This window comes from Cytobacillus sp. MT66 (assembly GCF_058792595.1).
Map to the genome: position 1 here is coordinate 1 of NZ_JBXAFB010000013.1, position 57671 is coordinate 57671.

The following is a 57671-nucleotide window of genomic DNA, read 5'->3' on the forward strand; positions in this document are numbered from 1 at the left end:
AATAGTTCTAATTCTTTATCATGTTGTATTTTAAGTTTTTCAAGTTCAGAAGGGGTGATATAATTCTCGTTCGTTTTCCCGCCGTTTCTTTTTAACTTGTATGCAGAAACCCAACGGCTAATAGTCTTAGGTGAGATTTCTAGTTCACGTGCAACATCGGCTGCCTTTCTGCCCTCCTCAACAACTAATTTTGAAACATATTCTTTGTACTCTTGATCAAAGCGTTTCCCCATAATGAACACGTCCTTGTTTATGATGATTGTATTATATAATAAATCTCATTTTGACGTGTCCACTTTTAAGACTAACCTCACTTCATAGCCAAAATGAAGGACATTTACTATTTAAAATAGGATAAGAAAGTCCTTCATTTCGACTCAATCCCCATCATTCTTCCCATTTCGTATATATATACAAATAAATGTCAAGTTGAGTCATTTCTAATAAAAGGGTTAAAATAATATTAGTTTGAAAGGACGAAGGGAGAACGTTTGGGATGAAAAAACTTTCAATAATTGGCATGCCGATGGATTTAGGACAGATGCGCCGGGGAGTGGATATGGGTCCTAGCGCGATACGCTATGCGGGCATAAATGAACGCTTGAGCAAACTATTTGATGATGTTCATGATCAAGGCGATATTGCCATTGGCAGACCAGAAGTGGAAGTAGATCCAGAATCGAATCTAAGAAATTTGCATCTGATTGCTGAAAAAACACAAAGCCTTGCAGAAGCAGTTGATAAAGCAATTGAAGCAAATACTTTTCCATTAGTTCTTGGCGGTGACCACAGTATTGCCATTGGAACACTGGCTGGCGTATCAAAGCATTATAAAAATCTTGGTGTTATTTGGTATGATGCACACGGTGATTTGAATACAGCTGAAACATCCCCTACAGGAAACATACATGGAATGCCTTTAGCTGTAAGTTTAGGACTAGGTCATCCATTATTAACGAATGTCGGGGGCTACTCTCCAAAGGTGAAGCCTGAAAATATTGTTATCATTGGGGCAAGGTCACTGGATGAAGGAGAAAGAAGCCTTATTAAAGAAAAGGGCATTAAAGTATACACGATGCATGAAATTGATCGATTAGGCATGACAAAGGTTATGGAAGAATCCATTGCCTATTTAAAGGAACGGACTGACGGGGTTCATTTATCATTAGACCTTGATGGTCTGGATCCTCACGATGCTCCTGGCGTAGGCACGCCGGTTATTGGAGGCATCAGCTACCGGGAAAGTCATTTGGCCATGGAAATGCTTGCAGAGTCTCAATTAATTACTTCGGCAGAATTTGTTGAGGTCAATCCGATTCTTGATGATAAGAATAAAACGGCAACTGTTGCCGTGGCATTGATGGGATCTCTTTTTGGGGAAAAACTGCTATAATTTAAGAGGATTAAAAATAAGTCAGGGCATTCAGTCCTGCTTATTTTTTATGTCTGGCTTTTATGGTATTCTATTTGTTTGAGAGGTTCTGTGTAAAAAGTACTAATCTAAACTTCAGGGGAAAATGGTCATCCAAATTAGTAAAAATTTGCTAATATAGATTTATAATATTTTTTCACAAAGAGTGAAACCTTTTCCGCTATCGATCGTAATATCGATTAGCCGCATTAGAGCGGAGGTAATGAAATTTGGAAACAATCGTAAAGAAAAGGATTAAGCAAGTATTAAAAGGTGACCAGGATGCCTATGCAGAAGTAGTCGAAATATATAAGGATAAGGTTTTTCAGATTTGCTATAGGATGCTAGGCAATCGGCATGAGGCAGAGGATATTGCACAAGAGGCTTTTATTAGAGCGTATGTTAATATCAGCAGCTTCAATATAAATTTAAAATTCTCTTCATGGCTTTATCGAATTGCAACCAATCTTTGCATCGATCGCATAAGAAAAAAGAAACCGGATTATTATTTGGATGCAGAGGTTGCCGGAACCGATGGATTAACGATGTACTCTCAAATTGCTTCGGATACGAGACTCCCGGAGGAAGACGTGGTAAGTCTTGAACTGCAGGAAGCAATTCAAAGAGAGATATCGAAACTGCCGGAAAAATACCGTACAGTGATTGTCTTAAAATATATAGAAGAGCTTTCGCTGAACGAAATAAGCGAATTGCTGGATTTGCCTCTAGGTACGGTTAAGACAAGGATTCATCGGGGAAGAGAAGCATTAAGAACACAATTGCAATACGTATAACCTTGAAGCAAATCCTCCTATGATGGTTTGATTAAGTATGAAGAGGGTGAGAACTTTGAAATGTCCAGCAGAAATGGTCCTTTATATGCATGAGTATTTAGACGACGAGATCTCAGCCGAGGAAGAAAAAGTCCTTAGAGAGCACTTGCAAAGCTGTAAAGATTGTCTGGAACACTTTCATGAACTGCGAAAAACAATTGCCTTGGTACAGAGTACGTCTCATATACAAGCTCCATCGAACTTTACCGCTAGCGTGATGGCAAAGCTGCCAAAAGAAAAGCGCAAAGTAGGATTCCAGCGTTGGATTAGACAGCATCCATTGTTTACAGCAGCTTCATTATTTTTAGTGCTAATGATGGGAAGCCTTTTTTCTACCTGGGAAGAAGATCATCAGTTTTCAGTATCAAAACAGCCCAATTTATTGGTTCGTAATGATACAGTGATTGTTCCTGAAGGGGAAGTTGTCAAAGGTGATGTGGTTGTAAAGAACGGCAAGCTTCAAATTGAAGGCCAGGTCGAAGGAGACGTGACCGTTATCAATGGGGAAGTTATCAATGGTAAACAATATTTAGCTTCCGCCGGCCAGGTCACCGGAGAAATCAAAGAGGTCAATGCATTGTTTGATTGGATGTGGTACCACATCAAAAAAACGGCTAAAGATGTCATCTATGTATTTGGGGATAATGAACCAAAGACAGCACAATAGCTAAAATGGACGAAAACTAGCTAAAAAGCTCGATTTTCGTCCATTTTATTTTTACCTTCGTTTGGGAAATTGAAATCTCATTTATGATATAATATGAAAGCTATAGTGCAAATGCAGAATTTGATAATGTTTTGAATATACATTTGGAGGAAGGATAATGTCGTTTTTTTCAGACTTTTCGATACTGAAATTATTGGCAAACACGGTTGACATTTTCCTTGTCTGGTACGTCATCTATAAACTAATCGCCATTGTTCGCGGTACTAAGGCTGTACAATTACTGAAAGGGATTTTTGTGATCCTCCTTGTAAAAGTCATCAGTGATAAATTCCATTTGCAGACACTTGGATGGATGATGCAGCAGGTACTAACTTGGGGATTCGTTGTGATCGCTATCATTTTCCAGCCTGAATTAAGAAGGGCATTGGAACAATTAGGGCGCGGCCGTTTCTTTTCAAGGAGTGGAAATCATGAAGCTGAAGAACAAGACAAAGTGATTGATTCCATCGTCAAAGCCGTAGATTACATGGCAAAGCGCCGAATTGGGGCTCTTATTTCCATTGAAAGAGAAACGGGGATGGGGGATTACATTGAGACGGGAATTCCGCTTCAATCGAAGGTTTCATCAGAGCTTCTGATCAATATTTTTATACCTAATACACCATTACATGACGGAGCTGTTATTTTGCAGAAAAATACGGTAGCAGCTGCTGCTTGCTATTTACCGTTATCAGAAAGCCCGTTTATCTCTAAGGAGCTGGGTACGCGACACAGAGCTGCGTTAGGAATAAGCGAGGTAACCGACAGCATTACGGTTGTTGTTTCTGAAGAGACCGGCAGCGTATCTTTGACAAAAAATGGCGAATTGCATAGAGATCTAAAGCCAGATGTGTTTAAAGAACTGCTGACCAAAGAACTTTACTTGCAAAACAAACACAAAAATGTTTCTTCAGGCCGCTGGAACTGGAGGGCAAAGAAAAATGGATAAGTTTATAGATAAGCTCGTTGATACAAAGTGGTTTATGAAAATTATTGCTTTAGTACTAGCTTTGCTGCTTTTCGATTCAGTCTATAATCCAGATAAGGATGTTTCCAATATTAATGTGCCTGGCGAGCAGGATACAGAAGTAATTTCCAATGTACCTGTAAAAAGCTATTATGACACAGAAAATCTATTCGTTACAGGTGTTCCGGAAACCGTAGAGGTCACGCTTGAAGGTCCTAAAAATGTTCTTCAGCCGGCAAAAATGCAAAGAAACTTTGAGGTTTATGTGGATTTGTCAGATGCCGAAATAGGAACAGAGAGAGTTCCTATTAAAATTCGAAATATATCAGATAAGCTTAAGGTCACCATTAATCCTTCCAATGTCAACGTGAAAATTCAGGAGAAAGTAACAAGGGAATTTTCTGTTGATGTTGAATTTAATAAAGCGTTGCTGGAAGAAGGCTATATCTCAGAGGCACCTACAGCAGAACCTGACAAAGTCAAGGTCACTGGCGCGAAGAATATGATTGATAGCATCAGCTATGTGAAGGCTACTGTCAATTTGGAGGGGTCTGTCAAAGACACAGTAAGAAGACAAGCACAGGTTTTAGTATTTGATAGAAATATGAACAAACTTGATGTAGCGATTGATCACGATACCATCGATGTGATTATCCCTGTAAAGAGTCTTAGCAAAAACGTGCCAATAAAGGTCGTTGAAAAAGGCAGTCCGCCAAATAATGTTAAGATTAATTCCATTAATCTTGAGGTGAATGAGGCAAAGATATTTGCTAATCAGGCGGTTTTAGATAAGGTGGACAGTGTCAGAGTCGAAGTAGATTTAAGCAAAATAGATGCAGATGGGGATATAGAACAAACATTGCCTGTCATTATTTCAGAGGGAATATTAGAAGTTAATCCGAAAACAGTGAATGTCACGATAAATGCGACAAAGGAAGAAACAGAGGAAACTGCGGCAGAAACAGCCGTGGAGGATCGGACATTTTCACATCTTCCTATCCAGCTGTCTGGGTTATCCGAGCAATATGAAGCCTTGCTGCAGTCACCTGCAAATGGGGCAAGCTTAACTGTTTCCGGAACAGGTGAAAAGATTAATCAGTTAAAAGCAAACGACTTTCAACTATATCTTGATTTGGCAAATTTAGCTGAGGGCGAGCATGAGGTCAAAATAAATGTTAAAGGCCCTGCCGATGTGAATTGGAAACTAGCATCGGATAAAGCGAAAGTCTCAATTTCACAAAAAGAAGCGTAACTGTTACTTTTTAGATAAGAAGAAGGAGCGATCGATGAAATGGGAAAATATTTTGGTACTGACGGTGTTCGCGGAGTAGCAAATAGTGAGCTGACACCGGAGCTGGCGTTTAAATTAGGCCGATTCGGAGGATATGTCCTTACTAAAAATAAAAGCCGCCCGAAAGTGTTAATTGGACGCGATACTCGTATTTCAGGTCATATGCTTGAAGGGGCACTTGTTGCAGGTCTTCTATCGATCGGAGCAGAAGTTATGCGCTTAGGTGTGATTTCAACACCTGGAGTGGCGTTTTTAACAAAGGCTTTAGGGGCAGAAGCTGGTGTAATGATTTCTGCTTCCCACAATCCGGTTGCTGACAATGGCATCAAGTTTTTTGGCCCAGATGGATTTAAACTTTCTGATGAGCAGGAATTAGAAATTGAAAGTTATATGGATCTTGAAAAAGACGAGCTGCCAAGACCAGTTGGAGCTGCGCTTGGGCAAGTGAATGATTATTTTGAAGGCGGGCAGAAGTATTTGCAATTTTTGAAGCAGACGGTCGACGAAGACTTTTCTGGTTTACATATCGCTTTAGATTGTGCAAATGGTGCAACTTCTTCATTAGCCTCCTACTTATTTGCCGATTTAGAGGCAGATACATCGATGATCGGAGCTTCGCCTAATGGATTAAATATCAATGATGGCGTCGGTTCGACGCATCCTGAAAACCTATCCTCCTTTGTTAGAGAAAAAGGTGCAGATGTAGGGCTGGCATTTGACGGGGATGGCGACCGTCTTATCGCGATAGACGAAAATGGGGAAATCGTGGACGGCGACCAAATCATGTATATCTGCGGAAAATATTTAAAAGAACAAGGGCGTTTAAAGCATAATACGGTTGTTTCAACCGTCATGAGCAATCTTGGATTTTATAAAGTCCTTGAAGCAAATGGAATCGAAAGTGTTCAAACAGCTGTTGGGGACCGCTATGTGGTAGAGGAAATGAAGAAAAGCGGCTATAATCTTGGCGGAGAGCAATCTGGCCATATCATCTTCCTTGACTATGTGACAACCGGTGATGGCTTGTTAACAGGCTTGCAGCTTGTTAATATTATGAAAATGACAAAAAAGCCTTTGTCAGAGCTTGCAAAGGAAATGAAGAAATATCCGCAAAAGCTTGTTAATATCCGTGTGACAGACAAGCATCACGTAACAGATAATGAGAAGGTAAGCGCCATTATTTCCGAAGTGGAAACAGAAATGAACGGGAATGGCCGAATTTTGGTTCGCCCTTCAGGAACGGAGCCCCTTGTAAGAGTTATGGCTGAAGCACCAACAGAAGAATTGTGTGCGGAGTATGTTGAAAAAATTGCAGCTGTAGTTGAACAAGAAATGGGACTAAAGGAATAGTAGACAAGTTTTATGCATAGGGGAACCATTGCGTTCTTCTATGCATACTTTTATTGTAAGGATATCATCGCCCGGTAATATTTATTGACGAATGTGTTCTACCTGTTGTATGATAATCCTGTTTTACTTTAGAAATGCATATTTTTAGGAAAGGAGCGCAGAAGGATTTTTCTTTTTATTACTTAAGCGCCTGGACTAATCCTTGAACGTATATCGGATTAGTTGACGAGGAGGAGGCTTATCGAAGGTTTCGGCGGATACCTCCCGGTTAGAGCAGACCGTAATTCCATCTTTAAAACATTAGGGTAACTTAATGCACAAAGGGATGGGAATGCTAATAAAGAAATAAAGAGATGCAGCTAAAATGACCAGCTAAAATGATTTTAGACTTTTTGCGTTTTAGATACAGATATAGAACAGAGATAAGGGGCAGGACTGCCCCAAAGGCTTCTTGCCCCTTTTATTAGGAGGAAGAGAAGTATGTGTGGTATTGTTGGATATATTGGAAATAGCGATTCAAAGGAAATTTTACTAAGAGGCTTAGAAAAGCTTGAATATAGGGGCTATGACTCAGCAGGGCTTGCACTTATGAATGAATCAGGAGTTCATGTTTCTAAAGAGAAAGGCCGCATCGCCGATTTAAGAGCAATTGTTGACACTGATTTATTCGCCAGTGCCGGAATTGGCCATACCAGATGGGCTACCCATGGAGTGCCAAGCACTACTAATGCACATCCTCATCAGAGCTCATCTGGCCGATTTACACTTGTTCACAACGGAGTCATTGAGAACTTTGATATCCTCAAGCGCGAGTATTTGCAAGGAGCTCCATTTAAAAGTGAGACTGATACAGAGGTTATTGTTCAGTTAATCGAGCTATTTGCCAATGATGGATTGGCAACTGTCGAAGCGTTCCGAAAAACGCTTAAGCTTTTAAAGGGGTCCTATGCACTTGCCCTATTGGATGAGAAGGATCAGGAAACGATTTACGTGGCAAAAAATAAAAGCCCGCTGCTAGTTGGATTGGGCGATACCTTTAATGTTGTTGCATCAGATGCTATGGCTATGCTGCAGGTAACAGACCAATATGTAGAGTTAATGGATAAAGAAATGGTTATTGTTACACAAAGCAAGGTGACGATTCAAAGCCTGAACGGTGAAATCGTTTCACGCAAGCCATATACACCTGAGCTGGATCTCAGTGACATTGAAAAGGGAACCTATCCTCATTATATGCTGAAAGAAATTGATGAACAGCCATTGGTTATCCGTAAAATCATCCAGAACTATCAGGATGAACGCGGCAGTCTGACAATCGATTCAGACATTATTAATGAAATGAATGAGGCAGACCGCATTTATATCATTGCGGCCGGTACTTCTTACCATGCGGGATTAGTTGGCAAGCAATTTATTGAAAAAATGGCGAAAATCCCTGTAGAGGTTCATATCTCTAGTGAATTTGGCTACAATATGCCGCTGCTCTCACAAAAACCGCTGTTTATTTTTATTTCACAAAGCGGGGAAACAGCAGACAGCCGAGCTGTTCTTGTGAAAGTGAAGAAAATGGGATACAAGGCCATTACACTTACCAATGTGCCGGGATCAACCTTATCACGCGAAGCGGATCATACCTTGCTTTTATATGCGGGTCCTGAAATTGCGGTTGCCTCCACAAAGGCCTATACTGCACAGCTTGCGGTCTTGGCTATTCTTGCTGAAGTAACAGCAAAAAGCCGCAATATGGAGCTTAACATTGACCTTGTTCGGGAATTAGGGATTGCTGCAAATGCCATGGAAGTTCTTTGTGATGAAAAAGAAGCGTTTGAAGCCATTGCCCATGAATTTTTAACTGTTACCCGCAATGCCTTCTTTATTGGCCGCGGTTTAGATTTTTATGTTGGACTTGAAGGTGCTCTTAAATTAAAAGAAATTTCCTATATACAGGCTGAAGGCTTTGCTGGAGGCGAGTTAAAGCATGGAACGATTGCTTTGATTGAAGATGGCACACCAGTATTCGCCATTGCTACACAAGAAAGCGTCAATCTTAATCTCCGAGGCAACGTGCAAGAAGTGGCAGCCAGAGGAGCAAATGTATGTATTATTTCAATGAAGGGTCTTGAAACACCTAAAGACACCTATGTTCTCCCTGAAGTACATGAACAATTAACATCTCTTATCTCTGTGATTCCATTACAGCTAATTTCCTATTACGCCGCACTTCATCGTGATTGCGATGTTGATAAGCCAAGGAACTTAGCGAAGTCTGTTACAGTTGAATAAATATTAAAAATTATAGACAAGAGAGAGTGCTGACCCTCTCTTGTTTTTTTATTTTTTAGTACACGCTGGCTTTTATTGACGGGGGGCAAATAGCATAACTGAAACGCCCGCTAAACATATTGCCGCTCCAGCCCAATCGTATAAATCGGGTGTTTTTTTATCTATGCCCCATCCCCACAATACAGAAAGAACGATAAACACTCCTCCATAGGCAGCATATACTCTGCCGAATGATGGGAATGTTTGGAATGTGGCAATAACCCCGTATAACGCCAAGGCGATTCCACCGAAAACACCCCAATAAAATGGCTTCCCTTCTCTTAGCCACAGCCAAATAAGATAACCTCCGCCAATCTCTCCAATTCCAGCAAGTATAAATAATAATATTGCGTAAATCATTTAGCGCCCACCTTTGATCATTTACTTGACATGGTCATTATACCGTATTCCAAAGGCAGTATTGAACTAGAACAAACAGAACGAAAGCGGTTTGAGTCAATAGGAGCAATGCCCCTTTTTATTAATTTTCCCTAAGTAATTTTTCGATGAAGGCCTGTTTGGTTTTTGGCCAATCTTCTATTGTAATGCTGTACATAACTGTATGACGAATATCTCCATTTCTTTGGATCATATGGTTTCGCAAAATCCCTTCTTTTACCCCGCCAATCCTTTCAATGGCTTTTTGAGAACGTAGATTGCGGTGGCCCGTCTTTATTTGAACCCTGTTATATTTAAGGACCTCAAAGCAATATTGCAGGAGCAGCCATTTGCAATTTGTATTAACCGGGGATCTCCAATACTTAGGATTCAGCCAGGTTGACCCAATTTCTACTCTCTTATGATTTGGATAGATATCCAGAAACCATGTACAGCCGATAATCGTGTTGGTTTCATTGTGAAAAATGACGAAAGCAAAATCGGTGCCGGCTTCCCGTTTTTTAATAGCATCTTGAATATATTCGAGACAGTTCTCTCTGTTTGTAAGATCAACAGACATATGTTCCCAAATGTCTATATCCTGAGCCGCTGCATGGATGCCATCGGTGTGCTCGAGACTAATGGGGATTAAAGAAACGATACCGTTTGTTAACTTTTCCAATTGAATCACTCCTTGTTTCTATTAAAAAATAAATAATGAGTTTTGAATAGCGGAAAATTAAATTTAGGACTTGGGGCTTAAAAATAATTAGCCTCAAGCTGGTTAACCTAATAATAACTATTTTGTATGATTAGGATTGTTGTACGATTAAAGATTTTAATATTAATACAAGTTTATTGGAGGAAATATGTTTAAAAACAATCGAAAAATAAAGAAATTAAGTGTTCTTCTCCTGTTAGTCATTCTTTTTATTCCTGCATTTCAAATTCCTTTTTCCGTTAAAGCCGCTCAGCCGTTTAAAACGGAAGATATTGATAAGTTTGTCGCTAATTATATGGAACGCAACGGGCTCCCTGGTGTTTCTATTGTGGTTGTAAAGGATGGAAAAGCCGTTTATGAAAGAGGTTACGGGCATGATTCTGAAGGAGAACCACTGACAGAAAAGTCACTTATGAGACTTGCCTCAGGCTCGAAACCGTTTACAGCCTTCTCAGTCTTACAATTAGTTGATGAAGGAAAAATAGATCTGGATGAACATGTCGTAAACTATCTGCCGGAACTGGTCATGAATGATTCTAGATGGAAACAGGTTACAGTCCTTCAATTGTTGAATCATACATCTGGGATACCGAATCCAATCATTGTACCTCCAGCGAGTACGTTAAAAGAAGGTGTTGAACGTATTCATGATTGGAGACTGCAATCAAGACCAGGAGAGAAGTATGCCTATAGTAATGCTAATTATTGGATATTGGCTTATTTGGTGGAACAAATAAGCGGAATGGAATTCTCTCAATATCTTAAGCAAAAGGTATTCTCCCCGCTAGGAATGCATGACTCATTAACGACTGTAAACTCTGGAGATTCTGTGCAGGGGCTCCCAAAAGGATATGTAACAGCATACGGAACCGCCATACCTTGGACTGAGATGGAAGAGATGAATATGGGAGCTGGAGCAGTCATAACAACAGCATCAGATATGGGGAAATGGCTTTCTATGCACACCAATGGAGGAAAGAATGAATTAGGCACACAATTATTATCAAAAGAATTATTGGAAGTGTCCTACTCACCGCAGCCTGGAAGCAAAAAGTACGGACTTGGCTGGTCATTAAGTTCACCGAATGTCAAACCAGCACGTATTTCACATAGCGGGGCGGTATCTACGTATCAAACCCAACAAGATATTATACCAAGCAGCGGATACGCAGTTGCTGTGCTGCTCAATAGCTTTACTCCTACGTTTGAACACGCGTATGAGATTAGTTCAGGAATTATTGAATTGACGGAGGGGCAAAAGCCTGAAATAAAAAAGTCCGTACCTAAGATCATTGACTTATCACTTGGTGCTGTTACATTGATTTACTTGATTTTAGGAATAAAAGGAATCTTTCGAAGCAAAAAGTGGTCAGATCAGCGTAAACACCAGCCTGGTTGGAGATTTTATCTGCGGTTACTTCCACAATTGGTGACAGTATTGTTTATAGGCTGGTTATTTTTTGTTGTTCCCTCCTTACAGGATAACAGTTCGACGACGTTAGACGCGTTTGGTATTTTCCCAGCGGCAATGATTTTTATAGCAGTTGTTTTCATCGTTTCATTGGTTCTCACTGTTATGAGAATTTATTATCGAAAAATATTAAATAATGGCTGATGACCATACTTTTCCGGAATGTCCAAGTATAGTTTTTTCAAAAAGGAAAAATTGTTGCTCCATTATCGATTTAATAGAGTATAATGGGAGTCGGGTCGTAATCGGCCCTCTATTGATTTTTAGTTGTAATCGCTTACACTTTAAGTTAAGCCTATTACTTACTAGGGAGAGAGTAAACAATGAATTCATTTCGAGTAGAGCAAGACTTTTTGGGCGAAAAACAGGTTCCGGCTGATGCGTATTATGGTATTCAGACTTTACGGGCTGTAGAGAATTTCCCAATTACCGGTTATAAATTAGACAAACAGCTGATTACAGCTATGGCTATTGTAAAAAAAGCTGCAGCACTTGCCAATTCAGATATTAAAAGATTATATAAAGAGAAAGCAGATGCTATTTGTCAGGCATGTGATGAAATTATTGCCGGCAACATGCATGACCAATTTATAGTAGATCCTATTCAAGGCGGCGCTGGAACGTCGATCAATATGAATACAAACGAAGTCATTGCGAACAGAGGGCTAGAACTATTAGGAAGAGAAAAGGGAGAGTATTTCCATTTAAATCCGAATATTGATGTCAATATGGCGCAGTCAACTAATGACGCATTTCCAACAGCAATCCACCTTTCCACATATAAAGCAGTTGAATTGTTATTAGAAACAATGAAAGAAATGCGCGATGTATTTAATGGTAAGGCCATTGAATTTGATTCTGTGATTAAAATGGGAAGAACACATTTGCAGGATGCCGTTCCTATTCGCTTGGGACAAGAGTTTAGAGCATATACAAATGTGATTGAACGTGATATTAAGAGAATTGAAAATGCAAGAGAAGGTTTGCTAGAAGTCAATATGGGGGCAACAGCAGTAGGCACTGGCTTAAATGCTGATCCGAAATATATTGAAAAAGTGGTTCAATATCTGGCTGATATTTCCGGAATTCCTGTTGTACCGGCAAAAGATCTTGTTGATGCAACACAAAATACAGATATATATGTCGAAGTTTCGGCTGCTTTGAAAATTTGTATGGTCAATATGTCCAAAATCGCTAATGATCTTAGAATGATGGCATCTGGACCAAGAGCGGGCCTTTATGAAATCAATTTGCCTGCCCGTCAGCCTGGCTCATCCATCATGCCTGGAAAAGTAAACCCTGTAATGCCTGAAGTCATTAACCAAATTGCTTTTCAAGTTATTGGAAATGACCATACAATTTCACTTGCCTCAGAAGCAGGCCAGTTTGAATTAAATGTCATGGAACCAGTATTGCTGTTTAACCTGCTTCAGTCTATTTCCATTATGAATAACGGGTTTAAAGTATTTACAAATTACTGTGTTTCAGGAATCAAGGCCAATGAAGAAGTCCTTAAAGAATATGTAGAAAAAAGTGTAGGGTTATTAACGGCTGTTAATCCGCATATTGGCTATAACGTCGCTTCAAAGATTGCAAGAGAAGCAATCATTGAAGGAAAGCCAATTCGTGAATTATGTTTGCAATATGATGTGTTAAGTGAGGAAGAATTAGATCTCATTTTAGATCCATATGAAATGACAAAGCCAGGAATTGCCGGCGCTGTCTTGTTTGAACGAGTATAAAGTACTGAAAAGCATCCAATAAAAAGTATTGGGTGCTTTTTTCCATTTACAATGAACCTTTTACCCCAGTTATTTGTATAGTTTGTAAATAAGACAGGAGGACAGGGGGACAGGTACTTTGTCCCGAGGGACAAAAGACCTGTCCCCTTGTCCGGGAATGGGGATGAAGTAATGCACATTGGCTGGATTGTTTCGCTGATTGTTGCGGGGATTATCATTATTTTAATATTAGCGATTGCTATTCCGATGGATCGCAGGTATGTTGTCAGGGAAAATGGTAAAATCAATTATAAGAAAACAAAAATTTATTTAAGATGGAATGTGTTTGACACTTTGACCCTTTGTCTTGCTATTTATTCTATTATTTGTGTTCAGGTATTAAACATATTAGTTTCAGGCGGTCAAACTATTGAGAACCCGTTTGTCCAGTTTTTTACGAATCAGGCACAAGTATGGACACTGGTATCAATTATTTACTTGATTAGCAGGGTATCGATGACCTTAAAGTCTATAAAGGAACGCTGGGGCGATGAGATTGAATGAGCGTGAAGAGGGATTGATGATTGCTTTTCAAAAGGGGGATGAACAAGCCCTTGAAGGGATCTACCTTCTGTTAAGGCAGCCGCTCTATTCTTTTATTTTCCGTTATACAAGAGATGAGCAATTTAGCATCGATATTGTCCAGGATACTTTTGTAAAGCTTCAGCGCTACAAGCACCAGTATAATCCGAAAAAAGGAAAACTCAAATCCTATCTTTTTCAAATCGCCTATCGTTTGATGATCACGAAATTAAACCGCCGGAAGAAATGGAGAACCCTCTTGCCTTTCCTTGCTCCTGCACAAACGGAAGAACTTCATCATTCAGATAAAATGACTATTCGCCAGGCCATTGCAGACCTCCCTGAAACACAGCGGGCGGTTATCTTGCTGTATTACTATCACGATATGCCGCAAGAGGAAATCGCAGATATTCTTGGGATCCCAAAAGGCACGGTCAAATCAAGATTACACACAGCAATCAAAAAGTTAAAAGAAAGCTTGGGGGGCGAAGAATTTGAATCAAGATCCTTTTAAGAAGGAGCAGCAACTTAGCAGAAAGCTTGATGAATATCACATCGAAGTGCCGGATTTTCCAATAAAGCCAAGCAGATGGGGCCGATTTGTTCATTTTTTAGCCTCACCGGCAAAAGATCCGATTGAGCCTCTCATTTCAGCAGCAGATGGATTCATGCTAATAAAGGCAGTCCCGATTATAGGGACGGCTGTAATTGCCATAATACAAGCTTTAATACTGCTTTAATGTTTGGACGGGTCCGTAGGGACTGCGTCTTTTTTATTTGGCATTAAGAGAGTCATGATTTTAACGTGTTGAGGGATACTGTGAACAACAAGATGATTTTAATGGAGGGAGAAGAATTATGCCTGAGCTGCCGGAAATGGAAACATACAGGTCTTTGCTTCAGCCCTTGATTGGCGGTCAAATGATAACGGGGGCTATGATTACCCGCGAGAAGTCCATCAATGTACCAGCAGATCAATTCATGCAGCATGTTTTGAAACAGAAAATTATAGATATTAAAAGAAGAGCCAAATATTTAGTTTTTCAGCTGCAAGATGGCTCGTGCCTGCTCTTGCACTTAATGCTTGGCGGAAAGATGTTTTATGGGAAGGAAGAGGATAAACCGGACCGGACCGTGCAAGTACAGGTATCCTTTGGTGATTATCACCTATATTTCATTGGACTACGTTTAGGATATTTGCATCTTTTAACACCAGATCAGATAAGGGAGGAATTTAAGGATCTTGGTCCAGAGCCTTTTCAATTATCACAGGAGGATTTTCTTGCTTTGGTGAAAGACAGAAGAGGCGGGTTAAAGTCAATGCTGCTGAATCAGGAAGTTATTGCAGGAATAGGGAATCGCTATTCAGATGAAATCCTTTGGCATGCCCAGCTGCTGCCGGAAAGGAAAGTTAATGATTTAGATGACAATCAGCTGACTCGGCTATACCAATCCGTAAAACACATTCTTATGCTAGCCATACAGCAAGGGGGCTACATGGATCCTCTTTATAAAGGGGATGGCAGAACGGGTCAATATGAAATGAATGTTCACGGCCGTAAAGGAGAACCTTGTCCAAGATGTGGCACACCTATTGCTGAGGAAGAAATATCATCAAGAAAGACTTGTCTTTGCACAAACTGTCAGCATTAGAAACCCGCATAAGGAGACCGGCTCTTTTCCCTTGCCTGTTATCTTAAATTATGTGATAATAAAAATAAGAATATTTTGTAAATATTGAAACTAAAGGTGGAGTCTGTCACGACCGGATTATTATGTCCATTTGTGGCAGACTTTTTTCTTTATCGTTATAGACCCCATGCAGCAAATTTTTTAAAATAAGAATGATTGTCTAGAGAGGGTGGATTCTTTGAATATGGGGAAAGTATCAGCAATTATTCTGATTGTCATCCTCAGTCTGCTTCTGGCCATTAATACAGATTTTCTCCGTACCATCATCTCAGGTGATGTCGACTCCATTAGGGCTCTTTCGGGAGACAGCAAGTTTTATATTTTGTTAATTACATTGATAATTATGTTTGTGCATAATGCCTTTCCGGTTATTCCGCTTTTTCTAGTCCTCTTAATCAATAATACTTTCTTTGGTTTTCAATTTGGTTTTGCTTGGAGCTTACTGACAAGCATCCTTTGTGCAGTGACGGTCTTTCTAGTCATTCGTCATGGCTTCCAAAGCTGGGTTTCTGAAAAAGTAAACCCGTCCCTGCTCCACAAGATTCAGCGGAATGGGCTATGGTATGTGTTAGGTGCAAGAATTTTCCCATTCGCTCCGACAAGCATTATTAATGGGGTGTCGGGGATCAGTCATATAAGGTTATCGTCCTTTATGACAGCAACTGCTCTAGGAAATTTTACTTTATTTACGATTTATACATTGATACAGGCTGGTTTAGTTTCACAGGATCTGAACGAAAATGTAATTGCTGGTTTCCTCCTTGCAGGGATCATTGTCTATTTCTTTATTAAAAAGGCAATTGTACGGCATAAACGAGCCAAAAGAAGTATTTCTTTGCCGCACAAATCTAATTCTTGACAATTATGTGACAAAAATGGTAATCTTCAAGAACACTAAACAACTTTTTACAGGGAAAAGGGAGGTTAGGATCATGATTGTTCGTTACTATAAAACAAACAATTTCATACATGATCCATGCCAGCTCTCTGTATAGTTGGATTCCGCAAGCGAAGGTATGGATTTTACAATCTATACCTTTCTAGGGATGCATGCTCTTTTTAGGGTATGCATCTTTTTTGTTGGGAATTTTTAGTGAAATATAGAAAAAGGAGCGGGTTTACATGTGGAGAAGAAAACAAAGGATACTGATTTTCAAAAATGAGTTGAATGATAGCGGGTAGCCATTTTTCTTAGCATAAAAAAGAAAGAAGGTTGGATCGATGTTTGATGTATTAGGGAAATTAGGCTGGTTTTTTCAACAATACAAAAAGCAATACGCGGTTGCGGTCTTTCTGCTGATTATCGCAAGTGTCTTGGACGTAATTCCTCCCTATATGCTAGGGTCGGTTATTGATATTTTAACAGCAGGTGAGATGACAGCATCTTTGCTTTTTCAATATGCAGGGATCTTTTTAATCATAATCATCGGGGGATATTTTCTGAACTTTTACTGGCAATACAGGCTTTTTGAAGGGGCCATTAATCTAGAAAGAACATTAAGGCGCAAATTAATGCTTCAATTTTTAAAAATGATGCCAGCCTTTTATGAGAAGAATCGAACAGGAGACCTCATGGCACGTGCAACGAATGATTTAAATTCTGTATCTTTAACGGCAGGATTCGGAATTATGACCCTGATTGACTCTACCTTATATATGGGTGCTATCATTTTTGCAATGGGGTTTATGATTTCATGGAAGCTGACCTTTTTTGCGATGCTCCCAGTCCCAATTATGGCGGTGTTTATTCAATACCTTGGGAAGCTTGTGCATGAAAGGTATATGCAGGCACAGGATGCCTTTGGCGAGTTAAATGACCGTGTTCTAGAATCAATTGCAGGCGTTCGAGTTATTCGGGCCTATGTTCAGGAGAAAAAGGATGAAGTAAGATTTGCCGAAATGAGCGAGACTGTATATGAGAAGAATATGCATACCGTGAAAATCAACGCCTTATTCGGGCCTATTACGAAAATTGGCACAGGCATCAGCTATATTGTTGCCCTCGGCTATGGGGCCGTTCTAATTACTAATGGGGAAATGACAGTCGGGCAGCTCGTAACATTTAATGTCTATTTAGGGCTGGCTGTTTGGCCAATCTTTGCTATTGGGGAATTGATCAATGTGATGCAGCAGGGGAATGCTTCTTTAGACCGTGTTCAGGAAACCCTTGACTATGAAGCCGATGTTCAGAATACGGAGAAACCAGTTTTGATTGGAACGCCAAAAGAAATAGGATTTAGCGAATTGAACTTTCAATATCCTTCCAGCCAGGTGGAAAACTTAAAGCAAATCTCTTTATCCCTGAAAAAGGGAGAGACTCTGGGCATTGTCGGAAAGACAGGTGCGGGCAAAACAACCTTCTTAAGACAATTACTGCGTGAATATCCGATAGAAGCTGGTCAATTAATCATTAATGGTGTGGACATCGCTTCACAGACAAAGGAGCAAGTACTTGACTGGATTGGCTATGTTCCGCAGGATCATGTGCTATTTTCACGTACAATCCGGGAAAACATCTTATTCGGCAAAGAGGATGCAAGTGAAGAGGAGATAGAAAAGGCGATCCAGCTTGCTTATTTTAAGAAAGACCTGGAGAATCTGCCAATGGGTCTTGAAACTCTTGTTGGAGAAAAAGGGGTTTCATTGTCCGGGGGGCAGAAGCAGCGCGTCTCGATTGCGCGTGCGCTCATAAAGGATCCGGAAATTTTAATCTTAGATGATTCGCTGTCAGCTGTGGATGCAAAAACAGAATCTAATATAATAAAGAACATTCAAAAAGAAAGAAGCGGAAAGACTACCATTATAACCACCCATCGACTATCAAGCGTCCAGCATGCGGATCAAATCATTGTACTTGATGAAGGGCAAGTGACTGAGAGCGGAACACATGAAGAGCTTCTGCAGCAAAACGGCTGGTATAAAGAGCAATTTGACCGTCAGCAGCTCGAGGGAGGCGAGTCATGAGTACAGGTAAACGATTAACGAAATACGCGCTCACGTATAAAAGGCCGATCTTAATGGGCCTGCTCTTTCTAACAGCAGCTGTATTTACAGATCTGGCAGGCCCGTTCATCGCCAAGCACATTATTGATGAATACATGGTCCTTGGGAAAATTGACATCAAGCCGATTGCCTGGCTCCTTTCTTTGTATCTTATATTATCCATTGGAACAGCTGTGTTCCGGTATTTAATGTTTCTATTTTTGCAGATGGGAGCCAATCGTGTAGTTCAGCGATTAAGAAAGGATATCTTTGGCCATGTTCAGACCCTGCCAATCCAATATTTTGATCATCTTCCGGCTGGAAAAATTGTTGCAAGGGTGACCAACGATACAGAGGCAATCAGAAATTTATATGTACAGGTGCTTTCGAATTTTGCGACCAGCTTTATTTCGATTGCCGGCGTCTATGTTGCGCTTTTTATTTTAAATTGGAAGATGGCGTTGATTGCCGTGTTTATGGTTCCAATCATATACCTATGGATGATTTTGTACAGAAGATTTGCCTCCAGGTATAATGGGGTCATTCGTACAAAAATTGCGGATATTAATGCGATGATTAATGAATCAATACAGGGGATGGCTATTATTCAGGCTTTCCGGCGCGAAAGACAAATGACTAGAGAATTTGATGACATGAATGAAGAGCATTATTCCTATCAGCGTAAATTGCTGTTTCTAGACTCAGCAACTTCTTTTAACCTCGTTAATACGATCCGGCTCATCATGTTTACGATTTTTATCCTGTATTTTGGAACCCAGTCTATATCAGGAGCTGCTGTTGTATCAGCCGGTACTTTATATGCTTTTGTCGATTATTTAACAAGACTTTTTAATCCGATCACGAACGTGGTTAATCAGTTTTCCCAGCTTGAGCGCTCGCTTGTGGCCGGACACCGGGTGTTTGAAGTGCTGGATATGACAGGAGAAAAGGTATCAGAGGAGACAATGCCAAGATATGAAGGGCATGTGGTCTTTGAAAATGTTTCCTTTGCCTATAAAGGCACCGATTATGTGTTAAAAGACATATCTTTTCAGGCGAAGCGCGGTGAAACAGTTGCTCTCGTCGGGCATACAGGGTCCGGAAAAAGTTCAATTATGAATTTATTGTTCCGGTTTTATGATCCATCAAAAGGAAAAATTTATATCGATGGAACAGACGTAACAGCCCTGCCTAGGCAGACGCTAAGGGAGCATATGGGCATTGTCTTGCAGGACCCGTATCTTTTTACGGGAACCATTGCTTCAAATGTCAGTTTAAACGATCCAAAAATTACACATGCAAAGATTGAAGGGTCCTTAAAGGCCGTTGGTGCAGACCGGGTTCTCAAGAACCTGGAGAAGGGGATGGAGGAACCAGTTATTGAAAAGGGGAGCACTCTATCTTCAGGACAGCGCCAATTGATTTCCTTTGCCCGTGCCTTGGCCTTTGACCCGGCTATCTTAATTTTAGATGAGGCAACATCGAATATCGATACGGAGACAGAGGAAGTGATTCAGCATGCAATGGAGGTCTTGAAAAAAGGCCGAACAACTTTTGTCATTGCCCACCGTCTGTCAACGATAAAAAACGCGGACCGTATTCTTGTGCTTGAACGAGGAGTCATTAAAGAACAGGGAACGCATGAAGAACTGCTTGCTAAAGGCGGCATCTATCAGCAAATGTATCAAATGCAGGCAAAATCCCTTTTGGGACAGCATGTGGTTGGATAGGGACATGGAGATTCCATGTCCTTTTTTCTGTTTAAAGCAAGCACTTGTACAGTATCAATGAATAAACTATCCCTAGGAGTCATTGAAAGGAGCTGAATCCGTGTTTTTCAAGAAATCAATTCCCTCACATCCTAGGGAGATTCATCAATTTGTTTCTGCTGCTTGGTCCTCAACCAGAATGTATGTGTTTGCTGCCTTTATGGCTGCAATTGCTGCAATTCTGCAGTCTGCTGGCGGGTTTCTTCCTGGAATCGGCTATTTCTTCAGTCCATTTGCAACGCTGCCCATCCTGTTTAGCATGCTCGTTTCACTTAGATCAGGTATTTTATCCTATTTATTAACATTTGCCATACTTCTTTTTCTTCAGCCGAGTGAATTAGTGATTTACCCTTTTACCACCGGTATTCTTGGGCTATGTTTGGGATGGACCGTTCGTACTTTTCATCGGCGATTAGAAATACTTCTGGCAAACAGCACTGCTTTAACCATTGGTATTTGCCTTCCTCTATATGGTCTCGCCTTTCCGGTGCTTGGTCCATCTGTCCCTTCGTCAATTAATATGATATTTTTACTAGGGATTTTTGTTTTTGCTTTTTTATATTCCTGGTTTTGGCTGGTGTTTAGTCTGTTTTTGCTTCGCAGACTTAAGAAGATCTGGTTATTTCCCCAATAGCGTCTGTTCCAGGCAGTGGGCGGCCGTCTGAAACCTGATCAAATTGAGAGCGTATGTTTCGCGTTTTTTCCAAAATCACTTCCTTATTTAATCTCTCTTTTGGGCAAAATAGGAATATTGATTTTTTCAATATAAATATTTGTGCTCGAAAATGAGTAAAAATAATGAATCAATTGGGAGGTTATTGATTTGAAAGTGGCGGAGCTTTTTGTAAAGTGCCTGGAACAGCAAGGGGTTCAATACATATTTGGGGTGACTGGCGAGGAAAATATTGATTTTTTGGATGCGCTGCATCAATCATCCATTCAGTTTATTGCCTGCCGGGATGAGACCAATGCAGCTTTTATTGCCGGAATGATGGGAAAGCTGACTGGACAGCCTGGTGTATGCCTTTCCACTCTTGGTCCCGGAGCGACAAACATGATGACAGGAACTGCAAGTGCAGCACTGGACCGGAATCCGCTAATTGTGATTACCGCGCAAACGGATGTTCCTTTACAGTATGAAGGAACCCATCAATACATAAACACGATAGAGATGTATCGTCCGATTGTAAAATGGAATGCATCAATTGAAAGTATCCCAGTTCTGCCAAAGATAGTAGCTGATGCTTTTTCATCAGCTTTAAGCAGTCCCTTTGGAGCGGTTCATCTCGAGCTCCCTCATGATGTTGCATCTAAGCAAATTCAGGAATCCATCGCTGCCCTGCCAGAAACACAGAACTTGAAGCGAACGATGACTGCCCTCGATTCAGCTTTTGAAGATGCGGCAAGGGTAATCCAGCTTGCACAGCGCCCGCTCGTTCTGATTGGCCGGCGAGCTGCTGAGGAGCCTGAGATATCAGCGGCCGTGCTTTCTTTTGTTGAGACACTAAAGGCTCCTTTTACAGAAACCTATATGGCGAAAGGCGTTGTTTCGGGCGATCACCCGCTGCATCTGCAAACGATTGGATTGCCAGAGGGAGACTATGTCAATACAGCCTTTGAAATAGCGGATTTAATTATAGCTATTGGCTACGATTCCATTGAATATGGTGCAAAGAAGTGGAATAAAGCAGCCAAGCCGATTGTTCATATTGATCTTGAGGTCCCGGCAAAAATAAATACTTGCTATCCAATAAAGGCATCGCTCATCGGAGATATTGCCGGGAATCTTCAATCACTAACGGAACGGATGGAGCAAAGACACGAGATGGCCTCTGTTTACCAGCAATTAAAAGATATCATTACAAAGGATCTTCGCAAATCTGAGGAGAGTGATGCCTATCCGCTTGTACCCCAACGAATCATTAAGGAAATCCGCGAGTTTCTTTCTGAAGATGATCTCCTCGTATCAGATGTTGGCGCTCATAAACATTGGATTGCTAGACAGTATCCTGCTTTTCAAGCAAATACCTGTATTTTTTCCAATGGTTTGGCTTCGATGGGGGTTGGTCTGCCTTGGGCAATCGGCGCGAAAATGGCTTTTCCGAATAAGCGGGTACTGGCGGTTTGCGGTGATGGCTCGTTTAATATGTCTCTCGCTGAATTGGAAACAGCGGTACGGCTAGAGCTTCCCATTGTGGTGATGATTTGGCGTGACGGCAGATATAGCGCGATTGAATGGGAACAGGAAAATAAACAGGGCCGTTCTATGGGGATCCAATTTGGCAATCCCGATTTTGTCCAATTGGCCACGGCGTATGGGGTAAAGGGATATAAGATAAATAAAGCTACGGAAATAGGTGAGGTTTTGCCAAAAGCCTTTTCTGAAAAAAGTCCTGTGCTGATTGAATGTGAGGTTGATTATACGGAGAACTTCCGGTTAAGTGAACGGTTGGGGGAATTCAAATCTATGTTTTTGCGTTAAACGATTCACACTATCTGCATTCACTTCTCTTGCTTTACAGTGTTAAAGGATGCTATGATTTGACATAAATAGACAAGAGAAAGGAAGAAAAAGATGTCTTTGCAAAGTGTAAAGGACCATTTGAAAAAATGGAATCGTGATTCTGATATTATGGAATTTGATACCTCTAGTGCGACGGTTGACATGGCTGCTGAAGCCATTGGTGTCCTCCCGGCGAGAATTGCAAAAACGCTCTCTTTTAGAGGAGAAGGGGATCATGCTATTTTAGTGGTTGCTGCCGGAGATGCGAAAATTGATAACAAAAAGTTCCGCAATACTTTTCATATGAAGGCGCGCATGCTATCAGCCGAAGAGGTTGTAGAACAAACAGGACACGTGATCGGCGGTGTCTGCCCATTTGGATTGGCGAATGACTTGGATGTCTATTTAGATGTTTCAATGAAACGGTTTGACACCCTTTTCCCAGCCTGCGGCAGCACCAACTCCGCCATTGAACTAACATGCGATGAAATATTTGAATATTCCGGCGCAAAAAACTGGATTGACGTGTGCAAAGGCTGGGGAGATCAGGAAACAGGAGAAGAGGCTGTTCCAGCACCTGTTTCTCAGGAATCGTAATATTCTCTTAGACATATAATCTGCTTTAATGAAAATAAAACAGGGACAGCATCCAATGTTTTTTAAAAGGGAAAAGAGGATGCTGTCCCTATTTCTTTGATTTTAACCTGAAATGGCCGGAAGGTGGATGCTGACAGTTGTTCCTTTGCCAATTTCACTAGTGAATTTAATCTTTCCATCCATGGAATGGACAATATTGTAGCAGAGCATGAGGCCAAGACCCGTACCTTTTTCCTTGGTAGAGTAAAAGGGCAGCCCCAGTCTGTCTAATTGTTCTTGGTTCATTCCAGCGCCCTGGTCAGTAATTGTAATGGAAGCATAATTTCCATTTATCGTTCTTGTAATGATAATTTCCCCTTTATCCTGCATGGATTCGATCCCGTTTTTAATAAGATTAAGCAGCAGCTGACGAAAGTCTGAAACGGCCCCTCTTACAAAGATGGGCTGATTGAAACTTTGAAAGGTTATTGTGACGCCGCTTATGATAGCAAAGGAATTTAGGGTTGAGATCACATAGCTGATTTCCTGTTCCACATTGATCCTCTCAAGTTTTTTCATGTGCTGATTTTCCTTTGCCAAAGAAAGATAGTCTTTGATAATATCATGCGCACGGTCCAATTCGTCGATAGATACCCGGATATACTTCTTTTCATCAGCAGAAATCTGTGCTGAAGTTCCTAATAGCTGCAGAAATCCTCTTACAGTGGTCATCGGATTTCGAATCTCATGGGCAAAGCTAGCCGCCATTTGACCGACGACTTGAAGTTTGTCTAGACGCTGCAGTTCTAGATACATTAATTCCTTGCTTCTTATCATTTCCTCCAAATAAACCATGATCCATACAGTAAATCCATTGGCAACGATATACATGGAATAAATGATGACTTTCTGTGCTGTTATCGTGGCAACCGGGAAGATAATTAAACCTGATATAATTTGTGAAAGCGTAATAACGGAAAGAATGATAGAAGAAATAACAAGCTTCTTTTTATAGGTGAACAAATGAAATGTCTTTGAAATATAAAATAACACAGGCAAAAAGACCACAATAACTCCAAAGGCATAATACATCCCTATCCCGCCTATAAGGAATCGAAAAATAACGAAAAAAGCGGTAACAAATAGCCCAACATAAAAGTTCCCATATATAAATGACAAATACCATGAAACAAATCGCAGATCCAGAAATCTCCCTTCCCCCAATTCAATGGGGAAAAGCAGCAGAAGTCCAATGGAGATGCAGGATAGTATCCCGAATATATAGGGCTTTATTTTAACAGAAGGTACGATTGTTTTTAAAAGGGCGTGATAAACTAACGCGGGCAACATAACGAATAAAACCTGAATTAATAGGATTTCTAAATAATACATTTTTGGCCCTCAACTTAGAAAGTAATCTAATAATTTTGTTAAATAAAATTTTAAAGAGTAAGAGATGGAAATTCAAGAGAAAATATATTCTTGGAAAGCTAAATCGTCCTAATGTTGTCATACATGTAACTAAACTGTAAATATTAAGTGCGAGCCCTTTAAGGACAAGGTCTGAGGAGGATCACTAAGTGATGTGGGTACATTTTCCATAAAATCCATTCTGCCTTCTATGTTAAAATCAGTTGGAAAAGTAATAGAACATCAGGAGGTAAAGGATGAATAAGAAACTAGTTACAACATCACTTGCAGTAGCACTTGGTTTAGGTTCTTTTGGTGCCGTCTCTGCTAATTTTAGTCCTATCAAAGCCTCTGCTGCAACTACAAATGTTCAGAATAACCAGCTAGCAGCAGAGCAGAAGGCTGATGATATTATCCGTTTTGCTAAAAGTTTAATAGGCAAAGCAACATACGGTACCAATAACGAAGACGCTCTTCGCTTTCAGTGTGCATCGTTCATGGAATATATTTTCCGTTCTAACGGTGTTCATCTTGGAAGTAAATTTGAAGATTACATGGTTAAGCAAGGGGAGTATGTTTCGAAAAGCCAATTGCAAAAAGGCGATTTAGTTTTCTTCAGAAGTCCAGGCAACGTAAATCCAACCCATGTAGCTATGTATATTGGAAATAATAAAGTCATTCATGCGGCTAATGCAAAACTGGATATTGTTATTTCTGATTTGAACAGTACGGACTATTATAAAGGAAATTATATGACAGCGCGCAGAGTACTGCCATCTTTACTGCCATCTAACCCGCCAACTAAGGCAGATAACATTGTTGAAGATGCCTACGATTTAATGGATGAGGTTACTATGGGACGAGTTAATGATGAAGATGAGATGAAATTTTCAGGCGGCGGCTATGTCAACTATATCTATAAAATTAACGGCATTAACCTAGGAGAAACTTCTGTAACTAAATTATCTAAATTAGGTAAAACAGTTTCTCGTGATAACCTGAAAAAAGGCGATTTAATATTTATTAATTCTACAATAGGTTCATCAACCCCAACAAGAGTAGCTATTTATGCTGGCGAACATCGTATTATTGTTCCAAGCTCTGAAGGTATTAGCGATCGTGTGCTCTTATCTGACTATTACGACAGTCATTATATGTATGCAAAACGTGTTATCCAATAAGATAGAAAAAATATGAATCTCTGAAATATAAAAAAAGAAGCAAAAGTATTGCCAATAGGCAGCGGATGCTTCTTTTTTTTTTACTAGGTTAGGTCTTTTTTTGCCCTTTTAAATGCGCGGCACGGATTGCTTTAATACGCTCTCGCATCTCCTTGTTGTCAATCTTTGAAAAGTTACTGACACCAGGACTTGTATTTATTTCAAATAGGATAAGCTCTTTGAAATCTTTAATGCCAAAATCAACGCCATATTCAATCTCTGGAACGGACTCTGCAGAGATTTCAGCCGCTTTTACGGATATTTCCTGTATGGATTTAATCATGTAATCAATCTCTGTTTTCTTCATCTTTAGATGATCAGATAACAAGGTTTCGACCATCATTAGCTGTGGACTATGGCTAGTTTTAATAATTCCATTTTCAGTTGTTTCATCTTTGGCAACTTTTCCATACATTCCGCCAATTAGCCATTTATCTTTAAGAATCTGAACATGTACCCGAATGGCCAGCGGGAACCCATCTAAAGTTGTACTATTTACGCCTTCCTGAACAATATATCCTCCAAATCTGGTAATAGGATGAAGCACAGGCTCGAAGTCCTTAATCTTAGCAACATCCATCTTTACTTTTTCTCCTTTCATAGTATAGCCGTTAAAACGATAAAGGCCTTCCTTACTTTTCGTTACTTTAAAGATTCCTTTTCCTTGGCCGCCTCTATCGTTCTTTAAATAGATATGTTCATGTCTATCCAGCATTTCTATTAAATTTTCAACCGTATATTTCTTCGTCTCAGGGATATATTTAGAGAGTAATGGATGCCCGCTAAACATCGTAAACTGTTTCCATTTACCAAGCCGTTCCTTCAAAAAGTACACCTCATTTCAGTATTATTAGCCATATCTTAATGTATGGCAAAAGCTGTAATCCGCTTAGGTAAGCGTATAATACCATTGCTAAAATTTAGTCATTTCTTTTCTTTCTTTGGCCTTTCATAACTTTTCTGATAGTCCTATACATTTCTTTATTCCTTAGCCTAGAAAACATGGAAAGATCCGGTTTATAGTTCCCTTCAATGATCCAGATGTCCCCTTGGCTGCTAATTCCAATATCAAAACCAACCATCTTTATATTTGGGTGGTTTTCTTCGAGAAGCTCGCTGGCCATTACACATTTTTTATCGATTTCATATTCAAAGTCATTTATATTTATATTTAAATTTGGCAAGTTTTGCAGTGTCTCTTCAAGGGTTAAAAGTCTTTGAGCTACATTGGTAACAAAGAAATTTTTGCTGGCAACTTTGACAATTTTCCCGGTCGATTTCCACATTGAATCCTCTTTCTGGGTAATGACTCTCACATCCGCAGGACAGTCATCCAGCTCAGCTAACGATAGTGCTTCCTGAACAAGGTAGGCTTTCTTAGCAAGATACATATCTTTTATATAGTCATAGGCTTCGTTTATGTTTGTTTTTATTATTTTTTTCCTTCCGGCATGTATTTCATAGGCTGAAGAGTCTGCCATCGTGATTTTAGCAATACCTTTTCCCTGCTGGCCAACACAGGGCTTAATAATAATATTTTTATATTTATTAAGGTAATCACTAAAAGTTACTTCTGTAAGGAGATCTGTTTTTGGAACAAGCGGCGCTATTTTGGGGTTTGATGAAAATGTTTGGTATTGACACCACTTACTTTTAGGAAAATGAAGACTTGTTTCTTGGATCCAAATTTTCCCTTTAAGGTCAATTAGGATATCAATGACAATGGTATGACAATCAGAAAAATAATCCCCTAATACAATGGCTGCCTGTATGGACAATCTTTTCATTTTATTAAAGAATAATAGGTAACGGTACTTGTCTAAAAAGCTTTTATATTTTTCCGTTTTAGAAGTATACACCCATTCTGAAACCGGTGAACAGCGGTGAACGGTAATGAAATAGGCCAATGGGTACTGAAATAAGTTTGAGTGAAGAGGTGATGGCTGGATAATATTTTTTTTATGTTTAATAACCTTTTCACTGATATACGGATGGAGTTCTTCTTTATCAAGCAGTTCGGATTGTTCGTTGCCGGAATGGATCCTAAATTTCCCGTTTTCAGGAACTACATGGGTTTTTCCTAAGCCAAAAACAGGTTTTATCATGACCGACTCATATAGTTCTAAAAATGAAATTAATGCATCTTCCGTGTACATTGCTGTATCCAATAGATGGTTAGATAAGTCTTTATTCGATTTCATTATTCTGTATTGGCTCATTCGGCCTCTGCTTACTGCCAATCTGTCCACCTCCCTTATAATAGGCATTGGTCATTTATTAATATTTAAGGCTCCTTCCTGAATTTTGCTGATAGTTCAATCATAGTCTTGGAATACATATTTCCTTTAAAAAGGACAAGTGTATTTTCATCAATGATTTCTTTTAATAAGCGATATATTCTGCGGCTTTTGCTAAAATAATAGACCTGTAATTTGGGGTTGCTTTCCATCGCCTGTGTGGCCATAGTTTCCGCTAATGTATTGCCTCTTACTATAAGAATATCTATATTATGCTTTGCGATCATTTCCCCAGCTCGCTTATTAATAGATTTTCCAAAGGAACCTAAGCCGGTTATACTTCCTACAACTGCAACCTTTTTCTTGTCCTTCCCAATTTCCTCTAATACTTTTATGGCTGCCTCCAATGAGGTGGAAGTAATGCTCCACGTATCGTCGAGCAGTGTTGAGCCGTTGATGCCTTCAACAACTTGCAGTTGCCTTTCAAACTTTTGAAAAGAACTGAGTCGTTCGGCAGCTTCCGTGAGATTCATACCCATCTCATAAACAGCAGCAAGCGCTGCTAATGCATTAGATACTTGATGCTCCCCATATCCTGGGACGTATATGACATAGTTCTGATCATTATGATGAAGGCTGAATTGCATGCCGTTGTTTTTGTATTTAATGTCAGTTGCCCTAAAATGGCTTGATGGGTCTTTCCCAAATGTGAGGATTTTTCCAGGAAAACCTGAAAAGTCAACTTTTCCTGTTTTTTCATCATCTGCATTAATGATTAGCACACCTTGATCATCAAGGATTTTTGCCATATCAGCTTTTGCTTCAATATAAGCCTCCATTGTCTTGCAAAGACGTAAATGATGTTCGCCAATATTCGTAATAATCCCAATGGTTGGCTTGAAATATTTCCCTGCATAAAGGACATCACCGGGTGAACCTACCGCTGTTTCAAAAACCGCTGCATCTGTATCTTGTTCAATGCTTAGAAGGTACTGGAGGTGTGCCGTTCGTGAATTATTCGTCTTTTTTGTAGCAGCGACCTTTTTAGAATCGGAAAGAATGTGCCGAATCATTTCTTTGGTTGTTGTTTTCCCGCATGTTCCTGTAATGGCAACAATGGGAATATCAAACTGGTTTCGGTAATAATTGACGAACTTCCAGTAGGCCTCTTCTGCAGAGTCTACCTTAATGATTGTTAAATTCTCCAGATGGCTGGTGTCCGTGTAATCCTTATGGGTGACAATTATTAACGGAAAAAACCTCTTCAAATCATCCCAATTCTTAAGTTTGTATTTGGTAAATAAGATTGTATTCTTTTTTCTTAATTGTTTCAGACGATAGGCGCCTTGCTGCACCACGAGTTCATCATATCCTTGAACGAGTTCCCCATCTATAATGGCTCGAATTTCTTTGACTTTTAGAGGAATCATTGCGTACATTTCACTCCCTTCTCTAAAGCATGCTATGTTTGGCTGAGCAGGAATGCTTGTATATCTAACTAGATTAAGAAACCCAAATTAGGAAAATCTCTTCGATCTGTCATGTTTGTCCACACCAAATCCACCCTTTTTGAATTTATATATAAATAGGGGGGAGGGCACCTAAAAACGCTTTGAAGTCAAGCCATTTTTGTGCGCCCGCTTTTATATTATCCAGCTTGTTTAGGTATAGATAACTATACAGGTGTAAGTCATTTTTCATACACATATTAGCGAGATAAATATTGTTGAATTTTATATAGGGAGTGGGCCTTTTTGAAAACGATACTTTTTATAGGCACTAACAAATCGGGATCAAGCAGAGATGTTATAATTGCAGCCAAACGCCTAGGGTACTATACAGTACTTTTTACAAATAACGAAAAGCAATTCCAGCAAAGAGAGGAATATCCTGACGTTCATCAAATGATTTTAATAGATACAGATAATATCTTGGAGATGAAACAAGAAATAAAGCGGTTGCGTTCGAAAGGAATGGATATAAAAACGATTGTCAGTTTTATTGATTCCTACGTATACAGTGCCTCGCTTCTTTGCGATGAATTTTGCCATAATCCTTTTTCTTCAAAAGCTATTTTATTGATGAATAATAAAGAGGAAACCAGACAGTTTCTAAAGGATCAGCCATATACTCCGGTGTTTAAGATTATCAAGCCTAATGAAGAAATTTCCTTTGAGAAGCTGGTGCCGCAATTTACCTTTCCTGTTATGGTAAAGTCACCCAATTCAACTGGTTCAAAAGATGCAATGCTTGCAGAAAATGCAGACCAGCTTAAAAAACATACGCTAATGCTAAGGGAAAGAGACCCAAAAGATTCAATTATCGTAGAGGAGTATATTGATGGAGATCAATATTTAGTTGAGGCTGTTGTCTTCAATAAGAAGGTTATGATTGCGGGTGTCATTGAACAGGAAGTTACAAAAGGAAAAAGATTTATCATTACTGGCTATGGTGTGATGGCTAATGTCCCGAATGAGATCATGAAGGGGATTGAAGAAGTTTTGCATTCATTGGTGAAGCAGATGGGAATCGTAAATGGAGCTCTTCATCTTGAACTAAGACGGTCAAAAAATGGCTGGAAGCTAATTGAAGCCAATCCGCGGATCTCTGGCGGTGCCATGAATAAAATGATACAAGCTGCCTTTGGATATAGTCTCGTTGAAGAAACATTGAAACTACTTTTAGGAGGAACTCCGTTAATTGTTCCTAGATATAAAAAGTACGTGTTTACTAAATACCTAATTGTAGATGAAAAGGGGATTTTAGAAAGGGTGACTGGAAAAGGAAGGGCTAGACGATCACCCGGAGTGATTGAAGTATATGTAAAGCCGAGAAAAGGAACTTTACTTATTCCTCCGCTGTCAATGGGGCATCGGTATGCCTATGTTATTGCGTCTGGCCAAAGTATGGACGAGGCTAAGCAGTTTGCCAGAAATGCAATTAATGAGATTAAGTTTCATATGAAGAAAGTTCAAGATTAAAATTATATCCCCATAAAATAATGACCCTGAGCAGCCCCAGGGTCATTTCTTTTGTATTATTACTTGAATGTTTTCCTTAAAAACCGAACCGTTTCATACATATTGGCCCGGCTGGCACCTTTTACTAAAATCGTATCATTCTTTTTGATGGCCTTTTTCAGAAATGTATGCAGTTCCTTTCTATCCTTAAAGTGATATGCATTTTCCGAAGAGAACCCTTTTTTAACCGCTTGATTGCTCATAATATCTGTTTCATCACCATAGGTGACAAAAAGGTCAATTTCTTTTTCAAAAACATATTCTCCTATTTTACGATATTCTTCTTCCATTAGACTTCCAAGTGCCCTGATTTCTCCAATAACGGCTACTGTCCGATGTTTACCGATATTTGAAAGAACATCGACAGCTGCCTTAACCCCTTCAGGGTGGGAATGTACAGTATCGTCGATTAGGGTGATATTATTTTTGAAATTATATACAGTCAGCCTTCTTGGAGGCTTTCTAAATAATAATCCTGCTTGGATTTCCATTGGAGTCAGCCCCAGACGATCAGCTACTGCAATGGCGTTAAGTGCGTTATATACATGGTGTTCACCGAAAATAGGAATGTAGAATTTCACTTCAAGTCCATGAAACTTTACTTTGAAATACATGCCACTTTCAGCATACTCAGCATCATAAGCCATGTACTCAGCCTTTGTTTTCAGGCCGATTGTGATGATTTCTCCCTTAAATTGCTCTGTTTCAAGTAATTTAGAGTTTTGATCATCATTATTAATAACAAGCAATCCATGCTGATCCATGCCATGGATTAATTCTGACTTAGCTTTAGCAATTCCTTTTATATCACTCTTAAAGGCACCGACATGTGCAAGGCCGACATTCGTGACAATACTTATATTAGGCTGAACAATACTGCAGTGTTTAGTGATTGTTCCTGGTGAGGACATCCCATACTCTAAGACAACAGCATCATGGGAATCATTAATTTCAGAGGCGTGAATTTCTGTGTGCTGTGCGGTATTCCAATAATCCTTTGATTCAAAGGTATTCCACTTTTTTGAGAGTATAGAAGCAAGCATGGCCTTTGTTGTTGTTTTTCCGGCGCTTCCTGTTACAGCTATAATCGGGATTTCTCTTTCCGCCCTTTTTGCAATCTGCGCTTCTTGTATTTTAGTTTTTATAAACTTTTGGTTTTTGGCCACATACATGGCATATCTGATGGAATGAATAACGACATCCATCTCTAAATAAAAGGTAGGCGGACATCCTGGAAGCCAGTTAACTTCATAGATCCATATTTTAAAGTTCTCGTCCAACCCAATATCTATCCCGATTTCGTCAATGACTTCTCCATACATTTTCATTTGCAGGTCATCCAGATGCTGTGCTAAAGACAATGAGAAATGCTCAAGTGTTGCTTTAATATTCAACGCTTCATCATCAAATTCTTGCTTTAGAAAGGGAACTAAATAATTGGTGAACCCCCCATTATTTATATTGGGAATAAAGGATCCTTGTGGGGCAATTCTAGGGTAAATGGAAGTTATCACCCATTCCCCGTTTCCGTCTTTTTGAACATGAAGCCTAAAGTCAAATACTTGTCCAGACTTTGTTACGGATCTTATATAGGGCTGCATAATATATGTTCCTGCTGCTAGCTTTTCTTCAATGAGTTTCTTCAATTGATCCTTAGAAAAGGAACTAGTATTTGCATTATGAGTTACGAGAAATTCTTCATTTTTCATTGAAATAAAATAAATCCCTTTTCCTTTTCTTCCATCATAGGGTTTAAAAACAATCCTTTCAAATGCGTAAAGAAAGTGAAAAAAGCGATCCGAGTTATCTGAAATTTTTTCAGAGGGAATTAAATACTGAGTGAATTCCTTTCCTTTCTTTAGCCGTTCGTACACACTCCATTTGTTTCCTATGGAATAGGTCGTAAAGGGGATTGTGGCCTTAAGTTTATCAATCACTTTCTGAGATTTGGCCAATTTATTTGGATCACCAGCATTATAAATCACATCAGGGAACGGCATATTCCGTTCTACCCATTTGCCATTTTCCAGCACTTGGCCTCTTATCATTCTCTTTGAGAAGTTTACTCTGCCAGGAGAGAAGTAAAAGAATCCAGCTCCTTCAGCTTTTGCAACCGCTGCAAAGGCATAAGTCTTCCCTACCCTTCTCGGATCCCTCCGATGGTGCAACATTCCTATTAGTGTCATAGCATAAACTCCTTTTACATGTAGCAATCTAATTTATTACATGCAAATAGCCAAGCTTTTGAAACGGACAAACGTTTATTATTTTATAGGAATAAAAAGAGTTTATGTAAATGCAAAGAGCCCTAAGTTCAACCTAGGGCTCTTTGCAGGTGTAATCATTACCATTTTGGCTCAATAATTATTTGCCTTTTTAGCAGTTCAGTATCTAGAATTTGAATGGCACAAATACATGATAAATCAATTTCAATGCATTCAGAAGTTTTTACTAATTTAATCACCTGACAATGCTCATCAGCATGTTCCCCTTTAAAATTTAAGGGTCGAAGTACGGTCAAAAATGCACAGCATCGTTCTTTATCTATAGACTCTATCCTGAAATACTTAGATTCGAAGCACTCTTTCTCTCCATCTTCATGGATAACGGTAATAGTATGGGAGAAGAATCCATCCTTTGTCATTAATAAGAAGGGGATGGTATCCGTACCGGCAATTTTTGCGAGTAAATTTCCGAAGTATTTAGTTGGGGAATGTACTAAAAAATCCTGAAGGGATTTTAATTCGATAAGTGCTTCACAAATACATGATTCACTCTTCTTTTCTATATCCATTTCAATTCTCAACTCCCCCCGTCTGTCCTTTGTTATTATCATATTGAATTTCCTGCGGGGGGGTGTCATGAACAGCTAAATATAGACTTGGCCAATGGCACCCATTTCCGGTATATGACTAAGTACTGATTTTTTAAAAGGCCTCAATATAAAACTTAATTTCTTTGGCAGCGGTTATAGCAATTTCTTTTGCTTCATCGGGGGAATCCGCCGCAGCGATGATACAAGCGTATCGGTTTCCCATGGAGTATGGTGAGGTGAGGATCCTGCCTTCCAAAGGTTTCACATATACATATACAACGCCATCAATTTCTCTGGCAGTATCCTCGCCAATGACTGCAAGCAGTTTTCCATAGGCATCAATCGTTAAATATCGGGCATAAACATGGCTCTTTTGTGTTTTTATTAGCTGGAGCGGCTGATCTGCATGCAGGTTGATGATTTCCCTTATCAGGTTTATTCCTGTTCCACTTTGGATAATGATGTTCATAGCCCCGCCGGACATTCTTGGATTAATTTCAATCAGCTTCCATTCTCCATGGACATATCTCATTTCCAGATGACAGGATCCTTCTTTTAGACCCAATTGTTTTATAATAGCTTCCACTGCCTCAAGAAGCTTGCGATAGGGCAGATCTTCAAGACCAGCCGGGTATTTATAGCCGACCACGATAAAGGCTTCCTCCTCAGCCAGTTCCTGTTCAATGACTCCAATGGGATAGATTTCTCCATTTTTCACAAGCACCTCAATTAAATATTGGGGGCCACCTAAATATTCTTCCGCTAAAATAGGCGTGCCAGGGTATTTCCTTCTTAATGAAACTAAGACCTCTTCAAGCTCCTGTCTTGTGTTTACCAGCGAAACATCCTTTGAGCCATTTGAAGCTGGAGGCTTTAAAATCAGCGGCAAAAATCTTTGGTATTTTTCAATTAACGGTTCTTGGGGGATTTCTGGGTCAAAAACAGCGTAAAAGGGGGAAGATGACAGCTCTTTTAACTGGTTTCTTATTTTTATCTTATTTTCCATAATCGCTAATGCCTTAACACTCATCGTTTTTAATCCAAGGATGTCTGAAAGCCGTGCAGCATAGGAAACAAATGGGTCAATGAAGCTTAATATAGCACATATTTCTTTTTGGCTTTGCTGCATCAGCCTTAATTCCTTTAACACCTTTGTATCATCCAAAAGATTTTCTGCATAATAAATCTGATCAGCAGCAGAAAACTCCGGATTTTCAAGCTGGCTTTTTCTTTGAGTAAACAACACAACAAAAAATCCCATATCCTTCGCAACCATTAAAGCCTCATGACTCGTACCATACCTATTGCATCCAATAAACACAATCGTCCTCATTCAATCAACCATCCCGCCGTATCAAAGTCCCCATATTTTATGCCGGGACAAGGGGACAGGCACCTTGTCCCGGGGATTGGGATCGAGGTTCTTTCTTGGACACAGGGACAGGCACCTTGTCCCGCCAATTGAAAATTAAGGTGCTTTCCAAGTATAATGATATGATTATAGCTGGTTCAAAATTGGAAAGGACAAGTTTGTGATGAAGAAAAGATTCATAGATATTCTCTTTATAATAGTTGGCTCCTTTTTCTTTGCCATAGGTGTAAATGCCTTTGTTATTCCAAATGAACTTGGAGAAGGCGGAGTAACGGGAATAACGATTATTACCTATTATCTGTTTAAGTGGTCACCGGGACTAGTGAACTTAATTTTGAATTCTATTCTCTTAATTATTGGTTATAAATTCTTGAGTAAAATAACCACCATTTATACGATAGTAGCGGTCGTTTTTAATTCTTTGTTCCTGCACCTGACAGAGGGCTGGGTCATCCCATCTAATGAAATTATCGTAAATGCTATTTTTGGCGGGGTAATTATCGGAGCAGGCATCGGAATGGTTATTCGTGTTGGCGGCACAACCGCGGGGTCAACGATTCTTGCAAAAATGACCCATAAATATTTTGGCTGGAATGTCAGCTATGGTCTGCTGTTTTTTGATTTAATCGTAGTGTTCTCTTCCTATTTCATTATCGGGGCGGAGAAGGTAATGGTTACCATCATGATGCTCTATGTGGCAACAAAGGTGATGCAGTTTATTATCGAGGGACTAAATCCGAAAAAGGCAGTGACCATCATTTCAAACGAGCCTGACAAAATTGCCAAGCAAGTGAATGAAAGGCTGCACCGCGGAGTAACAGTGATTGAAGGGAGCGGGTACTACACAAAGGCCCATAGAGATATTCTTTACATTGTCATCAATAGTCAAGAGATTGTTAGATTGAAGAATATTGTTAAGGAAGCTGACGACAAAGCCTTCATCGCTATACACGATGTCCGGGATGTCTTCGGAGAAGGGTTTGCGGCCATATCGAGAGCAGATTAATAGATTTAGAAACTAAACCAGATGCCAGGAAGCTTTTTAAATAAGGCTTCCGGCATTTTTAATTAAACGATTGATTAGATGTAATCAAACGTTTAATTAAAAATAACTGGGCAATTAATCAAACATTTGATTGAAGTAATGAGGGATTTAATCAAACATTTGATTAAAAAAGAAGAGGTACTGAATTTTTTAACACATGCATTGAGCATCCGTGGGTGAGTGGAAGACGGATCTCTTTTTGCATAAAAAATGAATGAAAGCCAGTCATTGAGGTGGTTTTTTTGAAAAAAGCATGGATATTTGTTTTTTTAACGTGTTTATTTGAATTATTGGGTGTATGGATTTAACTTTGCTGTTCTTTGGTGGCATTGGGTCATTATTATCGGCATCATTCTTACTGATATCTACTTCCTTCCGAAGGACTGTGAAACATTGCCTACTGGCACTGTTTATGCAGTCTTTGCAGGTGTAGGGACCGTTGGAACAGCACTAATGGATGTTTTTCTTTTTAATGGAAGTCTTAATTGGGAAAAACTTATATGTATAGTCCTTATCGTTTTAGGGGTGATCGGATTAAATCTTGCAGATAACAAGGACATGGAAAATACAGTGGGGGAGGTGCGATAAATGGGCTGGCTGCTTGTTTTATTCGCATCCTGCAGTGAAATAGCAGGAACAATAGGCCCTAAAATGTATAGCCAAGCAAAGACAGTAAAGAGCGGTATTTTGTATTTAGGAGGATTTGGGGCATCGTTTGCTTTCTTATATGCCTCTTTTTATTACTTGCAGGTAAGCATTGCTTATGCGGTGTGGATTGGGATAGGCACAGCAGGAGCCGTTCTCATTAACATGCTGCTGTTTGGTGAGTCGAAAAGCTTAGGACGTATAATTAGTGTAGCTTTAATTATTATGGGGGCGGCAGGATTAAAGTCGGTCTCATAGGACTGCTTAGAGTGGACAAGCCCCTCCTATAAAGAAGGGGCTTGTCCACTCTTGCTTACCCATTGACAGAAGGTATCAAATGCGTGGATAGTGTTTAGAGAAGATTCATTTGAATACCCTATAACGGGTCTGAAGAGTTTGAAGGACGTCGAACTCCAGCGGCTTGGGAAACTGTTATTCCTCCGTTTTGAATGCTCATTCCAGTAAATGTGATAGGGGTGAACAATTCAATATTATCCACATTTGCTGATACTCTTAACGTGTAAGTTGCTGTAGAAAGGTCTGCATCAATCTCGTCAACAGCTTGTACAGAAATAAAGGTATAATCATCTGCTCCTTCAATATCAATTTCTGCGAAGGATTGAAAAACCAGCTTGTTATCATCGTCTCTTGTGATTGTTACAGTTACAAACTGAGTCCCCACTGAGCTTGAATTATTGTTGTTAACATAGAAATGTCCATTCAGCCAAGCTAAGCTGTCAGGTGTTACACTTAGAGTCACACTGCAAACATCTTTTGTTGAATCAACTGGAATGTTACCTAAGGAAATCGGGGCAGTTTGCGAATTGACACAAGCTTGAAAATCTAGGACCTTCACAAGTGAAATTCCCAATATCTCACCTCCCTTCCTTATCATGCTATATCATATGAATAAGACTATTTGGTGAATAGACGAGTGAACTGAATAAATAGAAAAATGCTCAAAAGTCTATTAAAAAAGGTCTGATTCCGTAGATTTGGAATCAGACCTTATAGGTGTTTATATTATTTTCTTAATGAATCTAAGAATACATTTTGTGCCGCTTTTACACCTGCACCTGGTTCAAAGGAGTAAGAGAAGTCCTGCAGACCAGCTTCCAAAAGGGAAACGGCTTGAAGCACATCGCTTGGGAAACAGTATCCCATGTGGCCGAATCTGAACATTTTTCCCTGAAGATGTCCGAGTCCTCCGGCAAAATCAAGATGATATTTCTGTTTTAAATGGCCAAGGAATTTCCCAAGATCCACTCCTTCAGGAGAGAGAACCGCTGTAATAGTTGGTGAGGCATATTCATCATTGGTTAATAGGCCGATATTGAGTGCTCTCATTGCCTCGCGGGTCATGTTTTTCATTAATTCATGGCGCGCAACCGTTTGGTCAAATCCTTCCTCTTCAATCAAATCACAGACAGAAGAAAGTCCGTAAATCAGTGTAACGGCAGGAGTATTAGGCGTCATGCCTTTTTCGGCCCAATCGCGGTAGCTTAATAGATTTAAATAATAGTTTGGTGTTTTATTGTTTTCGATCACCTTCCAGGCACGATCGCTGACGCTTAGCAGCGCAAGGCCGGGCGGAAGCATCATTGCCTTCTGTGAACCAGTTACTAATATATCGATTCCCCATTTATCCATTTCTGCTGGGACTCCGCCAATACCGCTGACACCATCAACAATAAATAAAGCATCTGTTTGTGAGTGAACGACATTAGCAAGCTTATCAACTGGATTCAGGATCCCTGTGGATGTTTCGTTATATGTGGCAAAAACTGCTTTTACATTTTTTAGCGGTTTAAGGAATTCCTCCAGTTCCTCCGCGGTACAGGCTTCTCCCCAGTTCTTAGCAAGCTTATGTACTTGAAACCCGTATTTTTCGCAAATAGAAACAAAATAATCTCCAAATGCACCAACGGTGATGACTACAACCTCTTCGCCAGGAGAAACTGTATTCGTAGCTGCAGCCTCTAAAGCTGCGGTTCCGCCAGAAGGAAGGAGCAGCACCTCTTGGCTAGTTCCAAAGACAGTCTTTACCCGGTTAGTTGTATCCCGATAAATCTGAACAAATTCGGGGCTCCGGTGGCTGATAATATCTTGATCCATGGCAAGCTGAACTCTCTTCGGAATAGGGGTAGGGCCGGGATGACGCAAAATATTACTGTACATAAAGGGACCTCCAACTCTTTTTGTTTTTTAAATTTTCTAACTTTAATAATAGCATATTTATATCTTTTTAGAAAATGTACGAGTTATTGATGTCGCTTTTAAATGATTTTAAATTTTTTGATTATAGTAGTAACATAATGGACAGAAGGGGTATTTTTAAAAAGAAAAGAAATGGAGGAGTCTGCATGGCAACAATTGATTTACAGAAAAGAAGCTTAAAAATTGTGTTAGAAAAGAAAAAGTTAGTCTCGGTTAAAGCTAGAGTAGGTTTGGTTTTAGATATTACAGGATCGATGAGAAATTTATATAAAAATGGCACCGTTCAAAAGGTAGTTGAGCGGATTTTGGCCATTGCTTCACAGTTTGATGATGATGGTATGCTAGACGTTTGGGTTTATGATAATGAGTTTTCGCGTCTAAAACCTGTATCGGAAAGAGACTTCGTGGGGTATGTAGAGAGAATCATATTAAATAACGATTTGATACATAAATTCGGAAGGAACGATGAGCCCCCAGTCATGAAAGATGTCTTAAAAAAGTATACGGAAGAAGAGCCGAGCGATGATCCGGCTTTTATTGTTTTTATTAATGATGGGGGATGCAAGAAAACGATCAAATCAATCATTGAGGACTCTGCCAGTAAGCCTTTATTTTGGCAATTTGTCGGGATAGGGAATGGCAATTTTGATTTTCTGAAAAAGTTAGACACAATGGAAGGAAGGATTGTAGACAACGCCAATTTCTTGCATTTTGGAGATATTGACATGGTTTCAGATGACCAGCTTTATGATTCCTTATTAAACGAATTCCCTTGCTGGTTAGAAGAGGTTAAAGAAAAAGGGATACTTAATTAAGGAAATCCATATTGGAGTGAAAAAGCATCTTGGAAAATGCTTTTTCACCCCCTAAATTTAGATTCAGTAAATGAAATAGAAAAGGAGATGGATAGCTTGATTATTAAACATCGCTCCGAGCCAGGAGAGTTAAAGCTTATAAGATATTTAGATAGCCGCATGGAATTGTCAGATAAGGATCAATCTCAGTTTTTTTAGTCTTGAAAAAGGATACGAGGGGGAGCTGAAATTTGATGGATATTTAGGAGACCCCTCGCAAGGCTGGTATATTTTAAAAGATTTGCTGCTGGAAAGCGGAAATTCTTTTTTTCAAATTGATTCGCTGCTGATTAAGCCTGAAAAAGTGATCTTTTTTGAAACAAAAAACTTCGACGGCGATTATATGATTGAGAACGATAGGTGGACAAAAGTGTCAACAGGAAAAGAAATCAAGAATCCAATTTTTCAAAAGGAACGAGCAGAAATTCTATTTCGCGGGCTGCTCCAAGAACTTGGATATCAACGGCAGGTTGAATCTTATGTTATTTTCATCAACCCCAAATTCTTCTTATACCAAGCTCCCTTAAACCCTTCACTCATTTTTCCTTCTCAGATTCATGGGTTTATCAATAAAGTTAGTAACAAATCCTTCCAGAAAAACAAATTCCTTAAATTAGCAGAGCAGCTAGCTTCACTCCATATCACAAAATCACCATATACCCGATTGCCTGTATATCAATATGAACAGCTAAGAAAAGGCATTACTTGTGCTAATTGCCATTCGTTTTTGGAGAGCACGGACCCAAGAGATACGACCATTATCTGTAAAAAATGCGGTCTTGTGGAGAGTACTCATTCAGCTATTTTGCGAAGCATTGAAGAATTTCAGCTCCTCTTTCCCGACAGGAAAATTACCGTCAATGGGATATCTGACTGGTGTGATGGGATTAAATCTAAGAAGGTGATTCGGAGTGTTCTTTTGAGGAACTATAAACTGCATGGCTTCGGAAGGACTGCACATTATGTAAAAGAAGAATCGCTATAATACCTGAGATTAGTGATTTTAGCTGGTTGAGGGAATCGGAGGGGGAGAACGATGCCCAGGACGAGTGATTTTAGTAGGTTGAGGGAATCGGAGGGGGAGAACGATGCCCAGGACGAGTGATTTTAGTAGGTTGAGGGAATCGAAGGGGGAGAACGATGCCCAGGACGAGTGATTTTAGTAGGTTGAGGGAATCGAAGGAGGAGAACGATGCCCGAGACGAGTGATTTTAGCCGTTTGAGGGAATCGAGGAGGGAGAACGATGCCCGGGACGGGGAATTTTAGCCGTTTGAGGGAATCATACGCACCCACCCCCTTCCTCCAAACCAAAAAAAGCACCTCATCCACAAAATAGATGAGGCGCTCACAATATATTTAATCAATCTTCTTATGCCCAAGGCGTTCGCGTTCTCTTTCCATGTCGGCGAGGATTTCGTTGTCTTCGGCATTATCTCGTGTTACCTTTTGTGTCAGGATGGCCCCCACGGCCACAAGGATCATGACGGCGATGTAGTAGCCTTTTTCATTCAATTCCAGACTGTCCTCGTTGTAAAGCCCAATACAAAACAGCGCCACCCCTACAGCGAAAGTGAAATAGGCCAGGAAGGTAAAGGCTGGTGTGTTTCTCCTTCTATATTTGTTCATGTCTAAAACCCCCTACTAGTAAAGGAAATATTTTTTGATAAAAAAGGAAATTTTTTAAATCATTGGAAAAATATCCGCACCGATTATACCATATACTTCCTAAAGATTATATGCCTGTGCACTTGATTTAGCCCTTTACGCATAAAAATGAAACTTTCTTCCTGTTTGTTCCGTATATTTAGGTAAGATAATGCTTATATTGGGGTGGTTGTAAAATGGAGAAGGCCTTGCTTGAAGATAATGTTGAAGTTTTGAAGAAGGCAGTTGGGCGCTGGATGGACCATCGCTTAGTGCTGATGGCAGCATCTCAGTTTACGGCAAAGAAGCGGCTGATTGATGGTGGTGAATTCATTAAAACAGCGGATGCCGTAAAGAAAAGTGTCTCCCTTTTTTCTCCGCTAAGAACAATTTACTTTCCAATGACCGGGTTAATTTTATCAGGAGAAAATCCGCCGGCTGAAGAAATCAAACGGATCCATACTAATTACGAACAGCTTCGGTCAGCTGGTTTTAGAAGTACGCTTTTTACCTATATTACGGCTTTCTTAATGGAACATCACGGTACCCCTGCCCCTGAACGAATTAAAGCGATTTATGATGAAATGAAGAAATATCACCGGTTTCTCACATCGTACGAAGATTATCCGTCAGCAGCGATTATAGCCAAGCAGGATGGACAGATTGAAGATCTTGTTAAAATTTCTGAGCAATACTACAACGCATTAAACGATCATGGCTTTTATAAAGGAAATGATTTGCAGTTTCTGGCCAATATGCTTGTCATGCATGGGGAGTATAGCAATGAGCTGCTCGATCATGTGCTGCAAACGAGAGATGAATTAAAGAGGAGCGGTCTCAAGGTGAAGCAAATGCATTATGCCGCTCTTGGTGTCATTGCTCTATCTGGAAAAATAAAGAATGCATCAGCGTACGCTCTTGATTTATCCGAACTAAAAGTCTTTAAATGGTATAAAGATATGGCTATTATCGCAGCATCCGTATTCGTGTCACAAGAATATATCGATGATGCGCCTGCGGGTCTGTCTGCTGCTATTCAGGCGATGATTCAGGCTCAGCAGGCAGCAATGGCAGGAGGAGTGGCAGCAGCCGCAGCGGCGTCCTCTTCCAGCAGCTCATAAGCGCTTTTGTTACCTTTACAAAGGAGTAATTACATCCAAAGTAATTGCTTCTTTTTATTTTTATGAAAATAACTGCTTCTTGTTTAAGAAAATCCCAAAAGTTGTTTACAATAGATAGGAGTGGAATTTTTCATAAAAGGCTAATTGAAAGGAAAGATTTACGTTGCAAACCAAAAAGGCACTGCCTATTTTATTCTTGATTATGTTTCTGGTTATGATTGGCTTTGGCATCATCATTCCTGTTCTTCCTTTTTATGCTGAGGAGATTGGGGCGAGCCCCGCACAGCTTGGCTGGCTCATGGCGGTTTATTCATTAATGCAGCTGCTATTTGCTCCGTTGTGGGGAAAGGTCTCAGACCGTATCGGGCGCAAACCTGTCATCATGATTGGGATTGCGGGACTTTCGTTTTCGTTTTTCCTTCAAGCCTTTTCTACAGAGCTTTGGATGCTTTTTGCTGCAAGGATCATCGGCGGGATGCTGTCTTCGGCCAATATGCCGACAGTCATGGCTTATGTGGCGGATATTACCACCGAAGAGAACCGCGGGAAAGGTATGGGGATTGTCGGTGCGGCAACTGGTTTAGGGTTTGTTTTTGGGCCAGCTGTTGGCGGTGTTTTTTCAAAAATAAGCTTAACCATGCCCTTCTATATTGCTGGGGCTTCATCTGCTATCACGCTGGTGCTCGTGCTGTTTATTTTAAAAGAGTCTCTGACAGCGGAAGAAAGACGGAACCATGCGAGCCGTAAAACCTCAAGATGGGCCGCTTTTACAGGCTCTGCTTCAATCTTATTTATTTTACAGCTGTTTATTTCTTTATCACTGTCCGGTTTGGAGGCAACCTTTGCTTATTTTGCTGCGGACAAAGCAGGCTTGAATACTGTGCAGCTGGGCTACATATTTATGATTATGGGTCTGGCAAGTGCCATTGTTCAGGGGGGCCTGGTCGGCAGGCTAACGAAGAAATATGGCGAGGGGGTTGTCATTCAAGGAGGCATTCTTATTTCAGCGATTGGCTTCGCGCTGATCCTTCTTGTAGACAATTTTGCGACAGCAGCCATCTATTTAACAATATTTGGCATAGGGAACGGTGTGATTAGACCAAGTGTTTCTTCACTTATTACCAAACGGTCTGTGGTTGGCCATGGGAGCTCGACAGGACTGCTGTCTTCTTTTGATTCTCTGGGCAGGATTATTGGTCCGCCGCTTGGGGGATGGCTGTTTTCCGTGCAAATAGGTCTGCCGTATATTTCAGGGATTGCCTTATCATTCGTGGCATTAATTTTGTATAGAGTGTATGCATTAAAATCACGAAAAACCATCTTTTATCAGGCATAGGCAGGAACCAAAAAACTGCCTGTGTCATTTGGCTGAATTTCGTTATTATCCCTTGCACGGCTATGCGATTCTGTTATTATCAATAATAGTTGAAGAATGTCGTTTCGTGTCAGATATTCGAGGAGATGAGAGTGTTGAATAACAAGGCAGTTATTTTAGGATGTAATTATTATATTGGTTTAAGCACGATTCGCTGTTTAGGTGTTCATGGCATACATACGGTTGCAGTCGATTATTCCGAAAATGACCGGTACGGTTCGGAATCCAAGTACTGTTCTGAAAGAGTGATTGCACCCTATTATAAAGAAGATCCAAAAGGGTTTGTTCAGTTTTTATTGGAATATGCAAAAGTACAGAACGAGCCGCCAGTCCTGATTCCTTGTCATGATTCCTATGTAGAGATTATTGACGAGTATTTAGATGAATTCAGGAAATATTATCTTATTCCGCAGACGGAAAAAGGACTGTATACAAAGGTGATGAATAAGGAAACGCTTCAAGCCTTAGCTGTTGAAAAGGGTGTGGCGGTTCCGGAAACGGTTCGGGTTACGGAAGAGAACTATCTGGATAAGGTAGATGCAATCATCAAGTATCCATGTATCGTGAAACCAACTGATTCGCCAACCTTCGTTGCGACCTTCAGAAGGAAGCTTTTTAAAGTTTTTAATAGAGAAGAATTGGTTGCAGCGGTTGAAAAAGCTGAGAATGCGGGCTTGGAAGTGATAATTCAAAGAATTATTCCAGGCTTCGATGATCATATGTATACATTTGATGCCTATTTAAACCAAGAGGCAAAAGTAACACATTGGCTGACCTGCCAAAAGCATCGCCAATATCCAATTAACTTTGGCGCTTCTGTTTATACTGAGCAAAAATATATGCCAGAGCTATACGATATCGGAGCAAAGTTTTTAGAGGAAATCGGCTATAAGGGATTTGCAGAAATCGAGTTCAAAAAAGACGCTGAAACAGGTAAATTTTATCTAATAGAAATCAATGCTAGAATTACAAACCTTAATAATTTATTATATAAAGTTGGGATTAATTTTCCTTACATTACTTATCGTGAACTAACAGGGTCTCCATTAGAGCCGCAAGCGATTAAAGAAGATAAGCACCGTGTTTTTTGGTATGCCTATGAGGATCTGCTTGCCATCAGGGACTATATCAGGACCGGCCAATTATCAAGAAAAGAAGTTCTGCAGTCGCTGATGAAAAAGAAGGCTTACGCTATATGGGATTGGAAAGACCCTAAGCCTGGAATTACTTATTTTAAAAAAATCGCCGGAAAGGCTTTAAAGAAAAAATAGGCTTCATCTTTAAACAAGGCAGTTTCAGAAAAGAGGAAGAGTAAAATGAACTTAAAAACACTCCTTCAAGCGATTGATGTTAAAGAAGCTATAAATGATAAAGATTTAACAGTAACTGGGGTTTCCTATCATTCCCAAAAGGTTTCAGATGGACACCTTTTTGTTTGTGTGCGAGGATATAAAACGGATGGTCATAAATACTTGAAACAAGCAGTTGAAAATGGTGCAGCGGCAGCGGTTGTTGAGGAGTTTCAGAACGATCTGGATATTCCGCAATATTTGGTTGCTGACAGCCGAATTTCACTTGCCCGTTTAGGTGCGCACTTTTTTGGCTACCCATCCGAAAAAATGAAAATGATTGGCATTACAGCTACCAATGGGAAAACGACCACTTCCTATATGACCAATGCTATATTGGAAAATCAGGGCTTGAAAACAGGCTTAATTGGAACGGTTTCCATCAAAATTGATGATACCGTGATCCCATCTCAGCTTACAACGCCTGAATCATTAGATTTGCAGGCCTATTTAAACCAAATGGCTGAAAGAAATGTCTCCCATGTAACTATGGAGGTTTCTTCACAGGCGCTGGAAATGCATCGTGTAGAGAAGGTAGATTATGATATTGTCTCACTGAACAATGTAAGCCGCGAGCATATCGATTCACATGGTTCGTTTGAAAAATACTTCGAAGCTAAATCTAGCCTAATAAGAAATGCCAGTGAGAATGCTTACGCTATTCTGAATTTAGATTGCCCTTATTCTGCTTCATTAGTCAATAAAACAAAAGCCAAGGTCATTACATTTGGCTTAAATAGCAGTGAGGGCCATATTCGATGTAAAAATTTAGATCTAACCACAGGAAGAGCCAAATTTACTGTTGAAATTTTAAAGTCTTTCAAAGCTGGGGACAAAGAGTACATACCTGGCGAATTTGATATTGAGCTTTCTGTTCCTGGGCTGCACTCTGTCTACAATGCAATGGTTGCTATAACGATTGCTTTGCTGTGCAATGTGCCCGTTTCTACGATCCAAAAAACGCTGAAAAGCTTTGCTGGGGTAGAAAGACGCTTTGAATTTATTTTTGAAGATGATATTAAGATTATCGATGATCATTTTGCTAATACAGGGAATATAAATGTTACCCTCGAAACGGTTGATTATATGGATTATGAAAATCTCCATATAGTATATGCAATCAGGGGAGAAAGAGGGCCAACGGTTAATCGTGAAAATGCTGAAACCATTGCAAGCTGGGCAGATAAGCTTGGATTTAACGAAATTATTGCAACGAGGAGCGTATCACACGTAACCGCTAAGGATAAAGTGACCGACGAAGAGCTTAAGGTATTCCAGGAGGTTATGGATAAAGCCGGAATTAAAGTTCGTTTATTTGATGAGCTTCCGGATGCCATCGCATACGGCCTTTCAAAAGCACAGGCAGGAGATATCGTACTTCTTGCAGGCTGTCAGGGAATGGACTATGGTGCAGAGATTGCTTTGCATCAGCTGGAAAAAATCAAAACCCATTTCTCCAAAGAACAATTATATCTGCCTCTGCGCAATCGAGTGGCAGGTCTTTCAGAAACATTCTAGTGGGGTCCTTGCCCCTGTCTCCAAACCCGTTTCCGTCCCCGAGCGGCCAATCCTTGGTACTAAAACAGGGCGAAGGGGAAAGGGCCGGGAAGGCGAGGTCCCCAATCTTACTTACAAAGGTGATATAAATGTGCGGTTTTGTTGGTTTTGCTCACGCTAACCCAGAAATGGACAAAGTTAAAGTTATTAATGACATGATGGATACTATTATTCATCGGGGTCCGGATAGCGGGGAACATTTTACAGATGAAAATATAGCATTCGGTTTTAGGCGGTTAAGTATTATTGATTTGTCTGAAGAAGCCGGTCAGCCAATGTTTAATGAAGATAAGAGCTGTGTATTGGTATTCAATGGTGAAATTTATAATTATCAGGAGCTAAGAAAAGACCTGATTGAAAAAGGACATATATTCAAGACTGACACGGATAGTGAAGTGATTATCCACGGTTATGAGGAGTATGGCGAAAATCTGCTGCAGAAGCTAAGAGGGATGTTTGCTTTTGCCATCTGGGATACGAAGAAAGAAACGATGCTGTTAGCAAGAGACTTCTTTGGTATTAAACCGCTATATTATACGCAGAACACAACCGATCATTCCCTAATCTTTGGTTCAGAAATCAAATCCTTCTTAAAGAACCCTTCTTTTAAAAAAGAATTGAATAAGGATGCCTTAAAGCCTTATTTAACATTCCAATATTCCGTGCTTGATGAAACGTTCTTTAAAGGTGTTTACAAGCTTAAGCCCGGACACTACATGATCTATAAAAATGGGAAATTGGAGCTTAAGCAATACTGGAATGTTGAATTTAATGAAGAACAAAACAGCTTAGAGCATTACATGAAAGAAATTAATGATACGATGCGCAAGTCTGTTGATTATCATAAAATCAGTGATGTAAAGGTAGGTTCCTTCCTATCTGGCGGAATTGATTCCAGCTATATTACTGCTCTTTTAAAGCCTAATAAGACCTTTTCTATTGGATTTAAAGATTATGAAGGTATTTTCAATGAAACGAATTTATCAAAGGAACTATCTGATATACTAAGTATTGAAAACTATAGAAAGCTGATGAATGCTGACGAGTGTTTTGATACATTGTCAACGATCCAATACCATATGGACGAGCCGCAATCCAATCTTTCTTCCGTTCCGTTATACTTTTTATCGAAGCTGGCTAGAGAGCATGTAACGGTTGTACTTTCCGGTGAAGGTGCAGACGAAATCTTTGGCGGTTATGTCTGGTATCAAAAATCAGCCAAACTAGAGAAATATGAGAAGGTTCCATTCTTTATCAGACGTATTCTTTCTAACGTTTCAAAAGCCCTACCGCAAAACAAAATAACGACTTTCTTGGTTAAAGGCGGTCAAAAGGTCGAAGAGAAGTTTATTGGACAAGCCAAGGTATTTGAAGAAGAGGATGCTCTGAGGGTATTAAAGGACGAGTATAAAAAGGCCCCTTCCGTACAAAGTATAACAAAGCAGGTGTACAATCAGGTCAAAGGGAAAGACGATACAACGAAGATGCAATATCTGGATCTTAAGCTTTGGCTTCCTGGAGATATCCTTTTAAAGGCTGATAAAATGAGTATGGCGCACTCTATTGAATTGCGTGTTCCATTTTTAGACAAAGAAGTCATGTCCATGGCAGGAAAAATTCCGAGCAGCCTAAGGGTAAACAGAAAAGATACCAAATATGCCTTAAGACAAGCATCTGCCGAGGTGCTTCCAGACGAATGGGCAAACCGGCCAAAGGTTGGGTTCCCTGTACCGATCCGATTCTGGCTGCAGGAAGAGAAATACTATAATAAGGTTAAAGAAATGTTCCAATCAGATATCGCCAAAGAATTTTTCAATACAGATGAATTGGTAAGATATCTTGATGAACATTATGAGAAAAAGCATAACTATGCTAGATACATTTGGACAGTGTACGTCTTCTTAGTATGGTATAAAAAGTTCTTTGTGGAGCTTTAAAGTATAGGTGGGGTAACGGCCTTCTTTGTCCATTTTATCTAAAGGGATGCATCTGCAGATATCACTTAATAGGGGATAGATATGAGTGAAAAAAATAGTAAGCATCGCTATTTTCACGGTCCTTGTATTTGTCGGTTATGTACTTATTAACCACATGAATGATCAAATTAGGGTAAAAAGTGATACAGAAATTGACTTTACCAATAATCCTTTCATCACAAAAATTGATGTTCCTCCCTATGTAAAAAGATATGATTGGACAAAAGAAGGTCAAATGAAGATAACAGAGGTTTTCATTCCGGTAAAAAAGGTTATGCAGCTTCCGGAGCTTCCGCATGGATGCGAGATTACCTCTTTAACTTCCATTCTTAACTTTTACGGATATGAAGTTTCGAAAACAGAGATGGCTGATAAATACTTGCCAAAGCAGCCATTTGCCTACAAGAATAAAAAACGATACGGAGCTAACCCGTATAAGGCATATGCAGGCAATCCAAGAAGTAAAGCTGGCGGATTTTTCAGCTATGCTCCGCCGATCAAAGCTGCTGCAGATAAATATCTTGAAGGCACAGGCGAAAGTGTGCAGGTAATAGATATTAGCGGCAGCACAAGAGAAGAAATCATGGGATATATCAATAAAGGAATTCCTGTTCTCACATGGGTTACACTTAGCCTGGAGAAACCGAGGATGGCCTGCACCTGGTACTTCCACGGCACAAAAGAAAAATTTACTGCCCCAGTTAATTTGCATGCGGTTGTTTTGAACGGCTTTGATGGAAACAAGGTTCATGTGATGAATCCGCTAAAAGGGCAGATGACCTATGGGGCTGATGCTTTTTTTAAAAGCTACAAGGATCTGGGAAGCCACGCGCTTGTAGTAGTGAAAGAAAAATAAGTCATGATTTAAGAGGATGAACAATGGGGAAAAAAAGCTTAGGCGTAATAGGCGGAATGGGCCCTTTGGCAACATCCGTCTTTTTCGAAAAGATAATAGAAAATACCGTTGCGAATAGTGACCAGGAACATATCAATATGGTGATTCTAAATCATGCAGAGCTTCCTGACCGGACAAAGGTTATTTTAAATCAGCAAGAAGCTTTATTTTTAAATGCCGTGCAAAAAGATATACAGCTTCTTGAAACAGCAGGGGTTGCTCATATAGCAATCCCATGTAATACCTCGCATTTCTTCTATGATCAAATGCAGGAAATGACTAATGTGCCTATTATTCATATGGTTGAGGAGACATGTAAAGCCATTCACCGCAGATTTGGCGACAATAGCAAGGTTGCTATTCTGGCGACAAACGGTACAGTTCAAAGCGGGATCTACCGAATGGTGTGTGAGAAATATAATATGAAATTACATACACCAAACCAGGTCTCTCAAGAACAAGTGATGAATACAATATATAGTATTAAAAGTGATCTGAAGGTAGATGAAACAGCTATTGAACAGATTATTAAAGAACTTGTGTATGAAGAGAACTGCTGCTGTGTGATCCTTGCCTGTACAGAGCTGTCATGTATGAATCTTAGTGATGAGGTTTCGCAGCTATGTATTGATGCGATGGATGTTCTAGTGGAAAAATCAATAGAATTATCTGGAGGCAAGGTAAAGCATCCGACTAATTGGCTGTAAGCCTTTCCCTTTTCATTTCGGCAAGTTCCATGAAGGATGATAATGAAGGAGGCCCATGCTTTGAAAACAGAAGAAACTGAGAAGTTTGAGGAATTTTTAGCAGAGTCTTTTCGCGACGGTGTTCATATCAGAGAGCTTCGCTTATCTGGAGAAGAAACTGAATATATTAAAAGAATCTATCCAAAAGCTACTCTTGATAAAAATCAGCCAATAGAAGCTCAGGATGGGAAGGCATGGTACAAAGTCATGCTTACGCCTTCAAAAAGGAATGAAAAGAGCGCTCCAGATGCTGAAAGGTTTTCCATAATGGAGCGGGAGAACCAACAGTTAAAGCAAGAGCTTGAAAAACTGAAACAGAAATTAAACGAAAAATAAAAAGTGTGTCTCCGCTTAGCGTGCTAAGCGGTTTTTTTATTTGCTACAAAGAGTCGACTTCGGCGCCCAGCACATGAAATATAATTGTAATAATTTTTGCGGTTAATTTTTCCATTAGCGATGTTATAATTAAAAATGTGCTAAAATATAGCAAAAAGTGACGTATTATGCGTAAATTTCCCAAGAAATATACATAAATCAACAAGCAATATTTCACAAATAAAGACAATAAGCGACTGCTTTGCTCTTAGCTTAAGAGTTTGGTAGAGAAAGAGAGGAGAATCATACCAAGTGAAACGAAAATTTCTTATACTAGTGATCGGGATCATGGTTGGCTGCAGCAGCTTATTTTTTTCATTAAATAATAGTGTACAAGCTAGTCAAACAAACAAACAGCTTGAAGAAAAGAAGAAGGACGTTCAAAGTAAGCGTTCCAATGTAAAAACACAAATTAGTGATACGCAAAATAAAGTGGACAAAATCAATGCCGAGCAGGCATCAACTGAAAACGAAATTAAAAAATTAGATTTTGCCGTTGCTGATACAAACAGCAAAATCAGGGAAAAAGAAGCGCAAATTAAAGAGGCTACAGAAATCATTACAAAGCTTCGGGCAGAAATTGAGGTATTAAAGGAGCAAATCAAAAAGCGTGATGAACTTCTTAAAGTGCGTGTAAGGTCTATGCAGGAAAATGGCATGATTGATTATTTGGATGTGCTTTTAGGCGCGCAAAGCTTTGGTGATTTTATCGGCAGGGTTAGTGCAGTTACGACATTTATGGAAGCAGATCGTGAATTGCTAAGGGCTCACCAGGAAGATAAAGAACAATTAGACAAAAAGGAAGCCGAGGTTCAGGCGCAGTTAAAAGATCTCAGCAATAAAAAGGCTCAGCTGGAAGAAATGAAGAAAACTCTGGATCGTCAGCTTGCAGAGAAAAATACTTTGCTTGCACAATTAAACAAGCAAGAAGAAGAAGCACACGAAATGCTTGGCGAGCTAGAGGATCAGGAGGCAATTCTCGCTGCCCAGGAAAAAGCAATCAAACGTGAAATTGAGGCCTGGAACCGGAAACAGCGGGAACTGGAAGCGCAAAGGAAAAAACAGCAGGCATCTGGCGGTGGACAAGCTGTTGGAGCAGCACCTGCTGTGACAAATGGAATTTTCATGAACCCGACAACAGGAAGCCTTACTTCCCATTACGGCCAGCGCTGGGGAACGCTGCATTCCGGGATTGATATTGGAAAAGGCGGAAGAACGGAGGCTGTCCCAATTGTTGCTGCCGCTTCAGGAACTGTCATCCGTGCGAATTATGACCGGAGCTATGGAAATGTTGTTATGATTACACACGTCATTAACGGCCAAGTAATGACGACTGTCTATGGTCATATGGAAAGACTTTTTGTATCAAATGGACAGCGTGTAGAAAAAGGGCAAACCGTAGGATACATGGGAAGCACAGGAAACTCTACAGGGCCGCATCTTCATTTCGAAGTTCATATTGGCCCATGGAATGGAGCAAGGTCCAATTCGGTGAACCCGCTTAAGTATGTCTCTTATTAAATGAATAATTTAATAGTCTTATAGAAGGCAAGCAAGGAGTATTCCTTTGCTTGCTTTTTTAATTGAAATCTACAGGCAGGAAAAGTTGACAGATTGTCCCAAAATGTACGAGAATTAAGTGGATAACATTCAGAATAATTAAAATCATCTTTATTCTAAAGAATCCACAGTTATCCGGTCATTTGGGTGTTTAGTACAAACAGAAAATCTCCAAAGGGGGTTTATACAGAAGATGAGTTTTAAGTTAACTTTCACAGATATTGGCGAGGGGCTTCACGAAGCAGAGATTTTAAAGTGGTTTGTTAAGGTTGGAGATCCTGTAGAAATTGATCAGCCGATATTAGAGGTACAGACAGATAAAGCAGCCGTTGAAATTACATCGCCTAAAAAAGGTGTAATCATCAAAAGAAACGGTGAAGAAGGGGATACAGTCGTTGTCGGAGAAACCCTTATAGAGCTTCAATTAGAAGGTCAAGAGAAAGTGGCGGAAGAGAAGAAGGTGCAAAGCTCTCCGGCAAGGGAAAGCAGACAAACAAAATATCCGTACTTAAAGGCCTCTCCGAATGAGAAAAGAATTATAGCCGCACCTAGCATTAGAAAATTTGCAAGAGAATTAGGCATCGATTTAAAGCTTGTTCAGGGGTCGGAGAAAAATGGCCGAATCACTAAAAAGGATGTCCTTACCTATATCGAAAGCAGGGAGAGCGCCGCTGCTGCTGCTGAACCGCTTATCAAGGAGCCTATACATATTGAACCAAGAAATCTTCCAGAAAAGAAAGCAGAAAGCGAGATTCTGCCAATCAGAGGATTACGAAAGCAAATCTATAAAAATATGACCAAATCTGCGTTTACTATTCCACATGCAACAGGGATGGAAGAAATTTATGCGGATCATCTGATCCAATTTCGGGCGGAGCTGAATAAGGCATCAGCTTCCAAAGTAACCTTCTTGCCAATTATCGTCAAATTCGTGGCAGATGTTTTGAAAAAGAACCCTATTTTTAATGCCGCGATTGATGAAGAAAACGAAACGATCATTTTGAAGAAAGAATATAACATTGGCATCGCAATGGCTACACCTCAAGGACTAGTCGTTCCGGTTATTCATCATGCCGATCAAAAATCAATCGAAGAGATTGCTGGAGAAATATCCGAGTTAAATGAAAAGGCGCAAAAGGGAAAGCTCAGCTTAAGCGAAATACAGGGCGGTACTTTTACAATCTCCAGTACGGGGGCTAACGGCGGGTTTTATGCCACTCCCATTATCAATTATCCACAGGTGGCTATACTTGGTGTTCATTCGATTAAGGAAAAACCGGTTATTCTGCCAAGCCGTGAAATTGGAATTGGGAATGTGATGGGCATCAGCTTATCCTTTGATCACCGTATTATTGACGGGGAGCCTGCTGGTGTATTTATGAATGAATTAAAGAAATATATTGAAAATCCGCATATGTGGTTTTTAAAAGCTCGATAGGAGTGATACTGTGTTTGACGAAAGCCTTTTAACATTTGAAATGAAACAAAGCTTAGATGAAGAGGGAAATGTCATTGGCGGGAAAGAGCTGGACATCGAAAGCAGCCTAATGCTCGATATGTATAAGTGGATGAAAAAATGCCGGCTGCTGGATGAAAAAATGCTTCGGATGCAGCGGCAAGGCCGACTTGCTATACATGCGCCTTTTAGCGGGCAGGAAGCTGCACAGGTTGGGAGTGCCTTTGCTTTGGGCCCTAATGATTGGATTTGCCCAAGTTATCGTGATGTGGCTGCCTGTCTTATCCATGGCATGCCCATTGAACAAGTCTTTTATTATTTCAAAGGCCATTTTGAAGGAGGAAAAACTCCGGAGAATGTAAATGTGCTGCCTATCCAAATTATTATTGCTGCACAAACACTGCATGCTGTCGGGATCTCCTATGCCTCAAAAATAAAAGGCGAATCTGCTATCGCTATTAGCTATTTTGGCGATGGTGCGACATCTGAGGGCGATTTCCACGAGGCGCTGAATTTTGCCGCGGTGCAAAAAACACCGACGATTTTCTTTTGCCAGAATAACCAGTATGCCATTAGTGTGCCATTAAAACAGCAAATGGCCAGCAAAACCATTGCTCAAAAGGCAATTGCCTATGGAATGAAGGGCATACAGGTGGATGGAAATGATGTGGCTGCTGTTTATGAGGCGACAAGGGAAGCGGCAGAACGCGCAAGAAATGGTGAAGGGCCAACCTTGATTGAGGCGGTTACCTACCGCTTGGGGCCTCATACGACATCAGATGATCCGACGAAATATCGAAATAATGAAGAAAAAGAAGAATGGCTGCGAAAGGATCCGATTATCAGAGTGAAAAAATGGCTTTATAAGCAAAATGTCTGGAGCGAGGATCAGGATATTAATTTTGAAAAGAACGTCCAGGATGAATTAAACCAGATTATAGATGAAGTCGAGAAACAGGACTCTCCAAAGTTAGATGAGATCTTTAACCATGTGTATGAAAAACCTAATGATTTGCTTCTCGAACAGCAAATGGAGGCCAAGGATTTGGTGAAGGGAAAGGCTGGTGTCCATCATGGCTGAACTAACAATGGTACAGGCCATACAGCAGGCATTAAAAACTGAAATGCAAAGAGATCCAAACGTTATTTTATTAGGCGAGGACATTGGCAGAAATGGCGGGGTCTTCCGGGTCACGGATGGATTGATGGAGGAGTTTGGAAAAGAGCGTGTTATCGATACCCCATTAGCCGAATCTGCTATTATTGGCACAGCAGTTGGCATGGGAGTCAATGGCTTAAGGCCTGTAGCTGAAATCCAATTTTTAGGGTTTATTTATGAAGCAATGGATCAAATGGCCAGCCAGGCGGCCCGTATGCGCTTTAAATCTGCTGGGAGATTTACAGTGCCAATGGTCATCCGCAGCCCTTATGGAGGCGGAGTCCGTACACCAGAATTGCATTCTGACAGTCTAGAAGCCCTGTTTTCCCATACACCTGGCCTGAAGATTGTGATGCCATCTAATCCATATGATGCCAAGGGGTTATTAATTTCTGCCATTAGGGATAGTGACCCAGTGGTGTTTTTGGAACCGATGAAATTATATCGTTCATTCAAACAAGAAGTTCCTGAGGATGACTATGCAATCCCCATTGGAAAAGCACAGGTCGTTAAAGAGGGATACCATGCAACCATTGTTTCCTGGGGTCCTCCAGTACAGCTTTTAAAGAAGATTGTGGATGAATATGAAAAAGAGGATATTCATTTAGAATTAATTGACTTAAGAACTGTTGCGCCAATTGATATTGATACTATACTGAAATCGGTTGAAAAGACCGAGCGGTTATTAATCGTACATGAGGCTGTAAAGACCAATGGCGTTGGTGCGGAAATTGCAGCACTGGTCAGCGAAAGAGGGCTGTTTTCTTTGGCGGCACCGATTTTGCGCGTAACAGGATATGATACGCCGTATCCTGTTGGATCTGTAGAGGATGACTGGCTGCCAAACCATCATAGAATTAAAGCAAGCCTGGAAAAACTGCTATCTTATTAAAATAAATTCAAGTAAAGAAGGCTGTTCCAAAGCAATATGTTGGACAGCCTTTATCATTTACAGCCGAAATCTCATTTTTTCCGCAAGATCAGGAAAATCAATAAATGGGTTGCGATTTCCCTGAATGCGGTAAATCGCCAGGTTTCGGTGTTTTTCATATAATGTGACTTCAAATTTTTTGTGCCAATAAATAAGCAGTGACAGATCGATTTGCCTTCGAAAGGATTTTTTAATTTCTCCTGGATAACGGAGAAGAAAGTAGAGCATGGCTCTGGCTGCTGCCCCTTTTCCATCCTCCGGTTCAAAGCGGCCCTCTTTTGCAATCCCGCAGCGGTTCTGAATTTGCTCATTTGGAGATTCCGGCACATAGAAGGAAAAATCATCATAGGGAAAATTAGAACGGATTGTGTTGCACTCTGGCTGGCAGACAAAAAGATGATGTAAGTCTCCTTTCATCGGCTCTTTCCCGCCATACCATGAGACGGGAACAATATGCTCCGTATTAAATTTATATTCCGTCTCAATATTCTTAACCTTCTTATCTAGATCCTCCAGATGGCTTGCTGTCTTTAGAAGCTGCTGAAATTCTATAAATCTATTTTTTATTGTAGCGTAGTCCTCTTTAATCAGTGTCTTTGGATCCTTTTTTTCACCGGAGTAAATACTTTTGACCGCTCCATCGGGGTGCATATCAACCCAAGTATATAAAAATTGGTCCTTGCTTATGAAATAAGGCAGTATTCGTTTATGTGTTCTTTTAATCAATCTATGATACAAAGAGAAATAATTCCCGCCTGCATTTACAACTGATTTGTAATAATGCTTCTTTTCCTTCATATCCTTTTTTTCATTATAGTAAAGCGTATTATTATCTTGGATTTTCTCCCTGTTCATTTCAAATGCTGCAATCGAATCCTCTACACTCTGTCCATACGATTGTTTTAATTCAATCACTTGATCCTCTAATTGGGCTCGGGTATTGTAATCGTTCTCCAAATCTATCACCCCTATATGCTAAGTTTTATCATATTCCAGTAGAAGGTGTCACCATAGAATATTAGAAAATGGTGTCAAATTATGGACCTTCTGTACTGTTGGGAACTGTCTGCAAGTAAATTTAGTTATTAGACATTTCCAAAGACAATAGAATGATAGGAGAGGGGAGGCGGAAGGAATGAAATCAATCTCAAGCGAGAAGGTTATACGGTACCGCGGATCTGATCTCCACACAAAGGGATGGCTTCAGGAGGCTGCGCTTCGCATGCTGATGAATAACCTGGATTCGGAAGTGGCCGAGCGCCCTGATGATCTTGTTGTATACGGAGGTATTGGAAAGGCTGCACGGAATTGGGAATGCTTTGAAGCAATTGTTAAATCCCTGAAAGAGCTTGAAAATAATGAAACCCTGATCATTCAGTCGGGAAAGCCTGTGGCTATTTTTAAAACACATCAGGA

The 57671-nt window shown here is 40.0% G+C and carries 52 protein-coding genes and 1 pseudogene (1 of these 53 running past the window's edge); 39 read left to right on the plus strand and 14 right to left on the minus strand.

Annotated features, from left to right (window positions below; genetic code table 11):
• Positions 1-233, minus strand: a 233-nt coding sequence (locus AC1Q59_RS19465; protein ID WP_492367531.1) for a transposase, incomplete at its 3' end; no start/stop codon positions are given.
• Between the two features lie 263 nt (positions 234-496).
• Here AC1Q59_RS19465 and rocF point away from each other — a divergent pair.
• From rocF to glmS, 7 genes are all read left to right on the plus strand, one after another.
• Positions 497-1393: an arginase gene (rocF, locus tag AC1Q59_RS19470; RefSeq protein ID WP_492367532.1), complete on the plus strand. Its 897-nt coding sequence runs from the start codon at positions 497-499 to the stop codon at positions 1391-1393.
• 248 nt (positions 1394-1641) lie between these two features.
• Positions 1642-2205 (plus strand): RNA polymerase sigma factor SigW, encoded by a 564-nt coding sequence (gene sigW, locus AC1Q59_RS19475; protein WP_492367533.1) that lies wholly within the window; start codon positions 1642-1644, stop codon positions 2203-2205.
• 55 nt (positions 2206-2260) lie between these two features.
• Positions 2261-2911: a zf-HC2 domain-containing protein gene (locus AC1Q59_RS19480; RefSeq protein WP_492367534.1), complete on the plus strand. Its 651-nt coding sequence runs from the start codon at positions 2261-2263 to the stop codon at positions 2909-2911.
• 157 nt (positions 2912-3068) lie between these two features.
• Positions 3069-3899 carry a diadenylate cyclase CdaA gene (gene cdaA, locus AC1Q59_RS19485; RefSeq protein ID WP_492367535.1) on the plus strand — a complete coding sequence of 277 codons (831 nt, stop codon included), beginning with the start codon at positions 3069-3071 and terminating at the stop codon, positions 3897-3899.
• On the plus strand, positions 3892-5169 hold the full coding sequence (locus AC1Q59_RS19490) for a CdaR family protein (RefSeq protein WP_492367536.1): 1278 nt from the start codon (positions 3892-3894) through the stop codon (positions 5167-5169). The genes cdaA and AC1Q59_RS19490 overlap by 8 nt, the downstream gene beginning before the upstream one ends.
• A 39-nt stretch (positions 5170-5208) precedes the next feature.
• A complete protein-coding gene (gene glmM / locus AC1Q59_RS19495; RefSeq protein WP_492367537.1) occupies positions 5209-6558 on the plus strand; it encodes a phosphoglucosamine mutase in 1350 nt (449 codons plus the stop codon).
• 480 nt (positions 6559-7038) lie between these two features.
• Positions 7039-8841: a glutamine--fructose-6-phosphate transaminase (isomerizing) gene (glmS, locus tag AC1Q59_RS19500; RefSeq protein WP_492367538.1), complete on the plus strand. Its 1803-nt coding sequence runs from the start codon at positions 7039-7041 to the stop codon at positions 8839-8841.
• A gap of 72 nt (positions 8842-8913) precedes the next feature.
• On the opposite strand, the gene AC1Q59_RS19505 is transcribed toward glmS, so the two are convergent.
• Together AC1Q59_RS19505 and AC1Q59_RS19510 are read right to left on the minus strand one after the other, a co-directional pair.
• Positions 8914-9240: a YnfA family protein gene (locus tag AC1Q59_RS19505; protein WP_492367539.1), complete on the minus strand. Its 327-nt coding sequence runs from the start codon at positions 9238-9240 to the stop codon at positions 8914-8916.
• Positions 9241-9361: 121 nt separating this feature from the next.
• Positions 9362-9940, minus strand: a complete 579-nt coding sequence (locus AC1Q59_RS19510; RefSeq protein ID WP_492367540.1) for a GNAT family N-acetyltransferase — start codon at positions 9938-9940, stop codon at positions 9362-9364.
• A 187-nt stretch (positions 9941-10127) separates the two neighbouring features.
• Between AC1Q59_RS19510 and AC1Q59_RS19515 the strand changes: the two genes are divergently transcribed.
• From AC1Q59_RS19515 to AC1Q59_RS19570, 12 genes are all read left to right on the plus strand, one after another.
• Complete coding sequence (locus tag AC1Q59_RS19515) at positions 10128-11594, plus strand: serine hydrolase domain-containing protein (protein ID WP_492367541.1); 1467 nt, start codon at positions 10128-10130, stop codon at positions 11592-11594.
• 179 nt (positions 11595-11773) lie between these two features.
• Positions 11774-13192, plus strand: coding sequence for an aspartate ammonia-lyase (aspA, locus tag AC1Q59_RS19520; protein WP_492367542.1), 1419 nt, complete (start codon positions 11774-11776; stop codon positions 13190-13192).
• Between the two features lie 171 nt (positions 13193-13363).
• On the plus strand, positions 13364-13735 hold the full coding sequence (locus AC1Q59_RS19525; RefSeq protein WP_492367543.1) for a group-specific protein: 372 nt from the start codon (positions 13364-13366) through the stop codon (positions 13733-13735).
• A gap of 16 nt (positions 13736-13751) precedes the next feature.
• Positions 13752-14267 (plus strand): RNA polymerase sigma factor, encoded by a 516-nt coding sequence (locus AC1Q59_RS19530; protein ID WP_492367631.1) that lies wholly within the window; start codon positions 13752-13754, stop codon positions 14265-14267.
• A complete protein-coding gene (locus tag AC1Q59_RS19535) occupies positions 14248-14493 on the plus strand; it encodes a hypothetical protein (RefSeq protein WP_492367544.1) in 246 nt (81 codons plus the stop codon). Before AC1Q59_RS19530 ends, AC1Q59_RS19535 begins: the two co-directional genes overlap by 20 nt.
• A gap of 118 nt (positions 14494-14611) precedes the next feature.
• The gene (locus AC1Q59_RS19540) at positions 14612-15406 is read left to right on the plus strand and encodes an Fpg/Nei family DNA glycosylase (protein ID WP_492367545.1); all 795 of its coding nucleotides are present in this window, start codon (positions 14612-14614) and stop codon (positions 15404-15406) included.
• 223 nt (positions 15407-15629) lie between these two features.
• A complete protein-coding gene (locus AC1Q59_RS19545; protein WP_492367546.1) occupies positions 15630-16304 on the plus strand; it encodes a TVP38/TMEM64 family protein in 675 nt (224 codons plus the stop codon).
• 362 nt (positions 16305-16666) lie between these two features.
• A complete protein-coding gene (locus tag AC1Q59_RS19550) occupies positions 16667-18409 on the plus strand; it encodes an ABC transporter ATP-binding protein (protein ID WP_492367547.1) in 1743 nt (580 codons plus the stop codon).
• Positions 18406-20157 (plus strand): ABC transporter ATP-binding protein, encoded by a 1752-nt coding sequence (locus AC1Q59_RS19555; RefSeq protein WP_492367548.1) that lies wholly within the window; start codon positions 18406-18408, stop codon positions 20155-20157. The genes AC1Q59_RS19550 and AC1Q59_RS19555 overlap by 4 nt, the downstream gene beginning before the upstream one ends.
• 100 nt (positions 20158-20257) lie before the next feature.
• The gene (locus AC1Q59_RS19560; RefSeq protein ID WP_492367549.1) at positions 20258-20830 is read left to right on the plus strand and encodes a hypothetical protein; all 573 of its coding nucleotides are present in this window, start codon (positions 20258-20260) and stop codon (positions 20828-20830) included.
• 195 nt (positions 20831-21025) lie between these two features.
• Positions 21026-22678 (plus strand): acetolactate synthase large subunit, encoded by a 1653-nt coding sequence (locus AC1Q59_RS19565; RefSeq protein ID WP_492367632.1) that lies wholly within the window; start codon positions 21026-21028, stop codon positions 22676-22678.
• Between the two features lie 93 nt (positions 22679-22771).
• A complete protein-coding gene (locus AC1Q59_RS19570) occupies positions 22772-23296 on the plus strand; it encodes a YbaK/EbsC family protein (protein WP_492367550.1) in 525 nt (174 codons plus the stop codon).
• Between the two features lie 102 nt (positions 23297-23398).
• Here AC1Q59_RS19570 and AC1Q59_RS19575 read toward each other — a convergent pair whose 3' ends face one another.
• Positions 23399-24667, minus strand: coding sequence for an ATP-binding protein (locus AC1Q59_RS19575; RefSeq protein WP_492367551.1), 1269 nt, complete (start codon positions 24665-24667; stop codon positions 23399-23401).
• A 275-nt stretch (positions 24668-24942) separates the two neighbouring features.
• Here AC1Q59_RS19575 and AC1Q59_RS19580 point away from each other — a divergent pair, with 275 nt between their 5' ends.
• Entirely contained in the window at positions 24943-25866 is a 924-nt protein-coding gene (locus AC1Q59_RS19580; RefSeq protein WP_492367552.1) for a C40 family peptidase, read from the plus strand.
• An 88-nt stretch (positions 25867-25954) separates the two neighbouring features.
• Here the strand turns inward: AC1Q59_RS19580 and AC1Q59_RS19585 are convergent, their stop codons facing one another.
• The 3 genes from AC1Q59_RS19585 to AC1Q59_RS19595 all read right to left on the minus strand — a co-directional run bounded on the left by AC1Q59_RS19585 (position 25955) and on the right by AC1Q59_RS19595 (position 29581).
• Positions 25955-26731 carry a YheC/YheD family protein gene (locus tag AC1Q59_RS19585; protein WP_492367553.1) on the minus strand — a complete coding sequence of 259 codons (777 nt, stop codon included), beginning with the start codon at positions 26729-26731 and terminating at the stop codon, positions 25955-25957.
• Positions 26732-26825: 94 nt separating this feature from the next.
• Entirely contained in the window at positions 26826-28145 is a 1320-nt protein-coding gene (locus AC1Q59_RS19590; RefSeq protein WP_492367554.1) for a YheC/YheD family protein, read from the minus strand.
• 44 nt (positions 28146-28189) lie between these two features.
• Positions 28190-29581, minus strand: coding sequence for a Mur ligase family protein (locus tag AC1Q59_RS19595; RefSeq protein ID WP_492367555.1), 1392 nt, complete (start codon positions 29579-29581; stop codon positions 28190-28192).
• A 315-nt stretch (positions 29582-29896) separates the two neighbouring features.
• Here AC1Q59_RS19595 and AC1Q59_RS19600 point away from each other — a divergent pair, with 315 nt between their 5' ends.
• Positions 29897-31123: an ATP-grasp domain-containing protein gene (locus AC1Q59_RS19600; protein ID WP_492367556.1), complete on the plus strand. Its 1227-nt coding sequence runs from the start codon at positions 29897-29899 to the stop codon at positions 31121-31123.
• Between the two features lie 59 nt (positions 31124-31182).
• Here AC1Q59_RS19600 and AC1Q59_RS19605 read toward each other — a convergent pair whose 3' ends face one another.
• The 3 genes from AC1Q59_RS19605 to AC1Q59_RS19615 form a co-directional block, all read right to left on the minus strand.
• The gene (locus AC1Q59_RS19605; RefSeq protein WP_492367557.1) at positions 31183-33348 is read right to left on the minus strand and encodes a YheC/YheD family protein; all 2166 of its coding nucleotides are present in this window, start codon (positions 33346-33348) and stop codon (positions 31183-31185) included.
• A 158-nt stretch (positions 33349-33506) separates the two neighbouring features.
• Positions 33507-33956 carry a CotY/CotZ family spore coat protein gene (locus tag AC1Q59_RS19610; protein ID WP_492367558.1) on the minus strand — a complete coding sequence of 150 codons (450 nt, stop codon included), beginning with the start codon at positions 33954-33956 and terminating at the stop codon, positions 33507-33509.
• 133 nt (positions 33957-34089) lie between these two features.
• Entirely contained in the window at positions 34090-35310 is a 1221-nt protein-coding gene (locus tag AC1Q59_RS19615; protein WP_492367559.1) for an ATP-grasp domain-containing protein, read from the minus strand.
• 202 nt (positions 35311-35512) lie between these two features.
• Here AC1Q59_RS19615 and AC1Q59_RS19620 point away from each other — a divergent pair, with 202 nt between their 5' ends.
• The 3 genes and pseudogenes from AC1Q59_RS19620 (at position 35513) to AC1Q59_RS19630 (ending at position 37297) form a co-directional block, all read left to right on the plus strand.
• Positions 35513-36355, plus strand: a complete 843-nt coding sequence (locus tag AC1Q59_RS19620; RefSeq protein WP_492367560.1) for a YitT family protein — start codon at positions 35513-35515, stop codon at positions 36353-36355.
• Between the two features lie 281 nt (positions 36356-36636).
• A pseudogene (locus tag AC1Q59_RS19625) lies at positions 36637-36982 on the plus strand (DMT family transporter).
• Complete coding sequence (locus AC1Q59_RS19630; RefSeq protein ID WP_492367561.1) at positions 36983-37297, plus strand: DMT family transporter; 315 nt, start codon at positions 36983-36985, stop codon at positions 37295-37297. It abuts the pseudogene before it with no gap.
• Between the two features lie 118 nt (positions 37298-37415).
• Here AC1Q59_RS19630 and AC1Q59_RS19635 read toward each other — a convergent pair whose 3' ends face one another.
• Together AC1Q59_RS19635 and AC1Q59_RS19640 are read right to left on the minus strand one after the other, a co-directional pair.
• On the minus strand, positions 37416-37910 hold the full coding sequence (locus AC1Q59_RS19635) for a hypothetical protein (RefSeq protein WP_492367562.1): 495 nt from the start codon (positions 37908-37910) through the stop codon (positions 37416-37418).
• Positions 37911-38062: 152 nt separating this feature from the next.
• On the minus strand, positions 38063-39217 hold the full coding sequence (locus tag AC1Q59_RS19640) for a pyridoxal-phosphate-dependent aminotransferase family protein (protein WP_492367563.1): 1155 nt from the start codon (positions 39215-39217) through the stop codon (positions 38063-38065).
• Positions 39218-39402: 185 nt separating this feature from the next.
• Here AC1Q59_RS19640 and AC1Q59_RS19645 point away from each other — a divergent pair, with 185 nt between their 5' ends.
• Together AC1Q59_RS19645 and AC1Q59_RS19650 are read left to right on the plus strand one after the other, a co-directional pair.
• Complete coding sequence (locus tag AC1Q59_RS19645) at positions 39403-40071, plus strand: vWA domain-containing protein (RefSeq protein ID WP_492367564.1); 669 nt, start codon at positions 39403-39405, stop codon at positions 40069-40071.
• A 178-nt stretch (positions 40072-40249) separates the two neighbouring features.
• A complete protein-coding gene (locus AC1Q59_RS19650; protein ID WP_492367633.1) occupies positions 40250-41095 on the plus strand; it encodes a nuclease-related domain-containing protein in 846 nt (281 codons plus the stop codon).
• A 372-nt stretch (positions 41096-41467) separates the two neighbouring features.
• On the opposite strand, the gene AC1Q59_RS19655 is transcribed toward AC1Q59_RS19650, so the two are convergent.
• A complete protein-coding gene (locus AC1Q59_RS19655; protein WP_492367565.1) occupies positions 41468-41737 on the minus strand; it encodes a YiaA/YiaB family inner membrane protein in 270 nt (89 codons plus the stop codon).
• 215 nt (positions 41738-41952) lie between these two features.
• On the opposite strand from AC1Q59_RS19655, the gene AC1Q59_RS19660 reads away from it, so the two are divergent.
• From AC1Q59_RS19660 to AC1Q59_RS19715, 12 genes are all read left to right on the plus strand, one after another.
• Positions 41953-42876, plus strand: a complete 924-nt coding sequence (locus AC1Q59_RS19660) for a DUF4003 family protein (RefSeq protein WP_492367566.1) — start codon at positions 41953-41955, stop codon at positions 42874-42876.
• Between the two features lie 163 nt (positions 42877-43039).
• On the plus strand, positions 43040-44212 hold the full coding sequence (locus AC1Q59_RS19665; protein ID WP_492367567.1) for an MFS transporter: 1173 nt from the start codon (positions 43040-43042) through the stop codon (positions 44210-44212).
• Between the two features lie 125 nt (positions 44213-44337).
• Positions 44338-45522 carry a carboxylate--amine ligase gene (locus AC1Q59_RS19670; protein ID WP_492367568.1) on the plus strand — a complete coding sequence of 395 codons (1185 nt, stop codon included), beginning with the start codon at positions 44338-44340 and terminating at the stop codon, positions 45520-45522.
• A 45-nt stretch (positions 45523-45567) separates the two neighbouring features.
• Positions 45568-47118 (plus strand): Mur ligase family protein, encoded by a 1551-nt coding sequence (locus tag AC1Q59_RS19675; RefSeq protein ID WP_492367569.1) that lies wholly within the window; start codon positions 45568-45570, stop codon positions 47116-47118.
• Between the two features lie 128 nt (positions 47119-47246).
• On the plus strand, positions 47247-49094 hold the full coding sequence (gene asnB / locus AC1Q59_RS19680) for an asparagine synthase (glutamine-hydrolyzing) (protein ID WP_492367570.1): 1848 nt from the start codon (positions 47247-47249) through the stop codon (positions 49092-49094).
• Between the two features lie 85 nt (positions 49095-49179).
• On the plus strand, positions 49180-49989 hold the full coding sequence (locus AC1Q59_RS19685; protein ID WP_492367571.1) for a C39 family peptidase: 810 nt from the start codon (positions 49180-49182) through the stop codon (positions 49987-49989).
• 23 nt (positions 49990-50012) lie between these two features.
• Positions 50013-50735: a cysteate racemase gene (gene cuyB / locus AC1Q59_RS19690; RefSeq protein WP_492367572.1), complete on the plus strand. Its 723-nt coding sequence runs from the start codon at positions 50013-50015 to the stop codon at positions 50733-50735.
• Between the two features lie 60 nt (positions 50736-50795).
• Positions 50796-51110 carry a hypothetical protein gene (locus AC1Q59_RS19695; protein WP_492367573.1) on the plus strand — a complete coding sequence of 105 codons (315 nt, stop codon included), beginning with the start codon at positions 50796-50798 and terminating at the stop codon, positions 51108-51110.
• Between the two features lie 291 nt (positions 51111-51401).
• Entirely contained in the window at positions 51402-52670 is a 1269-nt protein-coding gene (locus tag AC1Q59_RS19700; RefSeq protein WP_492367574.1) for a murein hydrolase activator EnvC family protein, read from the plus strand.
• Between the two features lie 232 nt (positions 52671-52902).
• Positions 52903-54147, plus strand: a complete 1245-nt coding sequence (locus AC1Q59_RS19705) for a dihydrolipoamide acetyltransferase family protein (protein WP_492367575.1) — start codon at positions 52903-52905, stop codon at positions 54145-54147.
• A gap of 10 nt (positions 54148-54157) precedes the next feature.
• Entirely contained in the window at positions 54158-55246 is a 1089-nt protein-coding gene (gene pdhA, locus AC1Q59_RS19710; protein ID WP_492367576.1) for a pyruvate dehydrogenase (acetyl-transferring) E1 component subunit alpha, read from the plus strand.
• Positions 55239-56216 carry an alpha-ketoacid dehydrogenase subunit beta gene (locus AC1Q59_RS19715; RefSeq protein ID WP_492367577.1) on the plus strand — a complete coding sequence of 326 codons (978 nt, stop codon included), beginning with the start codon at positions 55239-55241 and terminating at the stop codon, positions 56214-56216. Before pdhA ends, AC1Q59_RS19715 begins: the two co-directional genes overlap by 8 nt.
• 57 nt (positions 56217-56273) lie before the next feature.
• Here the strand turns inward: AC1Q59_RS19715 and AC1Q59_RS19720 are convergent, their stop codons facing one another.
• Entirely contained in the window at positions 56274-57212 is a 939-nt protein-coding gene (locus tag AC1Q59_RS19720) for an endonuclease I family protein (RefSeq protein ID WP_492367578.1), read from the minus strand.
• A gap of 178 nt (positions 57213-57390) precedes the next feature.
• Between AC1Q59_RS19720 and hutU the strand changes: the two genes are divergently transcribed.
• On the plus strand, positions 57391-57671 hold the 5' end (the start) of the coding sequence (hutU, locus tag AC1Q59_RS19725) for a urocanate hydratase (RefSeq protein WP_492367579.1). 1399 nt of this gene lie beyond the right edge of the window; the window shows 281 of its 1680 coding nt (coding positions 1-281); its start codon is at positions 57391-57393; the stop codon falls past the right edge of the window.

Bases quoted from the DNA above. Each gene is read 5' to 3' on its own strand.
- rocF (WP_492367532.1), top strand. From the start codon at position 497: ATGAAAAAACTTTCAATAATTGGCATGCCGATGGATTTAGGACAGATG.
- cdaA (WP_492367535.1), top strand. From the start codon at position 3,069: ATGTCGTTTTTTTCAGACTTTTCGATACTGAAATTATTGGCAAACACG.
- AC1Q59_RS19490 (WP_492367536.1), top strand. From the start codon at position 3,892: ATGGATAAGTTTATAGATAAGCTCGTTGATACAAAGTGGTTTATGAAA.
- glmM (WP_492367537.1), top strand. From the start codon at position 5,209: ATGGGAAAATATTTTGGTACTGACGGTGTTCGCGGAGTAGCAAATAGT.
- glmS (WP_492367538.1), top strand. From the start codon at position 7,039: ATGTGTGGTATTGTTGGATATATTGGAAATAGCGATTCAAAGGAAATT.
- AC1Q59_RS19505 (WP_492367539.1), bottom strand. From the start codon at position 9,240: ATGATTTACGCAATATTATTATTTATACTTGCTGGAATTGGAGAGATT.
- AC1Q59_RS19515 (WP_492367541.1), top strand. From the start codon at position 10,128: ATGTTTAAAAACAATCGAAAAATAAAGAAATTAAGTGTTCTTCTCCTG.
- aspA (WP_492367542.1), top strand. From the start codon at position 11,774: ATGAATTCATTTCGAGTAGAGCAAGACTTTTTGGGCGAAAAACAGGTT.
- AC1Q59_RS19525 (WP_492367543.1), top strand. From the start codon at position 13,364: ATGCACATTGGCTGGATTGTTTCGCTGATTGTTGCGGGGATTATCATT.
- AC1Q59_RS19530 (WP_492367631.1), top strand. From the start codon at position 13,752: ATGATTGCTTTTCAAAAGGGGGATGAACAAGCCCTTGAAGGGATCTAC.
- AC1Q59_RS19540 (WP_492367545.1), top strand. From the start codon at position 14,612: ATGCCTGAGCTGCCGGAAATGGAAACATACAGGTCTTTGCTTCAGCCC.
- AC1Q59_RS19545 (WP_492367546.1), top strand. From the start codon at position 15,630: ATGGGGAAAGTATCAGCAATTATTCTGATTGTCATCCTCAGTCTGCTT.
- AC1Q59_RS19550 (WP_492367547.1), top strand. From the start codon at position 16,667: ATGTTTGATGTATTAGGGAAATTAGGCTGGTTTTTTCAACAATACAAA.
- AC1Q59_RS19555 (WP_492367548.1), top strand. From the start codon at position 18,406: ATGAGTACAGGTAAACGATTAACGAAATACGCGCTCACGTATAAAAGG.
- AC1Q59_RS19570 (WP_492367550.1), top strand. From the start codon at position 22,772: ATGTCTTTGCAAAGTGTAAAGGACCATTTGAAAAAATGGAATCGTGAT.
- AC1Q59_RS19575 (WP_492367551.1), bottom strand. From the start codon at position 24,667: ATGTATTATTTAGAAATCCTATTAATTCAGGTTTTATTCGTTATGTTG.
- AC1Q59_RS19580 (WP_492367552.1), top strand. From the start codon at position 24,943: ATGAATAAGAAACTAGTTACAACATCACTTGCAGTAGCACTTGGTTTA.
- AC1Q59_RS19595 (WP_492367555.1), bottom strand. From the start codon at position 29,581: ATGTACGCAATGATTCCTCTAAAAGTCAAAGAAATTCGAGCCATTATA.
- AC1Q59_RS19605 (WP_492367557.1), bottom strand. From the start codon at position 33,348: ATGACACTAATAGGAATGTTGCACCATCGGAGGGATCCGAGAAGGGTA.
- AC1Q59_RS19610 (WP_492367558.1), bottom strand. From the start codon at position 33,956: ATGGATATAGAAAAGAAGAGTGAATCATGTATTTGTGAAGCACTTATC.
- AC1Q59_RS19615 (WP_492367559.1), bottom strand. From the start codon at position 35,310: ATGAGGACGATTGTGTTTATTGGATGCAATAGGTATGGTACGAGTCAT.
- AC1Q59_RS19620 (WP_492367560.1), top strand. From the start codon at position 35,513: ATGAAGAAAAGATTCATAGATATTCTCTTTATAATAGTTGGCTCCTTT.
- AC1Q59_RS19630 (WP_492367561.1), top strand. From the start codon at position 36,983: ATGGGCTGGCTGCTTGTTTTATTCGCATCCTGCAGTGAAATAGCAGGA.
- AC1Q59_RS19640 (WP_492367563.1), bottom strand. From the start codon at position 39,217: ATGTACAGTAATATTTTGCGTCATCCCGGCCCTACCCCTATTCCGAAG.
- AC1Q59_RS19645 (WP_492367564.1), top strand. From the start codon at position 39,403: ATGGCAACAATTGATTTACAGAAAAGAAGCTTAAAAATTGTGTTAGAA.
- AC1Q59_RS19655 (WP_492367565.1), bottom strand. From the start codon at position 41,737: ATGAACAAATATAGAAGGAGAAACACACCAGCCTTTACCTTCCTGGCC.
- AC1Q59_RS19660 (WP_492367566.1), top strand. From the start codon at position 41,953: ATGGAGAAGGCCTTGCTTGAAGATAATGTTGAAGTTTTGAAGAAGGCA.
- AC1Q59_RS19670 (WP_492367568.1), top strand. From the start codon at position 44,338: ATGAGAGTGTTGAATAACAAGGCAGTTATTTTAGGATGTAATTATTAT.
- AC1Q59_RS19675 (WP_492367569.1), top strand. From the start codon at position 45,568: ATGAACTTAAAAACACTCCTTCAAGCGATTGATGTTAAAGAAGCTATA.
- asnB (WP_492367570.1), top strand. From the start codon at position 47,247: ATGTGCGGTTTTGTTGGTTTTGCTCACGCTAACCCAGAAATGGACAAA.
- cuyB (WP_492367572.1), top strand. From the start codon at position 50,013: ATGGGGAAAAAAAGCTTAGGCGTAATAGGCGGAATGGGCCCTTTGGCA.
- AC1Q59_RS19705 (WP_492367575.1), top strand. From the start codon at position 52,903: ATGAGTTTTAAGTTAACTTTCACAGATATTGGCGAGGGGCTTCACGAA.
- AC1Q59_RS19715 (WP_492367577.1), top strand. From the start codon at position 55,239: ATGGCTGAACTAACAATGGTACAGGCCATACAGCAGGCATTAAAAACT.